This is a genomic window from Hydrogenophaga sp., from assembly GCF_030656115.1.
GTDB lineage: Bacteria > Pseudomonadota > Gammaproteobacteria > Burkholderiales > Burkholderiaceae_C > Hydrogenophaga.
This window is the reverse complement of the sequence record NZ_JAUSOO010000005.1, coordinates 1-57671: the sequence shown is the minus strand read 5'-3', so window position 1 is coordinate 57671 and position 57671 is coordinate 1. Positions and strand designations below refer to the sequence as shown.

Here is a 57671-nt window from a genome sequence, read left to right as displayed (position 1 = left end):
ACGCCCGAGGCTTGCGGGGCGGGTGAACACCCTGTCCAGGCTGATCATCTATGACCTATCGACGGCTCTTGCGAGGCTTTCCGGATGCAGCCCTGGCATTACTGCGCTCCGACTTTTTGCTCGCTGCCTTGTGTGCCGAGGGCTTCACCTCCAGCACAGGCAGCAACGGCGCAACCCCTGAAGTGCTGGATGTAGCATCTTCATTTTTGCGATCACGGCGCGGCTTACCCGCACGACCCAAAACCACCTCGTCCGTGTCGGCTTGCCCAGTCTTGTCGCGCATGGCGCGCAGCGCCATGCCATCGTTGTCGTTGACCAATCTGAAATCAATGCGGCGCCCGTCCAGGTCTACCCGGCTAACCTGTACCTGCACCCGCGAACCCAGTGCGTAGCGAATACCAGTGCGCTCCCCGCGCAGCTCCTGGCGCGCTTCGTCAAACCGAAAGTACTCACCGCCGAGCTCGGTGATGTGCACCAGACCCTCAACATACATCGCGTCCAAGGTGACAAACAAGCCGAAACTCGTCACCGAAGTCACCACGCCGCTGAACTCTTCGCCCAGGTGCTCTCGCATGTATTTGCACTTGAGCCAGGCTTCCACATCGCGGCTGGCTTCGTCTGCACGGCGCTCGTTCGCGCTGCAATGCAGCCCGGCCGCCTGCCAGGCCAACGTGTCGACCGAAGGCTTTTTCACCGGCTCACCCGCCACCGGCGGCTTGACGCGGCTGGCCAGCCGCTTGCTCAATTTGGCATGCGCTTCACCCGGTGTCGGCAACACCGGCAACTGGTAGCGCTTGCCCGCCAAGATGGCCTTGATGACCCGGTGCACCAACAAGTCGGGGTAACGGCGAATCGGGCTGGTGAAATGGGTGTAGGCGTCAAACGCCAGGCCAAAATGGCCTTGGTTGAGCGGCGTGTAGATGGCCTGCTGCATCGAACGCAGCAGCATGGTGTGAATTTGCTGCGACTCGGGACGGTCCTTGGTGGCGCTCGCGATCTTCTGGAACTCCGACGGGTGCGGGTTGTCGCTGATGGTCTGCGTCACGCCCATCGCCTTGAGGTAGTTGCGCAGAATGTCCTGCTTCTCTGGCGTGGGGCCTTCGTGCACTCGAAACAGCCCGGTGTGTTTGCCTTCGCCAATGAAATCCGCCGAACACACGTTGGCGGCCAGCATGGCTTCTTCAATCAGTTTGTGAGCGTCGTTGCGGGTGCGTGGAATGATCTTTTCAATCCGCCCCGACTCGTCACAAACGATCTGGGTTTCCACCGTTTCGAAATCCACCGCACCGCGCACCTGGCGCGCCACCAGCAAAGCCCGGTACACGTCGTGCAAATTCACCAGGTAAGGCACCAGCGCCTTGCGCTGAGCCGCTTCGGGGCCCCGGGTGTTTTGCAAGATAGCAGCCACCTCGGTGTAGGTGAAACGGGCGTGGCTGAACATGACAGCCGGATAAAACTGGTACGCGTGGATCTCGCCTTTGGCGTTCACCAGCATGTCACACACCATGCAGAGCCGCTCGACGCCAGGGTTCAATGAACACAGACCGTTGGACAGCTTCTCGGGCAGCATGGGGATCACGCGGCGCGGGAAATAGACCGAGGTAGCGCGGTCGTAGGCATCGACGTCGATGGCCGAACCAGTTTCAACGTAGTGACTCACGTCCGCAATCGCCACCAGCAAACGCCAGCCCTTGCCCCGCCCCACTTTGGCCGGTTCACAGTACACCGCATCGTCAAAGTCGCGCGCGTCTTCACCGTCAATGGTCACCAGGGGCACATCGCGCAAGTCAACACGGTGCAAGTGGTCTGATGCGCGCACGTGATCGGGCAAACTGCGCGCCTGGGCCAGCGCCGCATCAGAAAATTCGTGCGGCACATCGTATTTGCGCACCGCAATTTCGATTTCCATGCCCGGATCGTCGATGTCACCAAGCACTTCTTTCACGCGCCCCACCGGCTGCCCATAGAGCGCGGGTGGTTCGGTCAACTCGACCACGACCACCTGCCCTGCCTTGGCAGAGCCAATCGCGCCTTTCGGTATCAAGACGTCCTGGCCGTAGCGTTTGTCTTCGGGCGCCACCAGCCAGACGCCGCTTTCCTGCAGCAGGCGGCCAATGATGGGGGAGTTCGAGCGTTCAACGATCTCGGTCACTCGGCCCTCGGGGCGGCCCTTGCGGTCAAGGCGCACGATGCGCGCCTTGACACGGTCCTTGTGCAGGACGGCACGCATTTCGTTGGAGGGAAGGTAGATGTCGGCCTGTCCATCATCGCGCACAACGAAACCGTGTCCATCGCGATGCCCAGAAACCACACCTTCAAATTCGGCCAACAGGCTGTTCTTTTCGTTCACTATTATTTTGGAAATTTTTTAAATGCTATACTAGCGGTTTCCTGAGATGCCCAGGTGGCGGAATTGGTAGACGCACTAGTTTCAGGTACTAGCGCCGAGAGGCGTGGAGGTTCGAGTCCTCTCTTGGGCACCACGATCATAAGGGCTTGCCGACGTAAAAGTTGGCAAGCCCTTTTCTTTTGCACTCGCAAAACGGCTGAGATACCCGGCAAGAATACGGCTGCGGGTGCGAGCACCGATATCTGCAACGCTCTTTCGAAAACAGGCAAAAAACACCGTATAATTCGATCTTTCCTGAGATGCCCAGGTGGCGGAATTGGTAGACGCACTAGTTTCAGGTACTAGCGCTGAGAGGCGTGGAGGTTCGAGTCCTCTCTTGGGCACCAAAGATTCAAGGACTTGCTGACATGTGTTGGCAAGTCCTTTTTCTTTGCCCAATCGCTTGGTAAACGCCGTCAGTGCCTCGCATGGGAACTCATCGTGGTGTGAGCGATGCCAGCAGGTCGGCGTCCAGACCCCATCCACACCGCCCCCTTTCGGCTCAGCGCGCCCACTCAATGGGCGGGTGTTCTGATGGCCAGCCGCCAGAACACCGGTGGACGCACACCAGCCAGCCACTCAGAACGGCACCGCCAGCAGATCATGCCCCTCGGCCGCCACAATCCGCGCCTTGGTGAACTCACCCACTTTCAGGGTCTTGCTGATTTTCTCGGGAGGCAACAAGCGCACCACACCATCAATCTCAGGCGCATCGGCATAACTGCGGCCCACACCACCTTTTTTACCCAAGCCTGGTGCCGAATCTACCAACACCTGCATGGTTGCACCCACGCGCTGGCGCAATTTTTCAGCCGACACAGCTTCCGCCACCGCCATGAAACGTGCACGGCGCTCTTCACGGACTTCGGTGGGAACCGGGTTGTCCAACGCATTTGCAGCCGCGCCCTGGACGGGTGAGAAAGCAAAACAGCCGGCCCGATCGATCTGCGCCTCTTGCACAAAATCGAGCAGGTGCTGAAACTCGGCCTCGGTTTCGCCGGGAAAGCCCGCAATGAAGGTGCTTCGGACCACAATCTCAGGGCACAGTTCGCGCCAACGCGCAATGCGCTCCAGGTTCTTTTCTCCACTGGCTGGACGCTTCATGCGTTTGAGCACATCGGGGTGGCTGTGCTGCAAGGGCACATCCAGGTAAGGCAGGCACAGGCCTTCGGCCATGAGCGGAATGATCTCGTCCACATGCGGGTAGGGATACACATAATGCAAGCGCACCCAGGCACCATAGCCTTTGGCCAGTTCGCCGAGCGAACGCACCAAGTCCAGCATGCGCGTCTTGACCGGTTTGCCATCCCAGAAACCCGTGCGGTATTGCATGTCCACCCCATAGGCAGACGTATCCTGGCTGACCACCAGCAATTCTTTGACACCCGCTTCAAACAGCTTGCGCGCCTCGGTCAGCACATCGCCAATCGGACGACTGACCAAGTCACCCCGCATGGACGGGATAATGCAAAAGGTGCAGCGGTGGTTACAGCCTTCGCTGATTTTCAAATAGGCGTAGTGGCGCGGCGTCAGCTTGATGCCCTGGGCCGGCACCAGATCCACAAAAGGATCGTGCGGCTTGGGCAAATGCAGATGCACCGCCGTCATCACCTCATGCGTGGCGTGTGGACCCGTGACCGCCAACACACTTGGGTGCATTTTGCGTACCAGGTTGTCACCGTCGTCGCCGGTACGAGCACCCAGGCAGCCCGTCACAATCACTTTGCCGTTCTCAGCCAGAGCCTCGCCGATGGTGTCCAGGCTTTCGCGGACGGCATCGTCAATGAAGCCACAGGTGTTGACGATCACCAGATCGGCACCCGCAAATGTTTTGGAAGTCTGGTAACCCTCAGCACTCAACTGAGTCAGGATGAGTTCGGAGTCGGTCAGCGCTTTGGGACAGCCCAAACTGACAAAACCGACTTTCGGCGCCGCAGCGCCCGGTGTGGCAACAGTTTCAATCATGTGCCGATTGTCTCAGACTGACCGCAACCGCATACGCCGCCAGGGCGCTGCGGGAAACTACCGCTTCAGCCCCAGAGCCGCCATCATCTGTTCGCTGTTTTTTTGCATTTGCTCTTGCATTTGCGTGAACGCGCTGCGCGACTGCTCCATGTAGGTACCCATCATGCCTTGCATCAAAGGAGACTGTACATTCGTGAACTGCTTCCATACTTCGGGGTTAAGGCCCTTGGTCTGCTCGGTCATCTTATTCTGCAAGTCCATAAAGATCTGGACGTTTTTTTCCAGGTACGTACCCATGAAATCCTGCATGGCGTGGCCATAGAAACGGATGATGTTGGCCAGCACCTGCTCGGTAAAGATGGGCACGCCTGCGGTTTCCTCTTCCAGAATGATCTGCAGCAAGATGCTGCGCGTCAGGTCATCGTTGGTCTTGGCGTCGCGGACCACGAAGAGCTCGTTGTCCATGACCAACGACTTGACCTCGGCCAAGGTGATGTAGGACGAGGTGTCGGTGTCGTACAGACGACGGTTCGGATACTTTTTGATCACCCGCACAACGCCTGCAGGAGAAGAGCCGGCCTCGGCCTTGTTTTTTTGCACGAAAAGTCTTTCAGTATGTGACGGTTCAGAGCCCGTCTGTGGGGCAAAGGATACGGCACATTCTAAAAACCCAAGCTGACAAACGTCTCCGTGGGTTTTCCCGACGGTAGCCCACAAGCACATGGGCGCTTGCATTGCGTTTCAATCATGGGGAGCGATGGAGAAACAGCAACCACCATGAAGCGGCGACCCAGAAAGCAAAATGCCCTTGTAACTCAATGAATTACAAGGGCATTTTGGTAGGCGCGATTGGACTCGAACCAACGACCCCCACCATGTCAAGGTGGTGCTCTAACCAGCTGAGCTACGCGCCTACAAACCGTTCGAAGTCTCAAATTATAGCAGTATTTTGATCGTCTTTTCAAGATGACGAACTCATTTGCGCCTGACCACCCGCACGCCAGCCACATCGCCGACCACCGACATGGCCCGCGCCACCTGGCGCGCGTCTGCCACTTCAATGGTAAAGGTCATCCAGGCGATCCCCTTGACCGATTGGGTCTGCACACCGATCACATTCATTTTTTCGCGAGCGAATACATCTGAAATATCGCGCAGCAAGCCTTGGCGGTCCAGCGCCTCCACCGCGACATCGACGGGATAGTAAGCCCCCTCGCCTCGGCTGGAGTTGCTTGACCCACCCCATTGCACATCGATCACGCGGTCAGGCGATTTGCGTTGCAGGTGCGCGAAATCGGTGCAATCGGCACGGTGGATGCTGACACCTTTACCGCGCGTCACGAAACCGCCAATGTCGTCCGGTGGTGCAGGCTTGCAGCATTTGGCCAGTTGCGTCATGAGCGAGTCCACACCCACCACCAGCACACCACCCGGTGAGCGGCCGGGCTGTTTGCGGGGTTTCTTCAACCAGGGCGGAATGTCTTCCGCTGCCGCGACTGGTTCGGCCGGACGCAGATGGGTCTCGATGGCCCGCACGGACAGCTCGTCTTTGCCCACTTGCTCAAACAACTCCTGGGCCGATGAAAGGCCCATGGAAACGGCGAGATCGTCCAGCTTCAGCGCTGTCTTGCCTTCTCGCTGCAGCAGCTTTTCTACCGCTTCGCGCCCACGGGCCACGGTTTCTTCCATGGCCTGCGCGTTGAACCACGCCCGCACCTTGCTTTTGGCCCGGTGACTGACCAGATAACCCAGATCGGCATTGAGCCAGTCGCGCGAAGGACCGCCTTCTTTCGCTGCGGTGATCTCCACAGTTTGTCCGTTTTGCAACGGTGTGTTCAGGGTGACCATGGCGCCATCGACCCGCGCGCCACGGCACCGGTGGCCCAGGCTGGTGTGCACGGTATAGGCAAAGTCCACCGCAGTGGCGCCCTGAGGCAACTCCACGATGGCGGCATCGGGGGTGAGCACGTAGATGCGGTCGTCAAACAGCCCCTGCCCAGTGCCACTCAGGTCGCGCTCCCAAGCCAGCAACTGGCGCAGCACGGCAATTTTCGCGTCGTATTCGGAGCTGGCCGACACACCGGCATAGCCCTTGGCGCCGGCCTCTTTGTAGGCCCAGTGGGCGGCCACGCCGTGTTCGGCATGGTCGTGCATGGCCTGGGTACGGATCTGGATCTCAAACGCTCTGCCCTGGCTGTCGCGCACCACGGTGTGCAGCGACTGATAGCCGTTTGGCTTGGGTTTGGCAATGTAGTCGTCAAACTCTTCTGTGACCGGCGTGAACTGGGCATGGACCAGCGCCAGCACCGCGTAGCAATCGTCCACCTGCGGCACCACCACACGCAGGGCGCGGATGTCAAACACTTGGTCAAAATCCAGCGATTTACCGCGCATCTTTTTGACGATGCTGTAGATGTGCTTGGGACGCCCTTGTACGGACGCTGTCACGCCCTGGCGCAGCAGGTCTTGCTCCAGCTGCAATCGCACCTGTTCGACATGCGTCTCACGCTCGGCACGCTTTTCGTCCAGCAGGCGGGCCACCTGCTTGTAGGTGTAGGGCTCCAGAAAACGGAAGGCCAAGTCCTCCATTTCCCACTTGATCTGCCAGATACCGAGCCGATTCGCCAGCGGCGCAAACACATGCAATGACTCACTGGCCATGGCCTCGCCCGGGTTGCCCTTGCTGGCGGCAAAGTAGCGCAACGTCTGCAAGCGGGAGGCCAGACGCAGCATGACCACGCGCAGGTCGCGCGAGAAGGCGAGCAGCATTTTGCGCACGTTTTCCGTCTGGCTGGCAGCCAATTCGGACACCGGGGTCTTGCCCGGTGAAATCAGCGGCAAGGCTTGGTCTTGTGCCGCCTGGCGCTCTTCTTCTTTCTTGGCTTGCACCTGGGCCGTTTTCACCCTGGCCTGGCGCTGCAACTGCACAAGCTTGGTGGTTTCAACCGCCAGTGCAGCGAAGTTGTCGCCAAAAGCCTTGGCAATCACCTCTTGTGGACGGTTCAGGTGCTGGCAGGCGTAGACCAAATAGGAAGCCGCCTGCATGGCTTCGGAGCCACCAATGTCGTTCAGGATGGCGGCCACGGCATCGGCGTGCGCCAAAATATTTTCACCGGTATCGAGTTGCTCGGAAGCCAGCAGGGGCTCGGCAAAGGCTCGCGCACGGAACAAAGCTTGCGCGTGGTGCGGCAGGCTGTCCGACGTGGCCGTCACGATGGCCGATGGCATCGCAGCGCGGCTCGGGGGCGCTGAGGGCTGAGGCACCGCGTCAGGCAGTGCAGAGGCAGAAGAACGCTTCATGGACAGTCACAAGGCAGCCGGTCAGGGCGCCCCCAAAAATTCTTGAACGGCGGCAATCTGGTCAAGGACCATGAGTGTGGGGGCATGGCCCACGTGGGCAAATTCGATGCAGCGCGCGCACGGCCCCCGGCTGGCCATCTTGGCTGCGGTGTCGTGGGTAAGCAGATCCGAATCGGCACCTCGCAGCAACAGTGTGCGTGCCGCAATAGCGTCGTAAAGCTCCCAAAGCGCAGTTTCACCGTCGCGCACGGTTTGCCGAGCAGCCGCTTCATTGGCCATGCCCACCAGCGCCTTGAATGGCTCGGCAATGGCCGGGTCGTAATGCAGCCACCAGCGGCTGTTGCGCTCGCGCAGCATGGGGCGCGAGAGCGCAAGCCACTGCGCTGGCGTGTGAGGCCCAAAACCGGGGGAAATGGATGCGAGGTAGTCAACCGCTTCCTGTTCGCTGGCAAACGAGGGGTCTAGACCCAAGTAGGAACCAATGCGCTGCAAGGCCTCCCACTGGATCACCGGGCCCACGTCGTTCAGCACCAGCCGGCGCAGGCCCAGCCCAGGCTGTGCTGCGAGCGCCATGCCAATCAGCCCACCCATGCTGGTGCCCACAAAGTCCATCAACACCTCGGGATGCTCGGCACGGAGTTTGAGCACCAGCGCAGCCAGATCAGCCGCGTAGGTGCCCACTTGGTAGGCCATGGGATCGGCCAGCCAGTCGCTTTCGCCCCGACCAGCCACATCCACGGCCAGCACCCGTGTATAGGGCTGCAGGGCCTGCGCCAGTGCGTCGAAGTCACGTCCCTGGCGCGAGAGCCCATGCACACAGATGACCACGCGGCGGCTGTCCGCTGCAGGCTGCGCCGGCCAATCCCAATAGGCCATGCGACGGGAACCACCGTCACGCGCGACGGGGCCGCTGACGGGCAGAAAGTGGCGTGTAGGCTGCTGCATGGATCGTTCCTTCCCTAGGCTCCGTGATAATGCTTGAAGTGTTTTTCAACCTATCGTAATTGAACTGGAGTTCACGCCATGCTTGCGAACAAAACGGCCCTTGTCACCGGATCAACCAGCGGAATTGGACTGGGCATTGCCAAGGCGCTTGCGCGCCAGGGCGCCAACATTGTTCTGAACGGTTTTGGTGATGTGGAAGGCCCCAAGGCCGAGATCGCGGCCCTCGGGGCCAAGGTGGCCTACCACGGTGCTGACATGAGCAAGCCTGATGAGATTGAGGCCATGATGGCCTACGCCGCTGCCGAGTTTGGCCAAGTGGACATTCTGGTGAACAACGCCGGTATTCAACACGTGGCCCGGATTGAAGACTTCCCCGTGGCCCGGTGGGACGCCATCATCGCCATCAACCTCACCAGTGCCTTTCATGCCACGCGCCTGGCACTACCCGCCATGCAGAAGGCCAACTGGGGGCGAATCATCAACGTGGCCTCAGTACACGGGCTGGTGGGTTCGGCTGAGAAATCGGCTTACGTGGCCGCCAAGCACGGCGTGGTGGGTCTGACCAAGGTCACTGCGCTGGAAAACGCCACCTCTGGCGTCACTTGCAATGCCATTTGTCCTGGCTGGGTGCTGACACCGTTGGTGCAAAAGCAGGTAGACGCCAAAGCGGTGGCGCTGGGCGTGTCGAACGACGAAGCCCAAAAGGTGCTGCTGGGCGAAAAAGAGCCGTCCATGCAGTTCACCACCCCAGAGGAGCTGGGAGAACTGGCCGTATTTTTTTGCTCACCAGCGGCCTCCAATGTGCGCGGCGTGGCCTGGAACATGGACGGCGGCTGGGTTTCTCAGTAAGCGCGCTGGATCGGCATAGGAGAGCGCCGACCATCGCAGCCGCCTGCCACCCTGCCCGGCACGCGTGTCCATCCGCACCGGGTGGTTCGTGAGCTTGAGGTTACGGCAGCCTTGGCAACCCCAATCCACCAAAATCCGCAATGGTCTGCTCGCTGTTGAGCAGTTCGGGATCGCTCTGAGCCGGTGACGCAACCACTCTTCAAGCTCGCGCCAGACCTTGGTCGTTTGCGCCAACCCAAAATAAGCATCCCAGCACAACAGGCTGGACCTGAATTTCTCTACCAGCGGCTCTACTGTCCCGTCACGGGAAAGTTGTCGGGTAGAGGCGATTGGGCTTTCCGCAGGCGTCCTTGGTCGTGAACTGCCAGTTGACTCTGGCATGTAGGTTGTCACGGCGTGCCTGCCAAGCTGCGACCTCGTTTCGTATGGTCTCGATGTTGTCCATGCGCCACCCCAGGCAAGGGCTCGCCGTGAAGTTGACCTCAATCGCAGCCATGTTGAGCTGGCGACCATGCTTGGGTGTGTAGACGATCTCGAAGCGGTCCCACACCACAGCGACTTGGCTTGCCCGGGGACAAATAGTTTGACACTACCGTGGGTAACTCAGCCCGGTCATCATGACGATTGCATGATCTTCGTGCCTTGCCTGTACAGCCTCACGACTTGCTTGCTGCGTTTGTGAAGTTGCTCCTGCGTTTGACTTTTTGCGCTTTCTTCTTCCATGACTCTTTAATGATGAACATCAGGCAGAGTTCAAACTTTATTGGGCCTTGAACGCACCGTCACCGCACAACCGCCGCCACTTCGCCTTGGTCACAAGAGCTTCGCGGATTCTGGCCCACTCACCCTGCATGGCAACGCCTTCCATGCGGCTCTTGTTCATCGGCTCACGTGTTTACGCTTCACACGTCCTTCCCACGCTCCAGTCACCCTCACCCAGTTGCATTCCACTTTGCTCACGGTGACCCGCTCGCAGCGGGGCTTGCACCCACAGGTGTGCGCCCGTGCTGGGCGCATCAATAAAAAGGCCCCTGACTTTCCATTGCGACAGTTCCACCCAGAAAGGTTCAGCGCAACTGAACAGTTCCAGAAACGGTCACATTCACCATGCTTTTCCCGGCTTCCACCGCGATCGGTGCGTCCGACATGGCCGCCTTGGCTTCCATAGCCATAACCCGAGGGCGCACGTAGCCACCACCTTGATCCGCTGAGCTGACAGCAATTTCGCGCAGAGAATAAGAACCGAATCCAAACCCCTTTGCAATTTCATTGGCTCGCAACTTAAAGCGCTCCAGGGCCATGGCCTGCACATCGGACTCCAGTGCCTGCTGCGCTTCACGGGACAGGCTGAAACCGACGTGGCCCATAGTCAACGTTTGTATCTTGCCTGCGGTTGCGCTGATACGGGCAAAGTCGCGCCCCTCCAGCACCATTTCGGTGCTGCCTTGCCAACCATTGATCTTGCCGCTGCTGCTGTAGCGGGGATACAGTGTGAACTGACCGGTACGGACTTCAAGTTGCTGTGGCTGCGCTGCAGCCTTGGCCACCGCCAGCGCCGCATCCAGAGCCACTTTCAGCTGATTTTGAACGGTACCTGCATCGGGACCTTCTTTGGTGGTATTCAAACTCATCGACAGCCAGTCCTGCTGAACCTCCTTGAACCCACTGGCCGACAGCTGCACCACGTTGGCGGGCGGTGGCGTGATTTGCGCATGGGCCGCAGCAGATGCGCACAACAACGCCAAGGCAAGCAGCGGGCGTCGGGAAAAAAACAAAGGCTTGGGGTAACGTCTCATAGGTGGGGTTTATTTGTGGTTTAGTGCTTGAGAAGACTGGCTTCGAACCTGCTCACGCATGTGTTCGCGCTCCTCGGCGGAGAGTCGGTATGGCTTCAAAAACCCGTTCAAGCGCTCAACAGGCTGGCTCAGCACCTCGCGCAACGGCAGAAGGCTAGGATGTCCACCGTCGTCAATGGAAAGGCTCTTCCCAAAAGCCAACGGGTCTATGGGATCGGACAATTTTTGGACGTCTGCGGCCCCAGCAGCAGCCGGACTCAGTATCAGAGCAAAAATGGCGACCAACGGGTTCAACTTCATGGTCTGCTCAAGTAAATGTATTGAACCATTGTGTTGTGTGCGCACGGTGAAGTTGCAAGCCCCTGGCAGCAACTTCTGTAACAACATGTCAGAAAAATAAAAAACGTTTGTTGACAAGCACTTGGCGCTGCCACAATCGTGTTTGTTACATTTTTGGAGTTGTTGCCATGTCACAAAACCATGTCCGCCCCAACAAGATTTTGGTCGTCGATGACGATGTGCGTATCCGCGACCTGCTGCGCCGCTACCTGATGCAAGAAGATTTCGAGGTGATGCTGGCAGAAGACGGCAAAGCTCTGAACCGAGTGCTGCAGCGCGATACTGTGGACCTGATCGTACTGGACTTGATGATGCCCGGTGAAGACGGTCTGTCTATTTGTCGGCGTTTGCGCGCCAACGGCGACCGCACACCCATCATCATGTTGACCGCTAAAAGCGAGGATGTGGACCGCATCGTGGGCTTGGAAGTGGGCGCAGACGATTACTTGGGCAAACCCTTCAACCCGCGTGAGTTGCTGGCCCGCATCCACGCGGTGCTGCGCCGCCGCCCGCCAACCGAAGTGCCTGGAGCACCATCGAAAGACCAGGAAGTGGTGAAGTTTGGCCCATTCGAATTTGACATGAGCCTGCGCACCTTGCGCAAGGACAGCACAGATCTTTCGCTGACCACAGGGGAATTCGCCATGCTCAAAGCCTTGGTGCGCCACCCGCGCCAACCGCTTTCTCGCGAAAAGTTGGCTCAATTGGCGCGCGGGCGGGAATTCGAACCGTTTGACCGAAGTCTGGATGTACAGGTGTCGCGCCTGCGAAAGCTCATCGAAGAAGATGCAGCCACACCGCGCTACCTGCAGACGGTGTGGGGCGTGGGCTACGTGTTCGTGCCGGACGGAAACACGTGAAAAGCTGCCAATGTCCGAAGAGTCACGCGTTCCATTTGAAACCCAGCCGATGGCGCTGGAAACGGCTCCCGCGCCTCTGGAGATTCGACCGCAGCGGGGACTGAGCCTTTTTTGGCGCACTTTTTTCTTTCTGGCTTTGTTGCTGGTGGGCTGTACCGTTGCCTGGCTTCAGACGTTTCGTGCACTGGAATACGAGCCGCGTGCGCTGCAAAGCGCCCAGCAATTGGCTTCATTGGTCAACCTAAGCCGCGCCGCACTGGTCCACTCCGACGCGATTGCCCGCGTCTCGCTTATCAAAACCCTGGCCGACGTGGAAGACTTGCGGATCGCACCGCGTGAACCCAACGACACCTACCACCTGTACAACCTAGACTCACTCAGCCGCAACGTGAGCGCGCGGCTGCAAATGCGGCTGGGCAGCGACACGGTGGTGGCGCGTCAAGTGAATGGTGTCACGGGCCTGTGGATCGGCTTCACAATCGACGGCGACCCGTATTGGCTGCTGACCGATCCCTCGCGCATTGGCCCGGTGGCAGGCACCACTTGGCTGATCTGGCTTGGAACGGCTGCGCTTCTGTCGCTCGCAGGGGCAGCCCTGATCGCTCGGCTGCTCAACCACCCGCTGAAAAAGCTGTCATTTGCAGCCAGCCGCGTTCGCGAAGGCGACTTCAGCGCCAGCCAGCTCAACGAGGCGGTGGCCACCAGCGAAATACGTGAGGTGAACATCGGCTTCAACCGCATGGCCCAGCGGCTGAACAAAATCGAGCAGGACCGCGCCATGATGCTGGCGGGTATTTCACACGATCTGCGCACACCGCTGGCACGCCTGCGGTTGGAAACAGAGTTGAGTGTTGCCGATCCGCAAGCACGCGAACACATGGCGGCCGACATCGAACAGGTCAACGCCATCATTGACAAATTTCTGGACTATGCGCGGCCCGGTCACCAGCAACCTCAAGAGGTCAGCCTTAGCCAAGTGGTGAACGCAGCGGTGTTTGCCATGGGGTCGGATCCCAATACACGGATCAACGTCAACATACCGTCCAACACCATCGTTCTGGGCGATGCCGTTGAGTTGCAGCGCGTGTTTTCCAACCTATTGGAAAACGCGCAGCGCTACGGCAAAAATCCAGAAACTGGCATAACCAAAATAGAAATTGCCGCCAAGGCAAAAGACGATTGCGTGCTCGTCAAGCTGCGCGACCATGGTCAGGGCGTTGCGCCCGAGGTACTGGAAAAATTGACGCAGCCCTTTTTCCGGGGCGACGTGTCACGCAGTTCGGCCACTGGCACTGGCCTAGGACTGGCTATTGTGGACCGAGCCATCGCCCGCATGGGCGGGCGGTTCGCACTGGCCAACAGCAGCACGGGTGGACTGGCCGCCCACATCAAACTGGTCAAAGCGCCCGGCTGAATCAGCGAGTCGATCAGCGTTGCCTGGCCACCAACAGCACCACTGCGCGGGCTTCGATCGACAGACCCTGCCCCACTGGCCCCAATTTTTCAGCGGTTTTCGCCTTCACATTCACCTGTCCCCGCGCCACGCCCAGCGTGCGCGCCATGTTGTCGCACATGGCACCGATGTGTGGCGCCAGCTTGGGGGCTTGCGCGATCACGGTGCTGTCCACGTTGCCAATGTCAAACCCTGCTTCGCGCACGCGGCGGCCAGCCTCAGCGAGCAGCACCGACGAATCTGCCCCCTTGAAGCGTTCGTCGGTATCGGGGAAGTGGCGGCCAATGTCGCCCAGCGCAGCGGCACCCAGCAGCGCATCGGTGACGGCGTGCAGCAGCACGTCGGCATCGGAATGGCCGAGCAAACCCATGCTGTGCGGCACGCGCACGCCGCCGATGATGAGCGGGCGCCCAGGCACCAGGGCGTGCACGTCCCAGCCCTCACCGATGCGAAAAGGAAATACAGAAGCGTTCATGGGCGGCTTTTCAAAATGGCCTCGGCCAGGGCAAAGTCTTCCGGGTAGGTAACTTTGAAATTTTGGGCGCTGCCGGGCACCAGCCGGGGGTGTTGACCGGCCATTTCCATGGCGCTGGCCTCGTCGGTCACCCCTGCAAAGCCTTGGGCTTGCGTGGCGGCCAGCGCTGCATGCAGGGCGCCCAAGCGGAACATTTGCGGCGTCTGGGCCAGCCACTTGTCGGACCGGTCCACCGTGGCAGCCACGCGGCCATCCGCCTCCACCTTCAGCGTGTCGGGCAGCTTGAGCGCCAGCAGGCCACCCACCGGGTCGTGCCAGCAGGCGTCAAGCAAGGCGTTGACCTGTTGCGGCGTCACCAGGCAGCGCGCAGCGTCGTGCACCAACACCCAGTCGTGGGGCGCCGCGCCCTGCGCCAGCAGGGCCTGCAAGCCATTGAACACGCTCTCTGCCCGGGTGGCTCCACCGCAATCGGCCAGCTCAATGCGGTCATGGTCCAAGCTCAAAAACAGGTCCCCTGCCGCCACCACGACCAGACAGCGCTCAATGCGGTCCACCGCCTGCAAGGCAGCCAGCGTGTGGCGCACCAGCGGCAGGCCCGCCAGCGGTTGGTATTGCTTGGGCGAGGCGGTGCCAGCACGCGAACCGGTGCCTGCACAGGGCAGCAAGGCAAAGCAGCGGGGCACGGGTGTTGGAGGGGATTGGGTGCTGGTATCGGTCATGGCAGTGCGTGCATTCTAAAATCAAGGTCTCTTCACCCCCTGCCTTGGCTGGCTGGGGGTGTTTGTCATGTCTGGCCCCGCCACCGAGCCCCTTATGGACCTGCCCAAACTCAACCCCGGCAAGCGCTTCACCCTGCCACGCCCCAGCGGCTCGGCCGACGCCTTGTTGCTGGCACAAATCGCCATGCGCGACAAAGCGGCCGGGCGACTCACCGCCATCGTCACCGCCGACGCCACCGATGCGCAGCGCCTGATGGAAGAAATGGCTTTTTTTGCGCCCGGTTTGCGCTGCGCCCTGTTCCCCGACTGGGAAACCCTGCCCTACGACAGCTTCTCGCCACACCAGGACCTGATTTCCGAGCGCCTGGCCACGCTGTGGCGCATCCAGCAGCACGACAAGGACACCGGTGCCGACGTGGTGCTGGTGCCCGCCACCACCGCGCTGTACCGGCTGGCGCCACCGTCTTTTCTGGCGGGCTACACGTTTCACTTCAAGGTCAAGCAAAAGCTGGACGAGGCCAAACTCAAAGGCCAGCTCACGCTGGCGGGCTACCAGCATGTGACGCAGGTGGTGAGCCCGGGCGAATACGCCGTGCGCGGCGGGCTGATCGATCTGTTCCCGATGGGCTCGCTGGTGCCCTACCGGGTGGACCTGTTTGACGACGAGATCGACAGCATCCGCACCTGTGACCCCGACAGCCAGCGCAGCCTGTACCCGGTGCCCGAGGTGCGGCTGCTGCCCGGACGCGAATTCCCGATGGACGACGCGGCGCGCGCCAAATTTCGCAGCCGCTGGCGCGAACTGCTGGACGGCGACCCGACCAAAAGCCGCATCTACAAAGACATGGGCAACTGCGTGGCCACCGCCGGCATCGAGTACTACCTGCCGCTGTTTTTTGAAGACACGGCCACGGTGTTCGACTACTTGGGTGAAGCAGCCACCGTGGTGCTGCACGGCGACCTGGAGCCGGCCTTCCAGCGATTCTGGCAAGACACACAAGAGCGCTACCGCCTCGTCAAAACCGATCCCGAACGGCCCGCCTTGCCGCCCGAGAGTTTGTTTCTCACAGCCGAAGGCTTCTACACCCAAGCCAACGCACACGCGCAACTTGCCATCAGGAGCCATGCCCCCACGCTCCCCGCTGCGCGAGGTTCGCAGCCCCCCGAGGGGGCGCCCACCAGCTTGGGGCGGCCCGGCGCTGGTAAGGCGCTGGCCGACGTGGCCGACAACGCCTTTGCGCAAACGCTGGGCGACCTCTCGGTGCTGCGCGGTGCCGAAGACCCGCTCTCGCGGCTGCAAACCCACATCCGCAACACCGCGCACCGCGTGCTGCTGTTGGCCGAGAGCGATGGCCGGCGCGAGAGCCTGCTGGACTTTTTGCGCGCCAGTGGCGTCAGTCCACCCGCTTTTGATTCGCTGGCCGAATTCAGGGCCAGTGACGAAAAGTTGGGCATCGCCACCGCCGCGCTGACAGTGGGCTTCTCGTCCATCGAAGACGGCATCGACTTCGTCACCGAAACCGAGCTGTTTGCCGCTGGCCCGACCACGCGCCGGCGCAAGAAGCAGGAGCAGGTCAGCGATGTGGACGCGCTGATCAAAGACCTGAGCGAGCTCAACGTGGGCGACCCGGTGGTGCACAACGCGCACGGCATTGGCCGCTACCGGGGCCTGGTCGAGATGGACATGGGCGAGAAAAACCCGGACGGCTCGCCCGCGCTGATGGAGTTTTTGCACCTGGAATACGCCGACAAGGCGGTGCTGTACGTGCCGGTGAGCCAGCTGCAGCTGATCGGCCGCTACACCGGCGTGAGCGCCGACGAAGCGCCGCTGCACCGCCTGGGCAGCGGCCAGTGGGACAAGGCCAAGCGCAAAGCGGCTGAACAGGTGCGCGACGCCGCCGCCGAACTGCTCAACATCTACGCCCGCCGCGCTGCCCGCCAGGGCCATGCATTCCGTTTCTCGGCACAAGACTACGAAATTTTTGCCAACGACTTCGGCTTTGAAGAAACCGCTGACCAGCGCGGCGCCATCCACGCCGTCATCCAGGACATGATCAGCCCGCGCCCCATGGATCGGCTGGTGTGTGGCGACGTCGGTTTCGGCAAGACCGAGGTGGCGCTGCGTGCTGCGTTTGTGGCGGTGACCGGCGGGCGCCAGGTGGCCTTTTTGGCCCCCACCACGCTGCTGGCAGAGCAGCACTACCAGACGCTGGTGGACCGCTTTGCCAAGTGGCCCGTCAAGATCGCCGAGGTGTCGCGCTTTCGTTCGGGTAAGGAGATCACCGCCGCCATCAAGGGCATTGCCGACGGCACGGTGGACATTGTCGTGGGCACACACAAACTGCTGAGCGAATCCACCAAGTTCCACAACCTGGGCCTGCTCATCATCGACGAAGAGCACCGCTTTGGCGTGCGCCACAAAGAGCAGATGAAAGCCCTGCGCGCCGAGGTGGACGTGCTCACGCTGACCGCCACACCCATTCCGCGCACCCTGGGCATGGCACTCGAAGGCCTGCGCGACCTGTCGGTGATTGCCACCGCGCCGCAGCGCCGCCTGGCCATCAAGACCTTTGTGCGCAGCGAGAACAACGGCGTCATCCGCGAAGCGGTGCTGCGCGAACTCAAGCGCGGCGGGCAGGTGTACTTCCTGCACAACGAGGTGGACACGATCGAGAACCGCAAGCAGAAGCTGGAAGAAATTTTGCCGGAAGCGCGCATCGCCATCGCGCACGGCCAGATGCCCGAGCGGGACCTGGAGCATGTGATGCGCGACTTTGTGGCCCAGCGCTTCAATGTGTTGCTGTGCTCCACCATCATTGAAACCGGCATCGACGTGCCCACCGCCAACACCATCGTGATGAGCAGGGCCGACAAGTTTGGTCTGGCGCAGTTGCACCAATTGCGCGGGCGCGTGGGCCGCAGCCACCACCAAGCCTACGCCTACCTCATGGTGCCGGACATTGAAGGCCTCACCAAGCAGGCCGCCCAACGGCTCGATGCCATTCAACAAATGGAAGAACTGGGCAGCGGCTTCTATTTGGCCATGCACGACCTGGAGATTCGGGGTGCCGGCGAGGTGCTGGGCGAAAACCAGAGCGGCAACATGTTGGAGGTGGGTTTTCAGCTCTACAACGAAATGCTCAACGAAGCCGTGGCGTCGCTCAAAGCCGGACGCGAGCCCGACCTGCTGAGCCCGCTCTCCGTCACCACCGACATCAACCTGCACGCCCCTGCCCTGCTGCCCAGCGACTACTGCGGCGATGTGCATCTGCGCCTGAGCTTTTACAAAAAGCTGGCCACCGCCAAAACCGCCGACCAGGTGGATGCGCTGCTGGAGGAAATTGTGGACCGTTTCGGCAAACTGCCCCAGCAGGCGCAAACGCTGATCGACGTGCACCGCCTGCGCGTGCTGAGCGCGCCCTACGGCGTGGTCAAGGTGGACGCAGCGCCCGGCGTGACGAACATCACCTTCAAAGCCAACCCGCCGGTGGAGCCGATGCGCATCATCGAGCTGATCCAGAAAAACCGCCACATCAAGCTGGCCGGCAACGAAAAGCTGCGTATCGAGCGCGCCCTGCCCGAGGTGAAAGACCGCGTGCAACTGGTGCGCGATGTGCTGCGCAGCCTGGGCCAACCCATCAAAAAACCTGAAATGGCCTGAGCGCCACCCCACCTATGAGCACACCCACCGAATTCGCCCCCGGCCTGACCCTGCAAGGCTTCACGCCGCCGCTGAACCTGAGCGACTTCAAGCTCATCGCGTTTGACATGGACTCCACGCTCATCAACATCGAGTGTGTGGACGAAATTGCGGATGCCGCAGGCCGCAAGCCCGAGGTCGCAGCCATCACGGAAGCCGCCATGCGCGGCGAAATCACCGACTACAAAGACAGCCTGCGCCGGCGTGTGGCGCTGCTGCGCGGCGTGACCGTGGCCGACATGGAACAGGTATTGACGCAGCGCCTGCAGCTCAACCCCGGCGCCGAAGCGCTGGTGAAAGCCTGCAAGGCGGCGGGCCTCAAGGTATTGTTGGTGTCGGGCGGGTTCACCTACTTCACCGACCACGTGCGCGACCGCCTGGGCATCGACCACACGCGCTCCAACGTGCTGGAAATTGAGAGCGGCCCCAACTGCGGCCAGCTCACCGGACGCATGGTGGACCAGCCCTGGGGCGACATTTGCGACGGCAAGGAAAAACGCAAGATGCTGCTGGAAACCTGCGCGTTGCTGGGCATCAGCCCCCAGCAGGCCATTGCCATGGGCGACGGCGCCAACGACCTGCCCATGATGGGCGAGGCCGGGCTTTCGGTGGCGTACCACGCCAAGCCGGCGGTGCGCGCCCAGGCCATGGTCGCCATCAACGAAGGCGGTCTGGACCGCCTGCTGGAAGTGCTGCGTTGATGGGCCGCATCGCCAGCCACCTGCGCCGCGAATGGCGCAGCCACCTGGGCACCCTGGCCTTGGTGCTGGCGGTGTTTCTGGGCGTGCAAGCGTGGCAAACACGCGGCGTGCCCGCGGGCCCGGTGCCCGAGCTGGCATTCACCCTGATCGCGCCCGACGGCAGCCGCACCCCCACCACGCTGAGCGCCTGGCGCGCGCAGCACCCGGGCCAGCCCGTGGCGCTGCACGTGTGGGCCGACTGGTGCCCCATTTGCCGCACCGAAGAGCACAGCATCAGCCGCCTGGTGCCAGGCGGGCGGGTGCTGACCGTGGCCATGCAGTCGGGTCAGGCCGATGCCGTGGCCCGTGTGCTGGCACAGCGCCAGCTGCCTTGGCCCACCGCCGTGGACCCGCGCGGCGAGATGGCCCGCGCGCTGGGCTTCAAGGCGGTGCCCGCGTTTGTGGTAGTGGACGGCCAAGGCCAGCTGCGCGGCGCCACCGTGGGTTACACCACCGAGCTGGGCATGCGGCTGCGGCTGTGGTGGGCGGACTGGTTTTGACAGGCGCTCAGCCGCCAGCGCGTTTCACCATATGGCCCTGGGCTTTCAGCGCCGCCATGATCCGGTCGATGTGATCGCCTTGTATTTCGATCACGCCGTCTTTCACTGTGCCGCCGGTGCCGCAGGCCGCCTTGAGCTGCTTGCCCAGGGCGGTGAGCCCGGCGGCGTCCAGCGCCAGCCCTTTCACCAGCGTGACCGCTTTGCCGCCGCGTCCCTTGGTTTCGCGCGACACGCGCACCACGCCGTCGCCAGCCGGCACAGCACTGCGCTGGCCGCACACACACTGGGCCACCGGCTGGCGGCAGGCCGGGCACATGCGTCCGGCTTCCGTGGAATACACCAGTCCACCACTGGAAAGCTTGTTTTTCATGGGCGCCGATCGTAGCGCCTTGTGCCGCAGCGCCACCGCAGCCCGCCCCGTTAAACTGCAAAGAAACACCGCACCATGCCATTTACTGCTCTCGGGCTCGTTCCCGCCCTCGCCCAAGCCGCTGCCGAACTCGGTTTCACAGCCCCCACACCCATCCAGCAGGCTGCCATTCCGGCCGTGCTGCAAGGCAAAGACGTGCTGGCCACGGCCCAGACCGGATCGGGCAAAACCGCTGCCTATGTGCTGCCGCTGCTGCAGCGCCTGCAAGGCGCGCCGCTGCACACGCCCCGGCGCGTGCGTGCGCTGGTGCTGGTGCCCACGCGCGAGCTGGCCGCCCAGGTGGGCGAAGTGCTGCGCAGCCTGGCCCAGCACCTGACCGAGCGGCCCAAGGTGGCGGTGCTGTTTGGTGGTGTGTCCATCAACCCGCAAATGATGGCACTGCGCGGCGGGGCCGACGTGGTGGTGGCCACGCCAGGGCGCCTGCTCGACCTTGTGGATCACAACGCCCTGCGGCTGTCTGCGGTGGACATGTTGGTGCTGGATGAGGCCGACCGGTTGCTCGACCTGGGCTTTGCCGAAGAACTCACCCGCGTACTCGCACTGCTGCCGGCGCAACGGCACACGCTGTTTTTCTCAGCCACGTTCCCGCCCAACGTACAGGCGCTGGCTGGTGGCTTGCTACAAACGCCCGAGCACATCGACATTCCCTCTGCTCCGGTGGCCGACGCCGTGGTGCTGCAGCGGGTGATCCAGGTAGACGCCGGCCGGCGCACCCAGCTGCTGCGCAAGCTCATCAAAGACAACGGCTGGGAGCGGGTGCTGGTGTTTGTGGCCACGCAATATGCGGCCGACCGGCTGGCCACCAAACTGCACCACGGCGATCTGTACGCCACCTCGTTTCACGGTGGCTTGAGCCAAGGCGCGCGCAAGCAGGCGCTGGACGAGTTCAAGCAAAAACGCTGGGACGTGGTGGTGACCACCGACCTGACCGCGCGCGGCATCGACATTGCGCAGCTGCCAGTGGTGGTGAACTTTGACCTGCCCCGCTCAGCGGTGGACTATGTGCACCGCATCGGCCGCACCGGTCGCGCGGGCGAAAGCGGCCTGGCCGTGAGTTTCGTGAGCGCCGACACCGAAGCGCACTGGAACCTGATCGAAAAACGCCAAGGCCTGAGCCTGCCGCGCGAACAGATTGCGGGGTTTGAACCCGTCGAAGTGGCCGTACCGCGCAACCCGGTGGGGCCAGACAACGGCGGCATCAAGGGCAAACGGCCCAGCAAAAAAGACAAGTTGCGCGCAGCTGCTGCTGCGGGTACCGGCGCGGCGTGAGGGGTTGTGGGTCGCAATACCAGCCCATGAGAACACCGTTTTTCTAGAAAAACTCCGGTTGAATTCTTTCACAAAGGTGACAACCAGGCCGGGAATTTAGGTGTTTTCACCGTCACAAAAAGCACGCCATGCTGTTATATTGCACTGCAACATAACTGTTTTTCCACACCCATGCTCTACCAGATTTACGAAACCCAGCGCTCCATCATGGAGCCGTTCTCTGACCTGGCCGAGGTTGCAGCCAAAATGTTCAGCAACCCAGGACTGCCTCTGGGTCAGTTCCCCTTGGCCCAACGCGTATCGGCCGCCTACGACCTGATGCACAGGCTGGGCAAAGACTACGAAAAACCCGTGTTTGGCATCCCCACGGTGGATGTGGACGGTGTGGACGTCGCGATCCACGAACGCATCGAAATGGACAAGCCATTCTGCGAACTGCGCCGCTTCAAACGATTCTCCGACGACGCTGACACGTTGAGCAAACTCAAGGGCCAACCAGCGGTGTTGATCGTGGCGCCGCTCTCGGGCCACTACGCCACGCTGCTGCGCGACACCGTGCGCACCATGCTCAAAGACCACAAGGTCTACATCACAGATTGGAAAAATGCCCGTTTGGTGCCGTTGTCAGAAGGTGAGTTCCACCTCGACGACTACGTCAACTATGTTCAGGAATTTATTCGCCACCTGCAATCCAAGTACGGCAATTGCCATGTCATGAGCGTGTGCCAGCCCACCGTGCCGGTGTTGGCTGCCGTGTCGCTGATGGCGAGCCGTGGCGAAACCACACCGCTGACCATGACCATGATGGGTGGCCCCATTGACGCGCGCAAGTCGCCCACCGCCGTCAACCACTTGGCCGTGCAGCGCAGCCACAGCTGGTTCGAAAACAACGTGATTTACCGTGTACCGGAGAGTTTCCCGGGCGCTGGGCGCCGTGTGTACCCCGGCTTCCTGCAGCACACCGGGTTCATTGCCATGAACCCGAACCGCCACGCCGACAGCCACTACGATTACTTTAAAGATCTGATCAAGGGCGACGACTCCAGCGCCGAGAGCCACCGCAAGTTTTATGACGAGTACAACGCTGTACTCGACATGGATGCTGATTACTACCTGGAAACGATCGACACCGTGTTCCAGGACTTCAAACTGGTCAACGGCACCTGGGATGTGAAAAATCCCAAAGGCAAGGTGGAGCGGGTCAAGCCGCAAGACATCACCCACACCGCCTTGCTGACGATTGAAGGCGAATTGGACGATATTTCTGGCTCGGGTCAGACAGCGGCTGCGCACGACCTGTGCACCGGCATCACCCCGAAGCAGAAGATGCACTACGAAGCGGCTGGCGCGGGCCACTATGGCATTTTCAGTGGTCGTCGCTGGCGCGAAATGGTGCACCCGCTGGTCAAGGCCTTCATTTTGGCTCACCAGCCGGGTGCAAACCCAACGGCCCAAGGAGCCGCCAAGCCCAAAGCCATTCCTGCGGCGGCAGTCGAGGTATCTGCCACGGTGGCACCGGTGAAAGCCGCGCCAGCCAAAACCAAACCTGCCCAGGTAACCACGCCTGTCAAAACCGCCGCAGCCAAAAAGACCACTGCAAAAGCACCGGTCGCCAAGGCGGTGACAACGGTTGCAGTTGCTGCCCAGTCTTCGGCTGCACCGGTGGCAGCCACCACCGTGGCCAAAACAGAAGCCCCGGCCACGGCCCCCGTGGCAAGCAACAGCCCGGCGGTGGTGGCTGCCGAACCGGTGGCGCCCTCTGCAGCAGCAGCCAAGTCCGATCAGGCACCGATCGTCTGATCCACCCGGGTTGCCGGGGATGAACCCGACCCCGGGTATATTCCCCGGCATGAACGACCTTGCCCGGCGCATTGACGCCGTCTTGCCGCAAACACAGTGCACACGTTGCGGCTATCCCGATTGCGCCCGCTACGCCCAGGCCATTGCCAGCCAACAAGCCGACATCAACCAATGCCCGCCGGGCGGTGCTGAAGGGATTGCGCGCCTGGCGGCCATCACAGGCCAGCCCATCACCCCGCTCAACACCTCACACGGTATTGAAGGGCCGCTGACCGTGGCCGTGATCGACGAAAACTGGTGCATTGGCTGCACGCTGTGCATCAAAGCCTGCCCCACCGATGCCATTGTGGGCAGCAACAAACGCATGCACACCGTCATCGAACCGCATTGCACCGGTTGTGAACTGTGTTTGCCGGTTTGCCCGGTGGACTGCATTGCGTTGGAGGTGGTCAGCGGCGAACGCACCGGCTGGCAAGCCTGGACAGACACACAAGCCCAACAAGCCCGCGAACGCTACCGGCAACGGCAACAGCGCACCGCCCGAGAGAGCGTGGAGCACGAACAGCGGCTGGAGGCCAAGGCCAAAATGAAACTGGCCGATCTGGCCGCACATTCGCTGCACACCGACCCCACCACACTGAACAAAAAACGCTCGGTGATCGAAGCGGCCCTGGCGCGTGCCCGAGCCCGACGCGAAGCGGCGGCAAACCCGGAACAACCCACGTAACCGGAGCGCAGCTGCGAAGGTACGCAAAAAAACCCTGCGGCATAAGCACCGGCAGGGTTTTTTAGTGGAGATGAAGGTGAAGTCGCTCAGACAGGCTACCCAACCAGGCTGGCAAAAGCATCCACCACCTCGGGCGGTGCCTGCACCAGTTCGATCAACACGCCCTCGCCGGCGATCGGAAATTCCTCATTCGCTTTGGGGTGCATAAACGTGATGTCAAAACCCGCAGCGCCTTTGCGAATGCCGCCTGGAGCAAAGCGCACGCCTTGCGCCATGAGCCATTCAACAGCAACAGGCAAGTCGTCGATCCACAAGCCGATGTGGTTCAGCGGCGTGGCATGCACCGCCGGTTTTTTGTCCGGGTCCATGGGCTGCATCAGGTCCACCTCGACCTTGAATGGGCCGCTGCCGATGGCGCAGATGTCCTCGTCCACGTTTTCGCGCTCGCTTTGGAAGGTACCGGTTTTTTCCAAACCCAGCATGTCCACCCAAAGCGTTTGCAGACGCAGCTTGTCGGGCCCGCCAATGGCGATTTGCTGCACGCCCAGCACCTTGAACGGTCTTGGGGTGCCTTTCATTTCTCGAACTCCACAATCGGCTGATCCACCGTGAGTGACTCGCCCTTGGCTGCCAACACCTTGGCGACCACGCCGTCGGCACTGGCAAACAGCACGTTTTCCATCTTCATGGCCTCAATCACGGCCACGCGCTCACCAGCCTGCACCTTCTGGCCCACCTGCACCGCCACATCGACCAGCAGGCCGGGCATGGGCGAGAGCACGTATTTGCTCATGTCGGGTGGTGCCTTGAAAGGCATGAGTTGATGCAACTCGGCCATGCGGCGCGACACCACCATGGTCTCAATGCGGGTGCCGTTGTGCTGCACCACCAGCGCCAGCGGGTTGCGCAGCGTACCGCGTTCCACCTGTGCGGTGAACGGCTGGCCGTTGCACACACCGGTGATGCAGATGTCGTTCAGTCGCGAGGGGCTGCTGATCTCAAAACGCTGGCCTTCAACGGTGACCACAGCAGAGCCGATCTGGCCCAGCACCTCGTCCACATGCACCTGCGTGTAGCGGTTCTTGCCGCCAGTGCCCAACGTGATCGCACTGAAATCGTGGCCCACCTTGACGCCGTAGCCGGGCAACTGACCGGTCAGGCCGGCCGCACGTTCGCGCGACTTGCGGCGCACAAAGGCTGCCAGCGCCACCAGAAAATCGGCGTCGTCGTGCGGCACGTCTTCGGCCCGGAAGCCCTGGCTGTACTGCTCGGCAATGAAGCCGGTGTTGAAGTCACCCGACACAAACTTGGGATGCGCCAGCAGCGCGGCCTGGAAGGGGATGTTGCTGCTGATGCCGCGAATGACGAAACCGTTCAGCGCTTCGCGCATCTTGGCAATGGCCTCGTTGCGGTCTTTGCCGTGCACGATGAGCTTGGCGATCATCGAGTCGTAGTACATCGGAATTTCGCCGCCATCGACCACGCCCGTGTCCACCCGCACGCCGTAGAGCGCCTCGGTGTTGGACTGGTGCATGGTCTGGGCCGGTGGCGCAAAACGCACCAGGCGCCCGGTGCTGGGCAGGAAGTTGCGGAACGGGTCTTCGGCGTTGATGCGGCACTCGATGGCCCAGCCGTTGCGCTGCACCTGGTCTTGGGTAATGGGCAACTGCTCGCCAGCGGCCACGCGGATCATCAGCTCCACCAAATCCAGCCCGGTGATGCACTCCGTGACCGGGTGCTCCACCTGCAGGCGGGTGTTCATTTCCAGAAAGTAGAAGTCCTGGTCCTTGCCGACCACAAATTCGACTGTGCCGGCGCTCTGGTACTTCACGGCTTTGGCCAGCGCGACAGCCTGCTCTCCCATGGCCTTGCGCGTGGCGTCGGAAATAAAAGGCGACGGCGCCTCTTCGATCACCTTCTGGTGGCGGCGCTGAATGGAACACTCGCGCTCGTTCAGGTAAATCACGTTGCCGTGCGAATCACCCAGCACCTGGATCTCGATATGGCGCGGTTCCAGCACGTATTTCTCGATGAACACGCGGTCGTCGCCAAAGCTGTTGCGTGCTTCGTTGCGGCAGCTGGTGAAGCCCTCAAACGCTTCCTTGTCGTTGAAGGCCACGCGAAGGCCCTTGCCGCCGCCGCCGGCCGACGCCTTGATCATGACGGGGTAACCGATGTCCTTGGCGATCTCGACCGCGCGCTCGGCGGTTTCAATGGCGTCGTTCCAGCCCGGGATGGTGTTGACCTTGGCTTCCAGCGCCAGCTTCTTCGAGGCGATCTTGTCGCCCATGGCCGCGATGGAGAAGTGGCGCGGGCCGATGAAGGCAATGCCTTCGTCTTCGCAGCGCTTGGCAAAGGCCTCGTTTTCGCTCAGAAAACCATAGCCGGGGTGAATGGCCTGTGCACCGGTGGCTTTGGCGGCAGCAATGATCTTGTCGGCGACGAGGTAGGACTCGCGCGACGCGGCCGGACCGATCAGCACAGCCTCGTCGGCGAGCTGAACATGGCGCGCTTCCTTGTCGGCCTCGGAATACACCGCCACGGTGGCGATGCCCATTTTTTTGGCGGTGGCGATCACGCGGCAGGCGATTTCGCCACGGTTGGCGATCAGGATTTTGGTAAACATTTTTCTGCTTCTCTTTCGTGATCAGAGTGGAATGTTCCCGTGCTTGCGCCACGGGTTCTCAATCTTCTTGTCCTTCAACATCACCAGGCTGCGACAAATGCGCTTGCGGGTGTTGTGCGGCATGATCACGTCGTCGATGTAACCGCGGTTGGCGGCCACGAAGGGGTTGGCAAAGCGCGCCTTGTATTCGGCTTCTTTGGCGGCCAGTTTTTCCGGATCGCCCTTGTCTTCGCGGAAGATGATTTCCACCGCGCCCTTGGCGCCCATCACGGCAATTTCGGCATTGGGCCAGGCAAAGTTCACGTCACCCCGCAGGTGCTTGGAAGCCATCACGTCGTAAGCACCGCCGTAGGCCTTGCGGGTGATCACGGTGATTTTTGGCACGGTGCATTCGGCGTAGGCGTAGAGCAGCTTGGCGCCATGTTTGATGATGCCGCCGTACTCTTGCGAGGTACCAGGCATGAAGCCGGGCACGTCCACGAACGTGATGACCGGAATGTTGAAGGCATCACAGAAACGCACGAAGCGCGCGGCCTTGATGCTGGACTTGATGTCCAGGCAACCGGCCAGCACCAGCGGCTGGTTGGCCACAATGCCGACGGTCTGGCCGTCCATGCGGGCAAAGCCGATCAGGATGTTTTTGGCATATTCAGGTTGCAACTCAAAGAAGTCGCCATCGTCCACCGTTTTGACGATCAGCTCCTTCATGTCGTAGGGCTTGTTCGGGTTCTCGGGCACCAGGGTGTCCAGGCTCATTTCCAGGCGGTCGATCGGGTCACCGCTGGGGCGTACCGGGGCTTTTTCGCGGTTGGACAGCGGCAGGTAGTTGTAGAGGCGGCGCAGCATCAGCAGCGCTTCCACATCGTTCTCAAACGCCAGATCGGCCACGCCACTCTTGGTGGTGTGCGTGACGGCACCGCCCAGTTCTTCGGCGGTCACTTCTTCGTGCGTCACCGTCTTCACCACCTCGGGGCCGGTGACGAACATGTAGCTCGAATCTTTCACCATGAAGATGAAGTCGGTCATGGCCGGCGAGTACACCGCGCCACCGGCCGACGGCCCCATGATCATGCTGATCTGGGGCACCACGCCACTGGCCATCACGTTGCGCTGGAACACCTCGGCATAACCGCCGAGCGAAGCCACACCTTCCTGGATGCGGGCACCGCCCGAGTCGTTCAGGCCGATCACCGGCGCGCCGACCTTCATGGCCTGGTCCATGATCTTGCAGATTTTCTCGGCGTGGGCTTCTGAGAGTGCGCCGCCAAACACCGTGAAGTCCTGGCTGAACACAAACACCAGGCGGCCGTTGATCATGCCGTAGCCGGTGACCACGCCGTCGCTGGGGATCTTGTTGTCTTGCATGCCGAAGTCGGTGCAACGGTGTTCAACGAACATGTCCCACTCTTCAAAGCTGCCTTCGTCCAGCAAAACCTCCAAGCGCTCACGCGCCGTGAGTTTGCCTTTGGCATGTTGCGCGTCAATGCGCTTTTGTCCGCCGCCCAGGCGGGCAGCGGCGCGCTTTTTCTCAAGTTGTTGAAGGATCTCTTGCATGGGGTCTCCAGAAAAATCGGTTCGGGTTCGGTCAAACAGTTGAATCAAACAGCTCAGTCAAACCATTCGAGCAGCTGGCGCGCTGCGGTGGATGCAGGCAATTCGCCCGCCAACACGCGTCGGGTGGTGTCATTGAGCCGCGCGCGGATCTGCGGATGCTCGCGAAAGCGTTGTTTCAGGCCCGCGTCAATGCGCTCCCACATCCACGCAGACGCCTGTTGCTGGCGGCGCACCGCCAGGCGGCCATTGGCGGTTTGCAGCGTCTGGTAGTGAGTCACCTCGCGCCAGAAACTGTCCACACCCCGGTTGTGCAGGGCACTGATTTCAATCACCTGCGGGTGCCAAATGCCTTCGTCGTGGTGGGCATGCTCTGAGCGACCATGCAGCCCCAGCAAGCGCAGGCTGGACGTGATTTGCGCACGCGCCCGGGTGGCGGCGTCGGGGTCGATGTCGGCCTTGTTGATGACCACCAGGTCGGCCAGCTCCATCACACCCTTCTTGATGGCCTGCAGGTCGTCGCCCGCGTTGGGCAGTTGCAGCAGCACAAACATGTCGGTCATGTTGGCCACCGCCGTCTCGCTCTGGCCCACGCCCACGGTTTCCACCATCACGATGTCGTAACCAGCCGCCTCGCACACCAGCATGGCCTCGCGCGTTTTTTCCGCCACACCGCCCAGTGTGCCGCTGCTCGGGCTGGGACGGATATAGGCTTTTTCGTGCACGCTCAGGTGTTCCATGCGGGTTTTGTCGCCCAGAATGGAACCACCCGAAACGGTGGAAGACGGGTCGATGGTGAGCACCGCCACGCGGTGGCCCAGACCAATGAGGTACAGGCCCAGGGCTTCAATGAATGTGCTTTTGCCCACGCCCGGCACACCGCTGATACCCAGCCGGAACGACTGGCCCGTGTGCGGCAACAAGGCAGTGAGCAGCTCGTCACCCTGCGCACGGTGGTCGACGCGGGTGGATTCGAGCAAGGTGATGGCCTTGGCCATGGCGCGGCGCTGCACGGTGGGGGTGCCGTGCAACACCCGCTCCAGCAGCGGTGCCTCAACCACTTGCCGGGGTTGAGCGAACCCTTCAACGGGCTCAGAGCGATCAGCGGTCATGGAGCTTCAAGCCTGCCCCAAGGCCTTCTTGATCTGCTCCAGCACGTCCTTGGCGCTGGCCGGAATCGGCGTGCCCGGGCCGTAAATGCCCTTCACGCCGGCCTCGTACAGCATCTCGTAGTCTTGGCGCGGGATCACACCGCCGACGAACACGATGATGTCGTCGGCGCCCTGCTTCTTCAACTCGGCAATGATGGCAGGCACCAGGGTCTTGTGACCTGCCGCCAGCGTGCTCACACCGACCGCGTGCACGTCGTTTTCAATCGCCTGGCGGGCGCATTCTTCGGGCGTCTGGAACAGCGGGCCCATGTCCACGTCGAAGCCCAGGTCGGCAAAGGCCGTGGCCACCACCTTGGCGCCGCGGTCGTGGCCGTCCTGGCCGAGCTTGCTGATCATCACGCGCGGGCGGCGGCCTTGCGCTTCGGCAAATGTGTTGATTTCGGTCTTGAGGGCATCCCAGCCCTCGGCGGAATCGTAGGCAGCAGCGTACACACCGGTCACCTTTTGGGTATCGGCGCGGTGGCGCCCAAAAACCTTTTCCAGCGCATCGCTCACCTCGCCCACGGTGGCGCGCAAGCGCATGGCCTGGATGCACAGATCCAGCAGGTTGCCCTGGCCGGACTCGGCGGCGGCGGTCAGCGCATCCAGCGCAGCCTCGACCTTGGCCGTGTCGCGGCTGGCCTTGATCTGCTTCAGCCGAGCGATCTGCCCGTCGCGCACCGCTACGTTGTCGATGTCGCGCGCTTCGATGGCGTCTTCGGTCTTGAGCTTGTACTTGTTGACGCCGACGATCACGTCTTTGCCACTGTCGATGCGCGCCTGCTTCTCCGCCGCGGCCGCTTCGATCTTCAGCTTGGCCCAGCCACTGTCCACGGCCTTGGTCATGCCACCCATGGCTTCGACCTCTTCGATGATGGCCCAGGCCTTGTCGGCCATCTCCTGCGTGAGCGACTCCATCATGTAGCTGCCGGCCCAGGGGTCGACCACGTTGGTGATGTGGGTCTCTTCCTGGATGATGAGCTGGGTGTTGCGCGCGATGCGGGCGCTGAACTCGGTGGGCAGCGCGATGGCTTCGTCAAAGCTGTTGGTGTGCAACGACTGCGTGCCGCCGAACACCGCGGCCATGGCTTCGATGGCGGTGCGCACCACGTTGTTGTACGGGTCCTGCTCGGTGAGCGACCAGCCGGAGGTCTGGCAGTGTGTGCGCAGCATCAGGCTCTTCGGGTTCTTGGCGTCGAAGCCCTTCATGATGCGCGTCCACAGCAGACGGGCCGCGCGCATCTTGGCGATCTCCAGGTAGAAGTTCATGCCGATGGCCCAGAAGAAGCTCAGGCGCCCGGCGAACCCATCCACGTCCATGCCCTTGGCAATGGCGGTCTTCACGTATTCCTTGCCGTCGGCCAGGGTGAAGGCCAACTCCAGCGCCTGGTTGGCGCCGGCTTCCTGCATGTGGTAACCCGAGATCGAGATCGAGTTGAACTTCGGCATGTGCTGGGCCGTGTACTCGATGATGTCGCCGATGATCTTCATCGACGGCTCGGGCGGGTAGATGTAGGTGTTGCGCACCATGAACTCTTTCAGAATGTCGTTCTGAATCGTTCCGGACAGTTTGTCCTGGCTCACGCCCTGCTCTTCAGCGGCCACCACGTAGCCGGCCAGCACCGGCAGCACGGCGCCGTTCATGGTCATGGAGACGCTGACCTTGTCCAGTGGGATCTGGTCGAACAGGACCTTCATGTCCTCCACCGAGTCAATCGCCACCCCGGCTTTGCCCACGTCGCCGGTCACGCGAGGGTGGTCGCTGTCGTAGCCCCGGTGCGTGGCCAGATCGAACGCGACCGACACGCCCTGCCCGCCCGCGGCCAGGGCCTTGCGGTAGAAGGCATTCGACTCTTCGGCCGTGGAGAAACCGGCGTATTGGCGAATGGTCCAGGGGCGCACCGCGTACATGGTGGCCTGCGGGCCGCGGATGAAAGGCTCGAAGCCTGGCAGCGTGTTGGTGTAAGGCAGGTTGGCCGTGTCTTCGGCGGTGTACAGCGGCTTGACGCTGATGCCGTCGGGCGTGAGCCAGTTCAGGGCGCTCACGTCGCCGCCGGGAGCGGACTTCTGGGCTGCCTTGGTCCAGGCTTCCAGGGTGGCGGGGGTGAATTCAGGCTTGTTCTGGCTCATGGCGGGCGGTGGTTTGGTCGGTACGGAAAAGTCAACGGTGGCAACGGGAGCAGGCGGCATTTTATATCATTCATAATTATTGATGCAAAATATTCCTACTGAACTACAATCGGTGACTTATACAAAGCCCTGTCACACCACCCATGTCTGCCCTGTCCCTCGCACCCCGCGCCCTGTACGAAGAAGTTGCTGAGTTGCTGCGCCAGCGCATCTTCAGCCGCGAGCTGGAGCCCGGCAGCTGGATCGACGAGCTCAAGATAGCCGAGGAATACGGCATCAGCCGCACACCCCTGCGTGAAGCCCTCAAGGTACTGGCCGCCGAAGGGCTCGTGACCATGAAGGTGCGCCGTGGGGCCTATGTGACTGAGGTGTCCGACAAAGACCTGGCCGATGTCTATCACCTGCTGGCGCTGCTGGAGTCGGACGCGGCCGGCGTGGTGGCCCAGCGTGGCACCGACGAGGAGCACGCCGAGCTGCAAACCCTGCACGCCGAGCTGGAAGCCGCCACCGCCGACCGAGACCGTTTTTTCGCCATCAACGAGCGTTTCCACATGCGCCTGCTGGAGATCGCCAACAACCGCTGGCGCGAACAAATGGTGGCCGACCTGCGCAAGGTCATGAAGCTCAACCGCCACAACTCGCTGCTCAAGAGTGGACGAATCAAAGAATCGCTGGCCGAACACCGGGCGGTCATGGCGGCTTTGCTGGCGCGAGATGCAACCCTGACGCAGCAGCGCATGCACGAGCATTTCCGCAACGGGCTGGAAGCCGCAGCCTGAGCGTGTGAACGGCTGGGCTTGCGCTGGCACGGCCCGTGGCTGGTAAATTCAGGAACCGAACTTGCCAGCATCAACCCAGCGCCTTGCAGCCTCCAACCCAACTCAGCAGCCCGACCATGTCTTTGTCCACTCGAGCCCAACCCGGCATTCTTGCCAACATTCCCGCACAGGCCCGCTATCTCACCTGCCAGTTGCGCGTGGGGGCCGAACCTCAAACCGTGCTGCGCCATCTGGCCAGCCAGGCCGATGGTGAACACACCGTGATCGGTTTGGGCGCGTCGCTGGTGCGCGAACTCGGCGCCAGCATCCCTGGTCTCAAGAGCTTTCAGGGCATTGATGGTGCGCGGATCAAACTGCCCGCCACACCGGCCGATCTCTGGATCTGGCTGCGCGGCGCCGACCGGGGTGAACTGCTGATCCGCAGCCGCCACCTGGAAACTCTGCTGGCACCTGCGTTCGATGTGCAGCACATCACGGACGCGTTCAACCACGACAACGGCAAAGACCTGACGGGCTACGAAGACGGTACCGAAAACCCGCAAGGCGGCGAAGCCCACGCCGCAGCGCTGGTGCCCGAGTCGGCGGGCCCGCTGGCCGGCAGCAGCTTTGTAGCGGTGCAGCGCTGGCACCACCACATGAGCCGCTTTGAAGCCATGCCACGCCTGCAGCAAGACCACACCATTGGCCGCGACAAAGACAGCAACGAAGAACTGGACGACGCTCCCAACTCAGCCCACGTGAAACGCACTGCCCAAGAAAGCTTTGACCCGCAAGCGTTTGTGCTCCGCCGCTCCATGCCCTGGGCCGAAGGCAATGTCGGCGGCCTGGTCTTCACCGCTTTCGGGCATTCGTTCGACGCGTTCGAAGCACTGCTGGGCCGCATGTCGGGAGCCGAAGACGGCATGACAGACGCCCTCTTCACCTTCACCGAACCCCAAACTGGCGCCTACTTCTGGTGCCCGCCCGTGGCCAACGGGTGCATCGACCTGCGCGCTGTGGGTTTTTAAGCCTCAGCGCAACGGCATCACTTGCCGTTGATGCCCAACAATTCCACTTCAAACACCAGCGTGGCGTTGGGTGGAATCACGCGGCCCGCACCGCGTTCGCCGTAGGCAATCTGGCTTGGGCAGGTCAGCTTGGCTCGGCCGCCCACTTTGATGCGCTGCACGCCTTCGGTCCAGCACGGAATCACGCGGCCAAGCGGGAACTCAATCGGTGTTCCGCGCGAATAGGAACTGTCGAACTCTTTGCCATCTGGAAAAGCACCTTTGTAGTGCACCTTCACCGTATCAGCCGCACTGGGTGAAGCACCACTGCCCTCCTTGAGTGCGCGGTACACCAAGCCCGACTTCGTGACCACCGCGCCCGCTTCCTGGGCTGCGGCATCAAGCACGGCATTTTGGGCCACGGCGGGCAAAGCCAACACGCTAAGCGCCAGTGTGGTGGAGCAGAGCAGCAAACGGTTCATGGCACGGACTTTCAAAAGAGTGAAACAAGGGGTTCGGGTCGTGGCTCTTCGCCAGCGGGTCTGACATGGGCCTGGGCCATGGCCCAGACTTCGCGCGCGGGCAAGGGTTTGAGGTGGTGATCACTCCACACCTGGCGCCACTTGCGCGCACCGTGCAGGCCGTGGCGCAAGCCCAGCATGTGGCTGGCGATGGAATACCAGTTCACGCCGTCTTCGGCGTGGGCGCGCTCCATGTAGTCCACCATGGCCAGCTCGACCGCTTCGCGGGTGGGCGTCGGGCGTGTACCGTCGGCATAAAAACGGAGGTCCCAGTCCACCATGAGCCAGGGGTTGTGGTAAGCCTCGCGCCCCACCATCACACCGTCCAGATGGGCCAGTTGCGCCTCGATTTGCTCATGGGTGGTGATGCCGCCATTGACGGCAATGGTCAGGTTCGGAAAGTCCTGCTTGAGGCGGTGGGCCAGTTCGTAGCGCAGCGGTGGAATCTCGCGGTTTTCTTTCGGCGACAGGCCTTGCAGCCAGGCGTTGCGCGCGTGCACCAGAAATACCTGGCAGCCCCCTTCGGCCACGGTGCCCACAAAGTCGCGCACAAAGTCGTAGCTCTCCACCTTGTCAATACCAATGCGGTGCTTGACCGTGACCGGGATGTCCACCACGTCCACCATGGCCTTGACACAGTCGCGCACCAGCGCGGCCTCGCCCATGAGGCAGGCGCCGAAGGCACCGCGCAACACGCGCTCGCTCGGGCAGCCGCAATTGAGGTTGATCTCATCGTAGCCACGGTCCTGGCCCAGTTTGGCGCAAGCAGCCAGGTCGGCCGCATCGCTGCCACCGAGTTGGAGCGCCACGGGATGCTCTTCGGTGTTGAAGTTCAGGTGCTGTGCGGCATTGCCGTGGATCAGCGCACCGGTGGTCACCATCTCGGTGTAAAGGAGGGTGTGACGCGTGAGCAAGCGGTGAAAGTAGCGACAGTGGCGGTCGGTCCAACCCATCATGGGGGCAACGGACAGACGCCAGGGAGAAACGGTTGAAGACATCGGGCGATTATCCCTGCAGCCACAAAAAACCCCGCCGAAGCGGGGTGGATGCACGAAGTGCCTTGAGCCCAGGACATCGCTGAGCCGGCTTTGCCAGCCCGCTGATGTCGCCACCCTGGGGGATGGCTCGGAGGGACCATCACCCCATGTGCAGACCGCCGTTGACCGAAAAATCAGCGCCGGTAGCGTAGCCACCTTCGTCCGACGCCAGCCAGGCGATGATGGAGGCGATTTCGCTCGGCTTGCCCAAACGCTTCACCGGCACAGTGGCCACAATTTTTTCCAGCACATCGGGACGGATGGCGTTGACCATGTCGGTGCCGATGTAACCCGGGCTCACGGTGTTGACGGTCACGCCCTTGGTGGCCAGCTCTTGTGCCAGAGCCATCGAGAAACCGTGCATGCCGGCCTTGGCAGCCGAGTAATTGGTCTGACCCGCCTGGCCTTTTTCGCCGTTCACCGACGAGATGTTGATGATGCGACCCCAGCCCTTTTCCACCATGTCGGCCACGACCTGTTTGGTCACGTTGAACATGGAGTCCAGGTTGGTGTTCATGACAGCGTCCCAGTCGTCGCGCGACATCTTCAGGAACATGCGGTCTTTGGTGATACCGGCGTTGTTCACCAACACGTCGATGCTGCCGTGCTCGGCCTTGGTCTTGGTGAAAGCTTCAACGGTGGAATCCCAGTCACCCACGTTGCCAACCGATGCGTAGAAGGTGTAGCCCAGGGCTTTTTGTTCGTCGAGCCATTTGGTGAAATCGCGCGTGGGACCGCAACCAGCAATCACCTTGAAGCCTTCGGTGTGAAGACGCTGGCAAATGGCGGTACCAATGCCGCCCATGCCGCCGGTGACGTACGCTACTTTTTGATTCATGTTGTTTGCTCCTCTTGGTGGTGCCGAAATGGCGGAAAAAATGGATCGGAATAAATGTGTTTCTCAAGAGCGCGATGGAATCGAATCCACTGATCCACTTGCACCGTCTCTTGAATGGCTGAGCGCCGGGACACCGAAGCTGCCTGCACAGCTACGGACAGTGCGAAGAGCGCCGTATCTGGCAGCGCCCCTCGCACGGCTGAGCGGAATCAACGCTCAACGGCCAGCGATACGCCCATGCCGCCACCAATGCACAGCGCCGCCAAGCCCTTCTTGGCATTGGTGCGCTGCATTTCATGCAACAGCGTCACCAGAATGCGGCAACCGGATGCCCCGATGGGATGCCCGATGGCGATGGCACCACCGTTGACGTTCACCTTGGCAGGGTCGATGTCCAGCGCCTGGTTCACGGCGCAAGCTTGTGCGGCAAAAGCTTCGTTGAGTTCAAAAAGATCCACATCGGACGCCTTCCATCCCGCACGGGCCAGCGCTTTTTGCGAGGCCGGCACAGGACCCATACCCATGGTGGCGGGGTCGAGGCCGCTGGTGCCGAAAGCGGCAATACGCGCCAGCGGCGTGAGGCCCAGGGCTGCGGCCTTTTTGGCCGTCATCACCATCACAGCAGCGGCGCCGTCGTTGATGCCCGAGGCATTGCCGGCGGTTACCGAACCGGCCTTGTCGAACGCAGGGCGCAGACCAGCCAACACCTCGGCGGTGGTCTTGGCGTTGATGAATTCGTCGCTGTTGAACAGGACCGGATCGCCTTTGCGCTGCGGAATGCTCACGCCGACGATCTCGTCCTGGAACTTGCCAGCGGCCTGCGCGGCAGCGGCTTTGCGTTGGCTGCCTGCGGCCAGCGCATCCTGCATCTCGCGGGTGATGCCGTGGGCCTTGGCCACGTTCTCGGCGGTGATACCCATGTGGTACTGGTTGTACACGTCCCACAGGCCGTCGACGATCATGGTGTCGGTCATTTTCCAGTCGCCCATGCGCTGGCCATCGCGGCTGCCGTTGAGCACATGCGGGCTGGCGCTCATGTTTTCCTGGCCACCAGCGATCACAATTTCGCTGTCACCCCAGGCCACGGCCTGGGCGGCGAGCATCACGGCCTTCAGGCCCGAGCCGCACACGGCGTTGATGGTCAGCGCTGGGGTTTCCTTGGCCACACCGGCTTTCATCATGGCCTGGCGGGCCGGGTTTTGGCCACAGCCTGCAGCCAAGACCTGGCCCATGATGACCTCACCCACAGCGTCCACTGGCAGGCCACTGCGCTCCAACAAGGCTTTGATGACGATGGAACCCAACTCGGTAGCGGGCACCTTGGCGAGCGAGCCGCCAAATTTACCCACGGCGGTGCGGGCTGCTGAAACGATGACGATATCTTCCATTTGAGGTCTCCTCAGGTAAATAAACGGGGAATTCAGGAAGTGATCTGCAAACGCAGTCCAGCCACCAGGATGGCCAGATCTCCCTTAAAAAGTATCAGCCCTTGGCTTTCACGTAGCGGCCAGGTGCAGGCTCAATAACGGCGTATTGCTTGCCTTTGCCATAGGTCTTGGGCGCAGCAATTTGCTTGCCAGCCTGCGGCTTAAGCCAAGCAGCCCAGTCGGTCCACCAACTGCCTTTGTGCTCGGTAGCACTTTCAATCCACTCGTTCACATCGGCTGGGAACTGGCCAGCAGGGCCGATCCAGTGGCTGCGCTTGCCAGCAGCGGGCGGGTTGATGACACCAGCAATGTGCCCCGACGCGCCCATGACAAAGCGCTTCTTGCCCGGGAACACCTGGGTACTGGCATAAGCGCCGCCAATTGGCACGATGTGGTCTTCGCGCGAACCGTAGATGTAAACCGGCAACTTGACTTGGCGAAAATCGATTTTTTCACCACAAACTTCGGTTTTGCCGGGCTTGACAAGGTTGTTTTCCAGGTAGGTCTGACGCAGGTACCAAGCGTAGTACGGGCCAGGCAGGTTGGTTGCGTCCGAGTTCCAGTACAGCAGGTCAAACGGCGGTGGCGACTCGCCCTTGAGGTAGTTGCCCACCACGTAGTTCCACACCAAGTCATTGGGACGCAGGAAGCTGAAGGTGGTGGCCAGATCTCGGCCGGGCATCAGGCCGCCCTGAGCAAACTGCATCTCGCGCATCTTCACGAAATTTTCGTCGATGAAGACATCAAGAATACCGGTGTCGGTGAAGTCGATCAGGGTGGTGAGGAAGGTGGCGCAATTCACAGGCTCCTCGCCCCGCGCAGCCAACACAGCAAGCGCGTTGCTCAGCATGGTGCCGCCCACACAAAAACCTAGCGCGTTGAGGGTCTCAGCGCCAGTGATGTCTTGCGTGACGCCAATGGCCTTGATTACCGCATCTTCAATGTAGTTGTCCCAGGTTTTGTGCGCCAGAGACTCATCGGGGTTGCGCCAACTCACCACAAAGGTGCGGTGGCCCTGCTCCACGCAATAGCGGATCAGCGAATTGGCCGGTTGCAAGTCGAGGATATAGAACTTGTTGATGCACGGCGGCACCAGCAGGAACGGACGCTCGTACACCTTGGCGGTGAGCGGTTTGTATTCGATCAGCTGGAACAACTCGTTCTCGAACACCACGCCGCCTTCGGTGGTGGCCACGTTTTTGCCTACCTCAAAGACGCTCTCGTCCGTCATGGACACATGACCCTGCTTCATGTCGTGCAGCAGATTGGCCACGCCCTTGGCGATGCTCTCACCCTTGGTTTCGATGGCTTTCTTTTGCGCGTCGGCATTGAAAGCCAGGAAGTTGCTGGGTGCACTGGCATCGATCCATTGCTGCACCGCAAAACGCACTCGGCTTTTGGTTTTGGTGTCACCGTCCACCGCGTCGGCCATGGCCATGAGCGTGCGTGCATTGAGCAAATAGGCCGCAGCAGAAAAAGCCGCCACCGGGTTGTTTGCCCACGCCTCAGCAGAGAAACGGCGGTCGTTGACAGGTTTTGCGTCCAGCCCCTGATTCCACAGATCTGTCACCTCTTTAAGGTAGGTGTTTTGAATTTCAATCATTTTGGAAGGATCAAAGCTCACCTTCTGGCCTGCAGCTTTGGCGAACAAATCGCCCATGCTTGCCAAGTTGGGCATGCCTGCACCCAAATCTGGCATAGCCATGCCAAACGGGTTAGCCGAACCGGTTTGCGGCATAAAGGCCTTGAAGGCAGCGAAGGGATCGGTAATGCCCTGCGAACCCGCCTGAGCAGCACCAGGGAAGGCCTGCGCCGCCTGCGTCCACTGCGCAATGAGATTTTTCTGAAATTCCTGTGCTGCATCTTGCCAAGGCTTTGCGGGTGGTTTACCAGATGTCATGCTTGTCTCCAATGGTTTTGCCTGAGGCTTATTATCTATCCCTCTAGGGAGAGATTCCGGGTTTTCCCTAGTGTCGGTTTCACGGCTTCCAGCAAGCTGACAACCTGTCCTGGACTTCAAGGAACACTGTGTATCTGGTGGTGATCGGTTGGATTTACGTGGTACTTATGATGTCGGTGGCCGAAGCTTTCAACAGCACAGGCACCGTGCTGGGAGCCATTGTGACCTTTTTTCTTTACGGTTTGATGCCAGTCATACTGGTGGTTTACCTGATGCGCACGCCGCAAAGACGCAAAGCCAACAAAAAGCGAGAAGCGACCAAGCAAAAATGAGCGTGCAGCCCGTCGAACGCCAGGACCTGAGCAAACGGCTCCAAGCCATCAAGGCGCGTGGCCGCACGACCGGCCGTGCGGCGATTGACCCGCGCATCCTGTTCACCCTGTGGTTGTACGCCCCACGGCAAGGCGTGGGCAGTAGACGCGAACAGGCCCGCTTGGGCCAGGAATACGACGCGTACAGTTGTACACCAAGGCAACAGCCCTCTCATGATGAAAGGTGCGCAGAGCCCCTCACCCCAGCCCCCCACAGGTGGAGGGAGTTCATACACCCCCTGCGCCATGCTCCGACACGGCCAGGAATACACCGACCGGGGGCAGGAATACTTTGAAGAACGCTACCGCCAGAGGGTCTTGCACAACCTCGCCCAGAAGGCCAAGGCGATGGGCATGCAGCTCATCCCTTCCAAAAACACCGTTTGAAAACACCATGAAAATCAATCAGTTAACGGGTGTTTCTTGCGAGGAGTGGTGCGTCCCATGACTGGGAAGCACCACCGACGAACAGCGTTCGAGCTCAGCCCATCAAATCTTTGATCTGTTGCAGCGCCGCAGGGTCGTCCATCGTGGTCAGGTCACCGGCATCGCGGCCTTCGCAAACAGCCTGGATGGCGCGACGCAGCAATTTGCCGCTCCGGGTCTTGGGCAACACATTTACGAAACGCACACGTGCCGGACGCGCCACCGCACCGAGTTGCTCGTCCACCAACTTCATCACTTCGCCTTCCAACTTCAGACGAGAGGCGTCGTCAGCAAGCAAAGAGGCATCTTTCACCACGGCAAACGCCATAGCGACCTGGCCCTTGAGTTGGTCAGCCACGCCGACCACGGCCACTTCTGCAATACGCGGATGACTGGAGATACTTTCCTCGATCTCGCGGGTACCCAAACGGTGACCGGCGACGTTGATCACGTCGTCGGTGCGGCCTAAGATGAAGTAATAACCGTCTGCGTCGCGGATACCCCAATCGAAGGTGCTGTAAACCACCTTGCCCGGCACGCTGGACCAGTAGGTTTTAACAAAGCGCGCATCGTCACCCCAGATAGTCTGCATGCACCCCGGAGGCAACGGACCTTCAACGGCAACCACCCCCTTCTGGTTGCCACCCTCGAGTTCTTCGCCGGTCTGGTCGTCCAGCAGCTTCACGTCATATCCGTATACCGCTTTGCCCGGCGAACCAAATTTGCTGTCAGCCTTTTCCACGCCGTTGCAGATCGCCAGAATGGGCCAGCCGGTTTCGGTCTGCCAGTAATTATCTACGATGGGTTTGCCCAACTCGTCAGAGATCCACTTGGCGGTGGTTTCATCCAGCGGCTCGCCCGCCAGGAACAGGGCCTTGAGGCTGGACAGATCATATTTCTTGATAAACGAAGAGTCGTATTTTTTGAGCACACGCACCGCTGTGGGAGCGCTGAACATGACGGTGACCTTGTACTTTTCGACCAGTTGCCACCAGATGCCGGCGTCTGGTCGAATGGGCAGACCTTCATACATGATGGTGGCCATGCCACCGATCAGTGGGCCGTAAATGATGTAGCTGTGGCCCACCACCCAGCCAATGTCGCTGGTGGAAAAGTAGGTTTCGCCGGGCTCGCCCATGTAAATGTGCTTCATGGAGGCGGCCAGCGCCACGGTGTAGCCACCGGTGTCGCGCTGCACGCCCTTGGGCTTGCCGGTGGTACCGCTGGTGTAGAGCGTGTAGCTCGGGTGGGTAGCGTCCACCCACTCGCAGGGCACCACGGTGTCCATGTGCTGGGCGCGTGAGGCGCTGTAATCCACATCCCTACCTTCCACTGCGTTGAACGCGGCCAAGCCCCGGTTGACCATCACCACTTTGGACGGTTTGTGGTTGGAGAGCTTGATCGCTTCGTCCAACAGCGGCTTGTATTCCACCACCTTGCCGCCGCGCGAGCCAGCGTCGGCACTGACGATGGCCACGGGTGAGGCGTCTTCGATGCGGCTGGCCAGCGAATGGCTGGCGAAACCACCAAACACCACAGAGTGAATGGCGCCGATGCGCACGCAGGCCAGCATGGCAAAAGCGGCTTCGGGAATCATGGGCATGTATATCAGAACGCGGTCGCCCTTCTTCACACCTTGGTCCATGAGGATGGCGGCCATGCGCTGTACCTCGGTGTGCAGTTCACGGAAGCTGTAGATCTTCTCCACGTCGGTTTCGGTGGACACGAAGATCAGCGCGTTCTGGTCGGCCCGGTCTTTCAGGTGGCGGTCCACCGCGTTGTGGCACAGGTTGGTCAAGCCACCCTCAAACCAGCGCGCGAAGGGTGGGTTGTCGTAATTGCAAACCCGGTCAAACGGTTTGTGCCAGTCCACCAGTCGGGCCTGCTCAGCCCAGAAAGCGTCGCGGTCCTCGATCGAACGGCGGTGAAATTCGGCGTAGCCTTGGGGATTGCTCATAAGAGTCTCCAGCGTGGTGATTTTTTGCGACAACGGACATAAGCCACCCGGACCATACCCGGCGGCTCAAACTGAATTCATAATTATGAAGCTCAGACTTGCGAGAGTCTGACATCCCACGAATGCCGCCCCGCAAAATATGCTACGGTCATGGGCGAGACTCAGAACCGATGCCTTCTATGAACGATAGAAGCGCCAAAAACCACTGCAAAATTGAGCCTGATCTGGCAGCGGTCTTACTTAATCAGCGCCTGCACATCGCGAAACAAGGGATGGTTGGCTGTACGAAGCCATTCAAAGGCGACCATTTCGGTTGTAACCAGTTCGGCACCAGCTCCGGCCAAACGGTCAAACGCGGCATCACGGTTGCGCTCGGTGCGCGAACTGCAGGCATCGGTCACCACCCACACGTCCAGCTCCTGTTCAATCAATTCAAGCGCTGTCTGCAACAAGCACACATGTGCCTCGCAACCAGCCAGCACGATGGTGGCCCTTTCGGGCGCAGATGCTGTGGACTTCTGCAAATGCTTGGGCAGGCTACGAGCGTTGCCCCCCGCTGGGCGCGGTGGTGGACGAAGCCAATCCACCAAACCATCAGACGCCGCACCAAAATGCATTTTTGACAAGGTTTTTTGGCACAGATCGCGCAATTCGGGTGGGTTGGTGCCAAGCTTCTGGGGATTTTGCTCGGTGCCCCACACAGGAACCTCCAGCAACTGCGCCATGCGTGCAAGACGCACCGCATTGGCCAGTACCTGAGGGCCCTCAAAAATGACAGGCATCAGGCGGGACTGGTAATCAACCAGCACCAGCTGGGAATCTGTAGCATCAAGCAACATAGCAATCTTTCTTCAAACCAAAGAGCACGATTTTCGCAGCTCAACGAACAACACATAAACTACACGCCTGTTCGGCCCGTTGCTGGGCTGACGGAAGAGGCGACCTTGATGTGCTGAGCCCTTTTGAAATGAGTGTGACCTTTCGCAGACTGGCTCGCACCAGAGAGAAGCCTGCATGGATGGCAAGCCCTGCCTTTGCCGTCACGGAAGTCGCCCAGACCAAGCCACCGTTCAAAATGGCCAGCCCTGCGTGTCAACCAAAGACAACGGTTGCGAAAGCACACGCTCGGGAATTTCCCAGATCAGCACCTGAGGCGGTGAATTCATGAATTCCTCACCCTTCAAATACCCGTTCATGGCAGCAGAAAAACCACCGCCGTCTTTGGACATGTTCAATACCTCAGCAGAGAGGTGTTGCTGCAAAGCCCCATGAAAATTGGCTCGACGTGAGTACGATGTGCCCACCAGCACGACCGGTACACTGACATCATCCATCAAGCCTCCTTGCGCCTTTTCACTGACCAGCACCGTGGTTTGTACGCTTTCGATGTCAGGATTGGGCCGCAACCAATCGGGCGCATCACTCAGGCCAATCAACCTCAGCAAATCACCCACGCGGGTTTTGCTCTCCGCCGACAACTCTGTCTTGAACCGAACTTCAGGCAAATAGGGAGCAAGTTCGCGCACGCGTCGTGCCACAGCCTGCGCAACGAGATCCGCCCCCTCTTGGTTCCAGTGGGTATCGGTGCTGTAAAACATGGGCCTGCGCTTACCCTCAGGCTCCAACACATCACGCACATCAACCGTCTGGACACCTGCAGTACGCAGACTTTGCAGCGCTGAACCATAGCGGTGTGCATACCAGACGGGGTAAGTACCACTGGCCAACTGAGCCTCATGAACGCGGGCCTTATCTGGAAGCAAGGCTACCACCAGAAGAATCCCTCTTTGATTCAGCCACTTAGATACACGAGCCACGGTATCCAACCGTTGCCCCATCCAAACGTCAGCTTGTGCCTCGTATTTGATTTCTTCAACGGAGAATAGCCACTCGTTCCGCCCCAACCGTACGTCGTCCCCCGTCCCCTGAAAAATGGTGTAGCGTCCTGCGTTCGCTGTGGCAATAAGAGCATGACGGGCAGGCAAATGCATGTCCACATGCTTACTGAACTTTTCAGACGCAACACCCGAGCGCATGTCCTCCATTGTCGTTGGCACATCTGCAAGGGCCGGATCGCGCAAGGCATACGATGCCTGCCACAGACCGAAAAGCATCAACAGAATCATCAAAGCACCCGCCAGCCAGACCTCCAGTGGGGCCCGTAACGGAATTTGCATACGATCTTCATCCATGGTGCGGCCTCAGAATTGGAAATAGAGGAACGGCGTGAACGCCTGCGAAGAAAGCGTTGCTACCGCCCAAACAAAAATCGGCAAAATCAACAATCGAGCACGCCCCACAACAGATCGCTTGACCCAAGGCAGCGCAAAGACCAGCAACCCCCCTACCGCCATGACCCACAGCCTCTCAGGCACGACTTGCCAAGCCATGGACGGACTGAAAGTCAAAGACCATCCACCCGATAGACCAAACATAGCTGTGAGCATGGTCAACGCCGCAGTAACGTTGACAGCTCTGAAAAACACCCAACCGATCATCACAAGCACCAGGGTAAACAGCACCGCCACCCACCTGGGCAACATCGGTCTCGGGAACTTGCTGCGCCAGTAACGCTCAAGCGCCAAGAGCCCCCCATGCCAAAAGCCCCAGACAATAAACGTCCAGTTGGCGCCATGCCACAACCCCCCTAACACCATGGTGGCCATCAAGTTGACATAGGTTCTCACCGATCCTTTGCGATTGCCCCCCAGTGGGACATACAAATACATCCGCAGCCACGTGGAAAGAGAAATGTGCCAACGACGCCAGAATTCGGTGATAGAGGCAGAAACGTAAGGGTCATTGAAATTCTTGGGAAAGTGAAAGCCGACCATCAATCCCAAGCCAATCGCCATGGTGCTGTAGCCGCTGAAATCAAAAAAGAGTTGAATGGTGTAAGCCAATGCTCCCAACCAAGCATCGGCCATGGTTGGCGCAGCAACGCTGAATGCCGACTCCACCAACGGATTCATGGGATCTGCAATCAGCACCTTGCCAGAAAACCCCGCCATAAACAGCAGACAACCATGTGAAAAATGCGACCATGAATGCACCCGCTCACGAAACTGGTCCGCCAGCGGCTGGTAACGCAACACAGGGCCGGCCACCAATTGAGGAAAAAATGAAATAAAAGCAGCAAAATCAAATACGTTTTGCGTAACGGGTGCATCCCCTCGGTACACATCCACCATGTAGCTGATGGCCTGAAAAATAAAAAATGACAACCCGATCGGTAACAGCACGCGACTGTACTCCATAGGCCCTACGCCCAAACCTGCCAATAGCAGGTTCATACTGTCCATGCCAAAATTGAAATACTTAAAGTAACCCAACGCCAAAAGATTGCCCACAACGCCAAAGGTAAGCACCAGCTTGCGCCTGTCTCTCCAGCTCTCTGACTCCATCAGCAAGGTCAGCCAGTAGGTTCCCAGCGTCACCCCTGCCAGCAACAACGCAAAATCAGGTCGCCACCAACCGTAAAAAAAATAACTAAAAACCAGGATGATTCCCGAGCGAAGCCGAAATGGCGATACGTAGTAAACCGCCAAAAACAGCGGCAGGAACAAAAACAGGAACACATGGGAGGTGAAAACCATAGCCAGCAGTGAATAATGTTATGAAACGGTACATGCCCTCAAGCCACCAGAGAAATTCTTGCCAGACGTCCTCCCCTTGTTGCATCCGGCAACTTCCCGACCTCTTAAACTGCCCAGTTCTACACACTACATCGGTGCTGCGACATGTCAAAGGTTACATATTGTATTCGTGCGTTGGGTTTCGCTTGCTTTTTCAGCAGTACACCGATCTCGGCCAGTGCCGACCCAGTCAAACAAGGGATCAAGGCCCCCCCCCCTGCGAGAGCATGCGAGATCAGCCCAGCTTCTGCTTACGTCCTGGCCGACTCGCTGGGTATGGGGCTCAAACACGCCGGCCTAGAAGTGACTCTCCGTGCGTTGCTACGTGGTCCACAAAAAATCAGTTTTGACGGCGGACGCTCCATCACCACGCCGGGCACACACATCCAGAAATCAGCACTTGAGAGCGTTGACGCTGATGCTGCGCTTATTTCGAATGCCAAAGTCATCATCATCATTTTGGGTACCAACTTGCTGGAGGCTGATTTTGCAGAAAGTCAGGAGCAACTGATGCACAAGCTCAAATCTTTGGCACCCAACGCTGCCTATTTTTGGGTGGATATCGGCGCCACCATGTCCACCCAAGCACAACAATGGAGTGAACGCAACAGGCTCATCTACGACCATGCTCAACGACTAGATTACCAAGTCATCAGCCGATACAAGGCAATTTTCGGCTTACAAGCGAATCCTCTTCAAATACAGGCAGGACAGCTTTTTCCCGGATACAACTCAGAACCTGGATATGGCGGTCAAGGAAACATTCACGGTTATGATCTAGAACTGTCGCAAGCCATTTTAGATACTCTAATCTCGAACCAAGAGCATATACAAGGTGGAATGATTTGCCGATGATCAAGATATTCATGATTCATTTGATCATACCAAGACATTAGCCGATATCTCTTCATGTGAAGAATTTCATAAGTGGCTGATTTTCACAAAAATAATGTGTCCACGAAAACTCATATAAGTAAAATCACCTAACTCCATAGCAAAAATATTCACCCCATGCCTTCTGGACAATCCAATCCGGTACAATCATCGACCATCATCAAACACCAGACTTAAGACGGTCTTACCTTCTTTATGTTTATCAAAAATAAGAGCCGAACGAAACGAGTCAATCTTCTTTACGCGAACCGAAGATGTATTTGAGATATCTACAATCCTCATGACTGCATTCTTTCGAGGCACTGTAACAAAAACACTTAAGCCAGGCACAGAAATCGGGCTATCAACTAGAATAGTCAACGTTGACTCTCGTTTTTTTTGCTTGATGGTTACAACCTCTCGCCTACGCCACCAATTGGCTATCTCATCACCGCGCGCCACCCAAAGTCTATCCCTGAAATCCGAGACTCTTTTCACGTAACTTCTCATAGGGCTTAGCATAAACCCCCCATCAACAAAATATTGCGAATGAACCGACAAAAGACCAAATGCACCACTATTTACAGTGTGATTTAGATCATACAATAAATTAGCCAATATTGCATCGGCATTAAACTGCAATTTTTGAAATTCTATATCATCTCGCTGAGTGCGTGGCAACACAACCAAAGATTGACTGAAATTTAAGCGCCCCCCTCCCGGGTCCGAAAAAAAAGGCAGCCGATCAGCGCTTGAGCTCAAATCAGCAGCGTGATGTTTTATGCCGTACTTGTGCAGTAATGATTCGGTAGTTGCGTCGTATGATTCTGTCGGCGCACGAAAGCCAGTCGCCTCTTTCGAGCGCTCACCAATAATGCTTTGCATTTGTTGAATCATAAAAGCAATACGAAGCTCTTGCTCTCCACCGGGATCACCATTGAAACCGAAATGGACATCGGCATGATAAGCAATCTCATGACCCCGAGCCAAAAGATTATGAACTGTTTTAGGCTCTCGAACTGCTTCGGAGGTCAGGCAATAAAACGTTCCTCTAAATCCTTCCCCCTCAAGAAGCTCTGCCAAGCGAACTGCAGTTGCGAATTTATCTTCAGTATCCATTTCAATCAAATGGGAAGCCACATAACCGTCTGGCCAAGCAGCTTTATACGCTATTGGCTCACGTCTTAACCACGCAAGGCTCGCATCCATCACCAACTGAACATCCCTGTTGTACGGCCAAGCTGTATCTGGAAATGAAAAATAAACCAACCGACTAAGACCTATTTCATTGAATGCCATGACACCATTGGGCTGTAAATCCATGGTGCGAGACCAGTCCATAACTACGGATGCCAAATTATCAGATTTGAGTCGAAGAACAGAATCTTTAGCAGACAATAACGGCATTCTTCTGCCAGCAGGAACTGGCCAGGTTACAGGGCCGTCACCATATGGCATAAAAAATGAGTCAGACGTTTCTTGAAAAAAACCGTTAGTCTCAACATGAAATATAGATTGCAAAAAATCCAATCCGACGTAGTTCCCAGAAGAATCACGAGAACCGACCAACCCGCTCCCTAACAAATTACCACCCCGCGAAACAAAAAGTTTTATAGCCTCTCGTTCATCAGCAGCCAAAGCAACACTATTTGGAAGAATTAAAGTGCCCAATAGAACTCCACCCACAAGTTGCTCGCGACCAATCGTGTGTGCTTGTTTCCCAAATTTCCTCAAGTGTGTGCGCCAACGTTTCACAGATAATTCATACGTTTCATTTTGAGACAAAAAATAATCATGAGTTGTCGGACTAATGTAAAGAAATAATTTACTCTCTGCAGAAGTTTTAGCCAACGCGGCAGAGGCAGCGAACAGCAAGCAAACCAAAACACAGAAAAATTTAAACATGTAAGTAAAAAAATTCCATCAACATGAAAATATTCAAAAAATTCATTAAGCAAAAAACAATAACCAGACCTGCGAAAATAACTAAAAACACCACCCATCCGAACTCAACAAGCAACCTACAACAATTTATCAAAATCAATCAAACTTAATCAACCATTTTTTTTGCCCAACAGCAGGAACACTCAAATTCATGACCACCCGAAAACCATCCTTAACGAGTACAGCTGGAGATTTGTCCGTATCTGTCAATCCAAGAAATTGAATCCTGCTATCTAACCGAGGAAGATTAATCCAAATACCAATCGAATTAGATGAAGATATCGCTTTAGTGACCGTTGTGGAAAGTGAATAGCCTTGTGGGTGTGGCTCTAGTAAAACAGAGATGCCTTCACGTTGACTCCACCAATGTGAAATTTGACGTGCAGAAGAGAACCATGATTGATCATTTAACTTGGAAAACTTATCGAATAAGCGTCGCAGCTCTTCAGGCGGAATCAGGTTCTCAGATGGAATAGAAACCACAGAAATTCCACCCATTTTCGTAGACATATCCAACGAATCTAAATAACTTGTCATACCATCTTCTGCCCCAAACTCCATGATAACCTCTTCCGGTGAAGTCAATGTGCGCGGTAAAACGGTAGTTCTTGGCGATCCATCGGAATTTCTACTGGCAACGAAAGGCAATGCACTTTCAGTTAACTCCATGAAGGATAAATAATTTCCGAAACCTTTCTCCTCCAATAAACGACGAGTAGTACTATCATAACCATTCATTGGCGTCGAAAAACTAAACGGCTCTTGAATTTTGAGACCCGATTTTAAAACTTGCTTCTTCATTGTCTCCAAACGTTCAAGCTGCTGACTTTCAGGCTGTTTGTCGAACGATTCGAATATGTCACCATAAAAACCAATTTCATGACCTTGCGCTGCAATTTTTTCAACAAAAGGTACCGCTTTGTCGATATTACTGCCTAAAACGTAGTAAGTCGCCACCCCTCCCAATTTACGATAAGCATTTCCAATATCAACCTCAGCTTGCCTAACTGGTTCTGCAGCTTGTATCGCAAATAGGATAGCATTCTGATAAGGAGAAGGCCATGCACCAACATAAGCATGAGGCTCTCTAAATAACCAAGATAATGCACCACGTGTAATCGCTGACAATTGTCTCGTATCAGAGCGCAACCAATTTTGTTCAGGAAACCCGAGCGTAACTGTGCGTGACGTAATATCTTTTGAAATACGTCGCTCATCAAAAGCAATCAGTCCAGCTGGTTTTTTTGCGCCTAAAGTACGAGACCAGCTCATGATATAAGCAGCCTCATTTTTTCCAATCAATCTTAAAGGCAGTTGATTTGGAACGCGTTCCAACCATACACGCAACCCTGCCGGCGAATTTGAAACAGGGTTATCACCTTTCATGACCATATAGGTATCGTCAATTTCATCCTGCGTATTCCCGGAAACAACCACATCCAAAACATCACGCATGAACGAATAACCTATTGACTCGCCTGTTGCTGAATATGCAGCACTCAACCAAGTTGAAAGAACTGAACCACCTCTTTCTCGCCACCGCTTAACCGCTTCTTTTTCAGACTCACTCATTACCACCACCGAGGGCAATATCAGTACCCCCGATATTTTTGCTGTATCAATATCATCAGCCGATGTAATACGAACAAAAGGAATTCTGTTAAAATTTAAGTAGTTCTCCCACATTCGAATTCCAGTGGTTGGATCAGCCCCAAGCCTCATCAATTGAGCTTGTGATGCCAGCGAAGAAAATAACCATACGCGAACCTGACTTGGATCACTCGGAACAAAGCTTTTTCGCTTCCTCTGCCACTGCCTAGGTTTGTGCAATGGACCTTGATTCGCTTGTTCTCCACCCAATTCTTGAGGGGCACTTATTGCCTGTATAGAGGTTACAAATTCACCCATAAATTGAGATGATTTGTCGATGGAAAGTGAACTGCACCCCGTCATCGATATGACAAGTGAAAGCCAAAAAAAACTTCTTGAAAAAATCAATCCGTGACACTTGAACATATCTTGATTTTCCAGAATCATTAAACACAATCAACAAAAATTGTATCCAAACAGGAATTTCATTTCATAACTCAAGCAGTGTCTGCATAATTTGCATGCACATTCAAGAAACACATCAGGATTTGAAACAATTTAGATTTATATATCAAATGTTTCAAATTGCAATTTCGAAATTATCAGAAAATGATATCCCAGCTATTTTCACCAACCGCAACAATCAAAGACAAGAATATCAAATATACGTGGGGAAGATGTACCATCACTGCATGGCAAAAACAGAAATCGATATGCTTTAAAAGCCACACAGCACTCAGTATTGATGAAGGTGGTCACAGCATCTTCGTCAATCATGGGCGGAACCGTCTAATCGCCACAAAGAAATCTGGACACCCAACCCAAACTCAACACTGAGCAACTTCGTCGCAAAGCCGCTCTCGTGTGCAAACATTGTCCAACACGTTGAATGCAAGCACAGGATCAAACTCAACAAGTTTTTAGCTTTAGCTTTCTGCACCAATTGCACTGTGCGAGAAAAAGAGCTACCTGTGTCAGTCTCCCAGAGGTGCACAAAAATACTGCCGACACTCCTTTCACAAGCCAAGTGCGATTGGGGGTTGTGGCCTGCTCCTTGCGAATGAGGCCGGCGCACTCAGGGCCTACGGTGGGACAAAAACTCCGCAGGCAAGACTTCTATCGTGCGCACAATGCGGCACCTGCATCTACAGATTCACCAAATAATCTCGGCCATCTGCACGGAGGTTCTATACCACTCACGATTCATGGTGATCGTGTCAACGCTGGGCCCTAAATGAAATCCCTGTAAGTAAGCGAGCGCCACAGCTTATAAATTTCTACTGACACAATTCAATCAATAGAAGTTTTTCACATAATTTTCATCGCAAAGCTCTCCGTAAGTAGAGAGGTAACGCCAACAAAAAGAGTGGTAGCTTCTAATGATAAAAAACAACTCATACGAAGTAAAACAACCTATTATTTACGCGATTATTGGACAAAGCATCAAGTCTTAAAACACGTCTATCTTTGGCCACATCAAATTCGCCTCTTTCGTCAACCCAAGTCACCTATTGCGAATGATAATAAATTTCACTCAACACACCCTGCAAATAAATATTGGAGTCATAATTACTTAGAGTTTGCAATCAATTACTCCGAACCGCTCCTACATTAAGTCATCTTCATGAAGTTTTCCACTTCATCTGAGTACCACTCTCACCTTACAGAATCCACACAGCGAGCCTGAATACGATGAAAATCTTCTGCAGGGTGACTTAATTAAAAAATCAATCCAAGCGCTTAATGATCAGGGTAAAAAACGGCAAAATTGAAACTATCGTTACCCACCACATTGCCAAAAAATAAATCTCCACTTTGCAAGAAACTCACAATTCACCCAACCACAACAAACAGTCATATCGCTACTGCTCTCCTTGCCGATCAACTTTTAAATCAAACAGCACACGATAGCTTAAAAAACACCAAGCCAGTAGACAAATCACCTCATATAAAATTCCTGCAAGCCGCTGACATTCAACAAGAAACACCATGACGCAGAAAATCTAGACGAATAGCACTGCCTAATAGCTTGGCACAAGTTACGAAGGATAAAGAACGAAACAATACACAAATCTCATTTCAAAAGCGCATCAACCCGAGACAACCAATCATTATTATCAATTACATACCGAGCATCACGATGCTTGTAGTTTGGAGGCGAACGAAGTTCACGCTCAGGAATCTCCCAAATAATCATTTTTGGCTTAGTAGTTTTGAAAGCTTCATCTTTCAAATAGGATTCCATTCCTACCCAAGGACCTTGATCGACGGGAATGGATATATCCAAAATATTTCTCTGCAACACATATCGGAGAGCATCAGGATAACCAGTATTTTTATTGGAATAACTACTCCCAATTGCCGTTATCAACGTAGCATCACCGCCAGCAAGCAATCCAGCACTCGATTCATTATCTCTTTTGACTTTAAACTGTAATACCAACTCAGGGGGGTAATTCGCTGAGCCACTCGGAAGCAGCCTTACCAAGTCGCGTGTACGCACTGGAGTACTTCTTGCATTCCAGGTCAGTGTGTATTTTTCTTCTGGCGTAGCACCCCATGCAGCTTTAAGGATTGGATTTACATCTATTTCTGCCTTAATAGTTTCGGCGGCCAACATAGCACCCGAATTCGACCAATGGGTATCAAGCCGCATAAAAAGCGACTTCTCACCTTCACGGTCAGGGCTATTCAAGAAGGATTGATTCAGATTAACAACATTGACGCCAGAAGCCTTCAAAGACTTGACAGCATTCTCATATTTTTGCGCCGTGTACTCATCTAACTTAACACCATCGGGCAACTGATCAGCATTCACTCTTATCTTGGATGGCACTATTGCCAATGCAAGAGCAATACCCTTTCGCTCAAACATCTTGTTAATCTTTTCTAGCATCTGAATAGTCGCTTGGGTATCAGCCGCATCAGAAGGATGGGCAAATTCATATTTGGTAAACAACCAATTATTTTTACCCACTACCACTGTCGAACCGTCTTGAGCTTGAGCAGAGAGAGATAGAGTAGCAGCAGCGACCAGAGCGCAGTATGTAAAAGTTGATTTAAGTTTCATAGCAATATTTCCATCAAGTATAGAAAAACTTATTTACCCGTATATCGTTCAATTTTATTTTGTACAACAACCGCAACAATTTTGTCAATCTTGGTGGGCAACAAAAACACGCTGTAGGCTCCCCCTTGCGTCATGACCAAAGAAGCATTTGCCAATGACGTTTTATCACCGGGATTTGTAGCGATCAGCGTAACTGATATGGGGTTGACCTGCATGGCCCCTAACTTACCATATGCCAAACTGGAAAATACTTTTGTAGCTCCATCACTGGTCAAAATATCCAATGGTTCATCCTTACTTGCCAACTGATAAACGCTGAGCATAGCTTTGAGTTTATTGGTACTGATTTTGTCAACAAACACTTGCGGGGCTGCGCCAGCCGAAGTAAAGACCAACGTCATTACAGATGCACGAACTACATCAAGTTCTATGGATGCAGCAGTTCTTCCGACAGATAACATCTCTATTCTGTGTTTTCCGACACCCATCACCATATAGTCACTAATTTGATTTTTATCCAAAGATGGAACCCTAATTTTCCCATCCACCACCACCGAGACCTTTGGTATGTCAGCAGCCATCATCACGCGCACATATCCTGAGTCAACTGGAGGCTCCGGATCGTAGAGCAGACCAGTGGGTTGAGCCTGTGCTGACACAAGAAGCAAACAACCCAACCAAACCACAGCCATACGCCGTGTACAAGCAAATAGCGACCATTTGAAATGCAATGTCATGTGTATCCTATATCAATCATCTTTTATTAATGAGAACCGCTCTCTCAAACTGCATTTTCCAACGATGTGTTCCTGGTGCAAGTTGGCCCAGGGATACAGCCACACGCCAAGGATCCAAAGCAACCATATTAATAAGAGTTGCCTCCTGCGGGCCAATCGGTACCAGCTTGAGAGAATCATTCGCATAAGGCAAGTTGACTGTTACCGAGGGAGGCAACGACAAGGGCGTATTTCCCGCCACAGTAACCGATAAACGGAGTGCGCCGTTGGCCATATCCATCTGAACACTGACGCGATTTCGCTCAAGCCACCAACGAGCTACAGCACCATTGGGTGCCATCCACAGACGCTTTGCATGGGTTTTCATTTGACCCAAAATGGCATCGAGTTGCTCATCATCAAGCAGCGTCTGATTAGGAAACCGTACAAACAGCAATCCCCCCATGGCTAATGCAGACTCAAACTCTGCCAAGTATTTTTTGAGCCCCTCATCAGGATCGCCTTCGATCATGAGATCTTCAGGGCCGCTCTGCGTTCGAGGTAACATCACCAAAGGTTGTGATGTGCTGTCAACACCTGGTGCGCGGGGTAATAGCACTGGCAAGCGTCCATCTGTCTTGTCCATGAATGTCACAAAGTATGTAAACCCCTGTTGGTTTAATAAACCTTCGGTAATTTTGTCCTGAGCTTCCATGGGCGCATAGAAACCAATTGTGTCACCGATCACCAATCCAGCTTGGGCAAACTCTTGTTTCATAAGTTTTAAGCGATTGGCTTGCTTGTCAGCAGGCTGCCCCTGAAAACCTTCGAAATAATCAGCCATGTAGCCCAGTTCGTGGCCCTGTTCCTGTAACTTTTTAAGTATTGATGGGGACTTGGCAGCTTTTACCGACAAGGAATAGTAGGTAGCTTTAACCCCTATTTCTTCGATTCGCTCTGCGAAAGCCAGATCAAAGTCATCAATGACTTCAGGTGCTACGACAGCTATTGATAACGCATTGCTGTATGCGTGGGGCCATGCCGCCAAGCGCGCATCTGGCTGGCGAAATAACCATGTCAGAGAATTGTGCGCAATAGCTTCCATGGCTTTGGGGTCGGCCGATAACCATAAGCGTTCTGGATAGCCCATAACCACCGAGCGAGACAGCATACCTGTGGGCTGCCGATGTTCACCAAAAACAAGTGTAGCGTTCACTTTCTTGCCAATAGACAGACGAGGCCAGTCCATGATCTGTGCGGCGGCTTGTTGCCCCTGAAGTCGCAAGGGATACACACCTTTAAGGCGTTCAAGCCAAATTCGCTGCCCAGCCAACAAGCTATGAAGCACCGGGCTGTCGCCGTACGCCATCATAAAATGCTCTTCTTCTTCAGCTTGCGTATCCCCAACAACATCTACATTCAACCCTGCCTTCATGAATGCGAACCCTTGCCAAACTCCGTGCTCATCACGCACGCCTGTAAGCCAAGTGCTAAGCACGCTTCCACCTTGCGCGCGAAACTTCATAATTGCCTGCTTTTCACGCTCCGACAACGCCACCAAAGAGGGCAACACCAACACTCCAGGAGCACTGTTTTCTAACTTTTCAGGGCCGATGATCGTTTTGAATGGAAATCCGTATTTTCGTAAAAAGGTTTCCCATACCCGGGTATTTACCCCCGAATCCAACTCGGTCCCATTTAAAAAAGCCTGGGAACTGAGTGAGACATAAAGCCATACGCTGGGCATCAATGGTCCGGCACTGCCCACGGTGCTGGCTTTGGCTGCATCGCTCAGCTGGTTGTCGTACGCAACTGGCGGTTGCGCTTTTTCGCCTGTACTGGGGAACACCCCACTGGGGATGAAAATGTCGTCATTCACTGGCTTGGTTGATGTGCTGCCATGGACTTCTTCAATCGGCTGGACTTTAGGAACTCCGTCCGCCGCGCATCCTTGCAACGCCAGTGCGCTGGACAGCAAAAGACCACATACCCAGCCTGTTCGGTTCTTCATGACGGTTAACCTGCGCACCTCAAACACCTACATTGTTAAATTTTGTCTCCACTGTAACAGGGACCAGAAGTGCTGGTGCTAGGGATTTCAACCACATGCAGACAATAGCTATCGTTGCGCACATGAATTCACACCGATTCGTGGCGAAGGCTGGCTCGAACGCATCCCGTTATACACATCTCGTAGGATGACGGCTTTGTGATGACCGGAGTACGGGTGTGAGCTGGGCGGCGAAAGAATTCGGGACCCTGGATCTGGGCGATGCGCGGCTCAACCGCAGGGCAGTGCTGCTGGCCGAGCGGCTGGCCCAGAAGCCCGAGGCAAGTTTTCTGAATGCGTGTCAGAACTGGAGCGAGACGGTGGCAGCGTACCGCTTCCTGTCGAACGAGGACGTCAACTGGGACGACGTGATGCATGCGCATTGACAAGCCAGCGAGCAGCGCATCGGCCAGCACCCGGTGGTGCTGTGCCTGCAGGACACTACCGAGCTCGACTTCAACGGTCCTGGGGCCGCTGTGCTACGAGGCCCAACGCGATCTGTACCTGCACCCAACCTATGTGGTGACGCCCGATCGCGAGTTGCTGGGTGTGACCAATGCGTGGACCTGGGCGCGCGAGTTCAAGGCGGCAGACGGCACGCGCCCTGGAGCGCTGGAGAGCATGCGTTGGATCGAGAGCTATGAGCGTGTGGCTGAGCAGGCGCTGAGGCTGGGGCAGACGCGGCATGTCTGCGTGTGCGACCGAGAAAGCGACATCATGGCGCTGCTGGTTCGCGCGCGTGAGCTTAACCACGCGGCCGACTACCTGGTGCGTAGCCAGCATAACCGGGCCTTGCCCGAGGACGGCAAGCTGTGGGAGAAGGTGGGCCAGGCGCCGGTGCTGGGCTGTGTGCGCTTTGAGCTGCCCGCTGGCCGTGGACGCAAGGCCCGCTCGGTCCAACAGCAGGTGCGCATCGAGCGGGTGATGTTGAAGGACAGCGCCAAGGTTGAACTGGAGGTGACCTGCGTGATGGCGGCCGAAATTGATGCGCCTGCGCGGGCGTCAAGCCGGTGGTCTGGCGCTTGCTGACGAATCGGGAAGCGAACACGCTAGAGCAGGCCTGCGAGCTCATCGACTGGTACCGGGCGCGCTGGGAAATCGAGCTGTTCTTCCTGATGCTCAAGGAGTGCTGCCGCGTCGAGCGGCTGCAACTCGGTGACAGCGAGCGGTTGCAGACGGCGCTGGCCCTGTACCTGGTCATTGCCTGGCGCATCAACCGGTTGATGCGGCTGGGGCGTGCGCTGGCGGAGCTGCCGGCGGACCTGATGTTCGAGGCCGACGAGTGGAAGGCGGCGTTCATCCTGAACAAGAAGCCCGTGCTCAAGGCGGTGTCCGAACGCAACACGGTGCTGCCGCTGATCGCGCAGCTCGGAGGATTTCTGGCGCGCAAAGGCGATGGCGAGCCGGGGGTCAAGTCGATCTGGCCGGGCATGCAGGACGTGGCCGTCTTTGTCGAAGGTCTACGGTATGCGCGCCAGAGCGGTGGGATCTGACTTGTGTATACGGGATGGTTCGAACAACCAGTATCGGCATAGGCTCCAATACTGTTCATAAACGGTCTCCAAGAAATTTTTCCGTAATTTATCGGCAGAAGTCAAACAAGTACGTCTTCCCAAGTCCGGTCAATATCGCTTCCTCGTCAGTCTCCCCCCATGTCAGACTATTTGTCGCCCCCGAAATTGTGGACAACCCACATCGAAGCGACACCCCATGAAAAGAAACCATCACTCCAAAGAGTTTGAAAACCAGGCCTTGATCAAAGTGCGAGAGCGCGGGGACAAAAGCGTGCGAACCGTTGCCCAAGAGCTGAACATGCCTGAGGGAACACTCAGGAAAT

45 protein-coding genes, 3 tRNA genes and 3 pseudogenes are annotated in these 57671 nt (G+C 57.8%); 18 read left to right on the top strand and 33 right to left on the bottom strand.

Features of this window, described 5'->3' with window-relative positions; translation table 11 throughout:
* Nucleotides 1–55: 55 nt before the first annotated feature.
* Nucleotides 56–2350, bottom strand: a complete 2295-nt coding sequence (gene rnr / locus Q7J58_RS00520) for a ribonuclease R (protein WP_304821856.1) — start codon at nucleotides 2348–2350, stop codon at nucleotides 56–58.
* Nucleotides 2351–2398: 48 nt separating this feature from the next.
* Between rnr and Q7J58_RS00515 the strand changes: the two genes are divergently transcribed.
* Together Q7J58_RS00515 and Q7J58_RS00510 are read left to right on the top strand one after the other, a co-directional pair.
* A tRNA-Leu gene (locus Q7J58_RS00515) sits at nucleotides 2399–2483 on the top strand.
* Nucleotides 2484–2651: 168 nt separating this feature from the next.
* Nucleotides 2652–2736: transfer RNA gene (locus tag Q7J58_RS00510), tRNA-Leu, on the top strand.
* A 232-nt stretch (nucleotides 2737–2968) separates the two neighbouring features.
* Here the strand turns inward: Q7J58_RS00510 and rimO are convergent.
* The 5 genes from rimO to Q7J58_RS00485 all read right to left on the bottom strand — a co-directional run bounded on the left by rimO (nucleotide 2969) and on the right by Q7J58_RS00485 (nucleotide 8599).
* The gene (gene rimO / locus Q7J58_RS00505; RefSeq protein ID WP_304821852.1) at nucleotides 2969–4354 is read right to left on the bottom strand and encodes a 30S ribosomal protein S12 methylthiotransferase RimO; all 1386 of its coding nucleotides are present in this window, start codon (nucleotides 4352–4354) and stop codon (nucleotides 2969–2971) included.
* Between the two features lie 57 nt (nucleotides 4355–4411).
* A complete protein-coding gene (gene phaR, locus Q7J58_RS00500; protein WP_304821849.1) occupies nucleotides 4412–4954 on the bottom strand; it encodes a polyhydroxyalkanoate synthesis repressor PhaR in 543 nt (180 codons plus the stop codon).
* 237 nt (nucleotides 4955–5191) lie between these two features.
* Nucleotides 5192–5268 (bottom strand) — tRNA-Val (locus Q7J58_RS00495).
* Nucleotides 5269–5329: 61 nt separating this feature from the next.
* A complete protein-coding gene (locus Q7J58_RS00490; RefSeq protein ID WP_304821945.1) occupies nucleotides 5330–7582 on the bottom strand; it encodes a bifunctional (p)ppGpp synthetase/guanosine-3',5'-bis(diphosphate) 3'-pyrophosphohydrolase in 2253 nt (750 codons plus the stop codon).
* Between the two features lie 93 nt (nucleotides 7583–7675).
* The gene (locus Q7J58_RS00485; RefSeq protein ID WP_304821846.1) at nucleotides 7676–8599 is read right to left on the bottom strand and encodes an alpha/beta fold hydrolase; all 924 of its coding nucleotides are present in this window, start codon (nucleotides 8597–8599) and stop codon (nucleotides 7676–7678) included.
* A 78-nt stretch (nucleotides 8600–8677) separates the two neighbouring features.
* Here Q7J58_RS00485 and Q7J58_RS00480 point away from each other — a divergent pair, with 78 nt between their 5' ends.
* A complete protein-coding gene (locus Q7J58_RS00480; protein WP_304821843.1) occupies nucleotides 8678–9448 on the top strand; it encodes a 3-hydroxybutyrate dehydrogenase in 771 nt (256 codons plus the stop codon).
* On the opposite strand, the gene Q7J58_RS00475 is transcribed toward Q7J58_RS00480, so the two are convergent.
* The 5 genes and pseudogenes from Q7J58_RS00475 to Q7J58_RS00455 all read right to left on the bottom strand — a co-directional run bounded on the left by Q7J58_RS00475 (nucleotide 9383) and on the right by Q7J58_RS00455 (nucleotide 11718).
* Nucleotides 9383–9829 carry a group II intron maturase-specific domain-containing protein gene (locus tag Q7J58_RS00475; protein WP_304821942.1) on the bottom strand — a complete coding sequence of 149 codons (447 nt, stop codon included), beginning with the start codon at nucleotides 9827–9829 and terminating at the stop codon, nucleotides 9383–9385. The two genes, Q7J58_RS00480 and Q7J58_RS00475, sit on opposite strands and share 66 nt — an antisense overlap.
* Nucleotides 9750–9998 (bottom strand): annotated as a pseudogene (locus Q7J58_RS00470) (IS630 family transposase); the annotation flags it as partial. The pseudogene Q7J58_RS00470 and the gene Q7J58_RS00475, both read right to left, overlap by 80 nt.
* Nucleotides 9999–10043: 45 nt before the next feature.
* Nucleotides 10044–10171: pseudogene (locus tag Q7J58_RS00465) on the bottom strand (IS630 family transposase); the annotation flags it as partial.
* A 344-nt stretch (nucleotides 10172–10515) separates the two neighbouring features.
* The gene (locus Q7J58_RS00460; RefSeq protein WP_304821840.1) at nucleotides 10516–11244 is read right to left on the bottom strand and encodes an SIMPL domain-containing protein; all 729 of its coding nucleotides are present in this window, start codon (nucleotides 11242–11244) and stop codon (nucleotides 10516–10518) included.
* A 9-nt stretch (nucleotides 11245–11253) separates the two neighbouring features.
* A complete protein-coding gene (locus tag Q7J58_RS00455) occupies nucleotides 11254–11718 on the bottom strand; it encodes a hypothetical protein (protein WP_304821837.1) in 465 nt (154 codons plus the stop codon).
* Between Q7J58_RS00455 and ompR the strand changes: the two genes are divergently transcribed.
* A complete protein-coding gene (gene ompR / locus Q7J58_RS00450) occupies nucleotides 11712–12443 on the top strand; it encodes a two-component system response regulator OmpR (RefSeq protein WP_304821834.1) in 732 nt (243 codons plus the stop codon). The two genes, Q7J58_RS00455 and ompR, sit on opposite strands and share 7 nt — an antisense overlap.
* Before the next feature lie 49 nt (nucleotides 12444–12492).
* The gene (locus Q7J58_RS00445) at nucleotides 12493–13857 is read left to right on the top strand and encodes a sensor histidine kinase (protein ID WP_304821939.1); all 1365 of its coding nucleotides are present in this window, start codon (nucleotides 12493–12495) and stop codon (nucleotides 13855–13857) included.
* Nucleotides 13858–13870: 13 nt separating this feature from the next.
* Here the strand turns inward: Q7J58_RS00445 and ispF are convergent, their stop codons facing one another.
* Nucleotides 13871–14371, bottom strand: coding sequence for a 2-C-methyl-D-erythritol 2,4-cyclodiphosphate synthase (gene ispF, locus Q7J58_RS00440; RefSeq protein ID WP_304821831.1), 501 nt, complete (start codon nucleotides 14369–14371; stop codon nucleotides 13871–13873).
* Nucleotides 14368–15090, bottom strand: a complete 723-nt coding sequence (gene ispD, locus Q7J58_RS00435; protein ID WP_304821828.1) for a 2-C-methyl-D-erythritol 4-phosphate cytidylyltransferase — start codon at nucleotides 15088–15090, stop codon at nucleotides 14368–14370. Before ispD ends, ispF begins: the two co-directional genes overlap by 4 nt.
* Before the next feature lie 94 nt (nucleotides 15091–15184).
* Here ispD and mfd point away from each other — a divergent pair, with 94 nt between their 5' ends.
* Genes mfd through Q7J58_RS00420 form a run of 3 tightly spaced genes read left to right on the top strand, consistent with a single transcriptional unit; the run spans nucleotide 15185 to nucleotide 20030 of the window.
* Nucleotides 15185–18751, top strand: a complete 3567-nt coding sequence (gene mfd, locus Q7J58_RS00430; protein WP_304821826.1) for a transcription-repair coupling factor — start codon at nucleotides 15185–15187, stop codon at nucleotides 18749–18751.
* A gap of 14 nt (nucleotides 18752–18765) precedes the next feature.
* Nucleotides 18766–19491 (top strand): phosphoserine phosphatase SerB, encoded by a 726-nt coding sequence (gene serB / locus Q7J58_RS00425; protein WP_304821823.1) that lies wholly within the window; start codon nucleotides 18766–18768, stop codon nucleotides 19489–19491.
* Nucleotides 19491–20030 (top strand): redoxin domain-containing protein, encoded by a 540-nt coding sequence (locus tag Q7J58_RS00420; protein WP_304821820.1) that lies wholly within the window; start codon nucleotides 19491–19493, stop codon nucleotides 20028–20030. The genes serB and Q7J58_RS00420 overlap by 1 nt, the downstream gene beginning before the upstream one ends.
* 7 nt (nucleotides 20031–20037) lie before the next feature.
* Here the strand turns inward: Q7J58_RS00420 and Q7J58_RS00415 are convergent, their stop codons facing one another.
* Complete coding sequence (locus tag Q7J58_RS00415) at nucleotides 20038–20400, bottom strand: translation initiation factor Sui1 (protein WP_304821817.1); 363 nt, start codon at nucleotides 20398–20400, stop codon at nucleotides 20038–20040.
* Between the two features lie 75 nt (nucleotides 20401–20475).
* Here Q7J58_RS00415 and Q7J58_RS00410 point away from each other — a divergent pair, with 75 nt between their 5' ends.
* From Q7J58_RS00410 to rsxB, 3 genes are all read left to right on the top strand, one after another.
* Nucleotides 20476–21729: a DEAD/DEAH box helicase gene (locus Q7J58_RS00410; protein ID WP_304821814.1), complete on the top strand. Its 1254-nt coding sequence runs from the start codon at nucleotides 20476–20478 to the stop codon at nucleotides 21727–21729.
* A 171-nt stretch (nucleotides 21730–21900) separates the two neighbouring features.
* Nucleotides 21901–23529, top strand: a complete 1629-nt coding sequence (phaZ, locus tag Q7J58_RS00405) for a polyhydroxyalkanoate depolymerase (protein ID WP_304821811.1) — start codon at nucleotides 21901–21903, stop codon at nucleotides 23527–23529.
* 49 nt (nucleotides 23530–23578) lie between these two features.
* Nucleotides 23579–24256 carry an electron transport complex subunit RsxB gene (rsxB, locus tag Q7J58_RS00400; RefSeq protein ID WP_304821808.1) on the top strand — a complete coding sequence of 226 codons (678 nt, stop codon included), beginning with the start codon at nucleotides 23579–23581 and terminating at the stop codon, nucleotides 24254–24256.
* A gap of 95 nt (nucleotides 24257–24351) precedes the next feature.
* On the opposite strand, the gene Q7J58_RS00395 is transcribed toward rsxB, so the two are convergent.
* Genes Q7J58_RS00395 through scpA form a run of 5 tightly spaced genes read right to left on the bottom strand, consistent with a single transcriptional unit; the run spans nucleotide 24352 to nucleotide 31714 of the window.
* A complete protein-coding gene (locus Q7J58_RS00395) occupies nucleotides 24352–24834 on the bottom strand; it encodes a VOC family protein (RefSeq protein ID WP_304821805.1) in 483 nt (160 codons plus the stop codon).
* The gene (locus Q7J58_RS00390) at nucleotides 24831–26882 is read right to left on the bottom strand and encodes an acetyl/propionyl/methylcrotonyl-CoA carboxylase subunit alpha (protein ID WP_304821802.1); all 2052 of its coding nucleotides are present in this window, start codon (nucleotides 26880–26882) and stop codon (nucleotides 24831–24833) included. The genes Q7J58_RS00395 and Q7J58_RS00390 overlap by 4 nt, the downstream gene beginning before the upstream one ends.
* Nucleotides 26883–26903: 21 nt before the next feature.
* Nucleotides 26904–28436, bottom strand: a complete 1533-nt coding sequence (locus Q7J58_RS00385) for an acyl-CoA carboxylase subunit beta (protein ID WP_304821798.1) — start codon at nucleotides 28434–28436, stop codon at nucleotides 26904–26906.
* A 53-nt stretch (nucleotides 28437–28489) separates the two neighbouring features.
* The gene (meaB, locus tag Q7J58_RS00380; protein WP_304821796.1) at nucleotides 28490–29545 is read right to left on the bottom strand and encodes a methylmalonyl Co-A mutase-associated GTPase MeaB; all 1056 of its coding nucleotides are present in this window, start codon (nucleotides 29543–29545) and stop codon (nucleotides 28490–28492) included.
* Nucleotides 29546–29551: 6 nt separating this feature from the next.
* Nucleotides 29552–31714 (bottom strand): methylmalonyl-CoA mutase, encoded by a 2163-nt coding sequence (scpA, locus tag Q7J58_RS00375; RefSeq protein WP_304821794.1) that lies wholly within the window; start codon nucleotides 31712–31714, stop codon nucleotides 29552–29554.
* A 143-nt stretch (nucleotides 31715–31857) separates the two neighbouring features.
* Here scpA and Q7J58_RS00370 point away from each other — a divergent pair, with 143 nt between their 5' ends.
* Together Q7J58_RS00370 and Q7J58_RS00365 are read left to right on the top strand one after the other, a co-directional pair.
* Complete coding sequence (locus Q7J58_RS00370) at nucleotides 31858–32493, top strand: GntR family transcriptional regulator (protein ID WP_304821791.1); 636 nt, start codon at nucleotides 31858–31860, stop codon at nucleotides 32491–32493.
* A 116-nt stretch (nucleotides 32494–32609) separates the two neighbouring features.
* Nucleotides 32610–33500, top strand: a complete 891-nt coding sequence (locus Q7J58_RS00365) for a Dyp-type peroxidase (protein WP_304821788.1) — start codon at nucleotides 32610–32612, stop codon at nucleotides 33498–33500.
* 17 nt (nucleotides 33501–33517) lie between these two features.
* Here Q7J58_RS00365 and Q7J58_RS00360 read toward each other — a convergent pair whose 3' ends face one another.
* The 5 genes from Q7J58_RS00360 to phaC form a co-directional block, all read right to left on the bottom strand.
* Nucleotides 33518–33961: an FKBP-type peptidyl-prolyl cis-trans isomerase gene (locus Q7J58_RS00360; RefSeq protein ID WP_304821785.1), complete on the bottom strand. Its 444-nt coding sequence runs from the start codon at nucleotides 33959–33961 to the stop codon at nucleotides 33518–33520.
* 11 nt (nucleotides 33962–33972) lie between these two features.
* Nucleotides 33973–34998 (bottom strand): tRNA dihydrouridine(20/20a) synthase DusA, encoded by a 1026-nt coding sequence (dusA, locus tag Q7J58_RS00355; RefSeq protein ID WP_304821782.1) that lies wholly within the window; start codon nucleotides 34996–34998, stop codon nucleotides 33973–33975.
* A 139-nt stretch (nucleotides 34999–35137) separates the two neighbouring features.
* On the bottom strand, nucleotides 35138–35875 hold the full coding sequence (phbB, locus tag Q7J58_RS00350) for an acetoacetyl-CoA reductase (protein WP_304821779.1): 738 nt from the start codon (nucleotides 35873–35875) through the stop codon (nucleotides 35138–35140).
* A gap of 209 nt (nucleotides 35876–36084) precedes the next feature.
* Nucleotides 36085–37263 (bottom strand): acetyl-CoA C-acetyltransferase, encoded by a 1179-nt coding sequence (locus Q7J58_RS00345; protein WP_304821776.1) that lies wholly within the window; start codon nucleotides 37261–37263, stop codon nucleotides 36085–36087.
* 94 nt (nucleotides 37264–37357) lie between these two features.
* Nucleotides 37358–38980 (bottom strand): class I poly(R)-hydroxyalkanoic acid synthase, encoded by a 1623-nt coding sequence (gene phaC / locus Q7J58_RS00340; RefSeq protein WP_304821936.1) that lies wholly within the window; start codon nucleotides 38978–38980, stop codon nucleotides 37358–37360.
* Nucleotides 38981–39330: 350 nt separating this feature from the next.
* Here phaC and Q7J58_RS00335 point away from each other — a divergent pair, with 350 nt between their 5' ends.
* Nucleotides 39331–39534 (top strand): hypothetical protein, encoded by a 204-nt coding sequence (locus Q7J58_RS00335; RefSeq protein ID WP_336623457.1) that lies wholly within the window; start codon nucleotides 39331–39333, stop codon nucleotides 39532–39534.
* 285 nt (nucleotides 39535–39819) lie between these two features.
* Complete coding sequence (locus Q7J58_RS00330; protein WP_304821972.1) at nucleotides 39820–39960, top strand: hypothetical protein; 141 nt, start codon at nucleotides 39820–39822, stop codon at nucleotides 39958–39960.
* Between the two features lie 94 nt (nucleotides 39961–40054).
* Here Q7J58_RS00330 and Q7J58_RS00325 read toward each other — a convergent pair whose 3' ends face one another.
* The 4 genes from Q7J58_RS00325 to Q7J58_RS00310 all read right to left on the bottom strand — a co-directional run bounded on the left by Q7J58_RS00325 (nucleotide 40055) and on the right by Q7J58_RS00310 (nucleotide 45552).
* A complete protein-coding gene (locus Q7J58_RS00325; protein WP_304821774.1) occupies nucleotides 40055–41956 on the bottom strand; it encodes a propionate--CoA ligase in 1902 nt (633 codons plus the stop codon).
* 236 nt (nucleotides 41957–42192) lie between these two features.
* Nucleotides 42193–42795, bottom strand: a complete 603-nt coding sequence (locus tag Q7J58_RS00320; RefSeq protein WP_304821771.1) for an isochorismatase family protein — start codon at nucleotides 42793–42795, stop codon at nucleotides 42193–42195.
* Nucleotides 42796–43026: 231 nt separating this feature from the next.
* Nucleotides 43027–44148 carry a hypothetical protein gene (locus Q7J58_RS00315; protein ID WP_304821768.1) on the bottom strand — a complete coding sequence of 374 codons (1122 nt, stop codon included), beginning with the start codon at nucleotides 44146–44148 and terminating at the stop codon, nucleotides 43027–43029.
* Between the two features lie 9 nt (nucleotides 44149–44157).
* Entirely contained in the window at nucleotides 44158–45552 is a 1395-nt protein-coding gene (locus Q7J58_RS00310) for an MBOAT family protein (protein ID WP_304821765.1), read from the bottom strand.
* 144 nt (nucleotides 45553–45696) lie between these two features.
* On the opposite strand from Q7J58_RS00310, the gene Q7J58_RS00305 reads away from it, so the two are divergent.
* Nucleotides 45697–46446 (top strand): hypothetical protein, encoded by a 750-nt coding sequence (locus tag Q7J58_RS00305; RefSeq protein WP_304821763.1) that lies wholly within the window; start codon nucleotides 45697–45699, stop codon nucleotides 46444–46446.
* Nucleotides 46447–46632: 186 nt separating this feature from the next.
* Here Q7J58_RS00305 and Q7J58_RS00300 read toward each other — a convergent pair whose 3' ends face one another.
* Together Q7J58_RS00300 and Q7J58_RS00295 are read right to left on the bottom strand one after the other, a co-directional pair.
* Nucleotides 46633–48369 carry a polysaccharide deacetylase family protein gene (locus Q7J58_RS00300; RefSeq protein ID WP_304821760.1) on the bottom strand — a complete coding sequence of 579 codons (1737 nt, stop codon included), beginning with the start codon at nucleotides 48367–48369 and terminating at the stop codon, nucleotides 46633–46635.
* Between the two features lie 135 nt (nucleotides 48370–48504).
* Nucleotides 48505–50445, bottom strand: a complete 1941-nt coding sequence (locus Q7J58_RS00295) for a polysaccharide deacetylase family protein (protein WP_304821757.1) — start codon at nucleotides 50443–50445, stop codon at nucleotides 48505–48507.
* Between the two features lie 1321 nt (nucleotides 50446–51766).
* Between Q7J58_RS00295 and Q7J58_RS00290 the strand changes: the two genes are divergently transcribed.
* Entirely contained in the window at nucleotides 51767–51991 is a 225-nt protein-coding gene (locus Q7J58_RS00290) for a hypothetical protein (protein WP_304821754.1), read from the top strand.
* An 81-nt stretch (nucleotides 51992–52072) separates the two neighbouring features.
* Here the strand turns inward: Q7J58_RS00290 and Q7J58_RS00285 are convergent, their stop codons facing one another.
* From Q7J58_RS00285 to Q7J58_RS00275, 3 genes are read right to left on the bottom strand one after another with little or no spacing between them, the layout of a single operon-like run.
* Entirely contained in the window at nucleotides 52073–53068 is a 996-nt protein-coding gene (locus Q7J58_RS00285; protein ID WP_304821752.1) for a hypothetical protein, read from the bottom strand.
* A gap of 29 nt (nucleotides 53069–53097) precedes the next feature.
* Nucleotides 53098–53805, bottom strand: coding sequence for an alginate O-acetyltransferase AlgF (locus Q7J58_RS00280; RefSeq protein WP_304821749.1), 708 nt, complete (start codon nucleotides 53803–53805; stop codon nucleotides 53098–53100).
* A gap of 16 nt (nucleotides 53806–53821) precedes the next feature.
* Nucleotides 53822–55795, bottom strand: a complete 1974-nt coding sequence (locus Q7J58_RS00275) for a hypothetical protein (protein ID WP_304821747.1) — start codon at nucleotides 55793–55795, stop codon at nucleotides 53822–53824.
* A gap of 218 nt (nucleotides 55796–56013) precedes the next feature.
* On the opposite strand from Q7J58_RS00275, the pseudogene Q7J58_RS00270 reads away from it, so the two are divergent.
* Nucleotides 56014–57327, top strand: a pseudogene (locus Q7J58_RS00270) (IS4 family transposase).
* The last annotated feature ends 344 nt before the right edge of the window (nucleotides 57328–57671 follow it).

Bases quoted from the DNA above. Each gene is read 5' to 3' on its own strand.
- Q7J58_RS00460 (WP_304821840.1), bottom strand. From the start codon at position 11,244: ATGAGACGTTACCCCAAGCCTTTGTTTTTTTCCCGACGCCCGCTGCTT.
- Q7J58_RS00415 (WP_304821817.1), bottom strand. From the start codon at position 20,400: ATGAAAAACAAGCTTTCCAGTGGTGGACTGGTGTATTCCACGGAAGCC.
- Q7J58_RS00395 (WP_304821805.1), bottom strand. From the start codon at position 24,834: ATGAAAGGCACCCCAAGACCGTTCAAGGTGCTGGGCGTGCAGCAAATC.
- phbB (WP_304821779.1), bottom strand. From the start codon at position 35,875: ATGAATCAAAAAGTAGCGTACGTCACCGGCGGCATGGGCGGCATTGGT.
- Q7J58_RS00385 (WP_304821798.1), bottom strand. From the start codon at position 28,436: ATGCAAGAGATCCTTCAACAACTTGAGAAAAAGCGCGCCGCTGCCCGC.
- rsxB (WP_304821808.1), top strand. From the start codon at position 23,579: ATGAACGACCTTGCCCGGCGCATTGACGCCGTCTTGCCGCAAACACAG.
- Q7J58_RS00295 (WP_304821757.1), bottom strand. From the start codon at position 50,445: ATGATTCTGGAAAATCAAGATATGTTCAAGTGTCACGGATTGATTTTT.
- Q7J58_RS00490 (WP_304821945.1), bottom strand. From the start codon at position 7,582: ATGCCATCGGCCATCGTGACGGCCACGTCGGACAGCCTGCCGCACCAC.
- Q7J58_RS00305 (WP_304821763.1), top strand. From the start codon at position 45,697: ATGTCAAAGGTTACATATTGTATTCGTGCGTTGGGTTTCGCTTGCTTT.
- phaZ (WP_304821811.1), top strand. From the start codon at position 21,901: ATGCTCTACCAGATTTACGAAACCCAGCGCTCCATCATGGAGCCGTTC.
- ispF (WP_304821831.1), bottom strand. From the start codon at position 14,371: ATGAACGCTTCTGTATTTCCTTTTCGCATCGGTGAGGGCTGGGACGTG.
- Q7J58_RS00285 (WP_304821752.1), bottom strand. From the start codon at position 53,068: ATGAAACTTAAATCAACTTTTACATACTGCGCTCTGGTCGCTGCTGCT.
- Q7J58_RS00410 (WP_304821814.1), top strand. From the start codon at position 20,476: ATGCCATTTACTGCTCTCGGGCTCGTTCCCGCCCTCGCCCAAGCCGCT.
- Q7J58_RS00445 (WP_304821939.1), top strand. From the start codon at position 12,493: ATGGCGCTGGAAACGGCTCCCGCGCCTCTGGAGATTCGACCGCAGCGG.
- Q7J58_RS00315 (WP_304821768.1), bottom strand. From the start codon at position 44,148: ATGGATGAAGATCGTATGCAAATTCCGTTACGGGCCCCACTGGAGGTC.
- Q7J58_RS00325 (WP_304821774.1), bottom strand. From the start codon at position 41,956: ATGAGCAATCCCCAAGGCTACGCCGAATTTCACCGCCGTTCGATCGAG.
- Q7J58_RS00420 (WP_304821820.1), top strand. From the start codon at position 19,491: ATGGGCCGCATCGCCAGCCACCTGCGCCGCGAATGGCGCAGCCACCTG.
- Q7J58_RS00310 (WP_304821765.1), bottom strand. From the start codon at position 45,552: ATGGTTTTCACCTCCCATGTGTTCCTGTTTTTGTTCCTGCCGCTGTTT.
- Q7J58_RS00370 (WP_304821791.1), top strand. From the start codon at position 31,858: ATGTCTGCCCTGTCCCTCGCACCCCGCGCCCTGTACGAAGAAGTTGCT.
- Q7J58_RS00365 (WP_304821788.1), top strand. From the start codon at position 32,610: ATGTCTTTGTCCACTCGAGCCCAACCCGGCATTCTTGCCAACATTCCC.
- Q7J58_RS00485 (WP_304821846.1), bottom strand. From the start codon at position 8,599: ATGCAGCAGCCTACACGCCACTTTCTGCCCGTCAGCGGCCCCGTCGCG.
- Q7J58_RS00300 (WP_304821760.1), bottom strand. From the start codon at position 48,369: ATGTTTAAATTTTTCTGTGTTTTGGTTTGCTTGCTGTTCGCTGCCTCT.
- Q7J58_RS00280 (WP_304821749.1), bottom strand. From the start codon at position 53,805: ATGACATTGCATTTCAAATGGTCGCTATTTGCTTGTACACGGCGTATG.
- ispD (WP_304821828.1), bottom strand. From the start codon at position 15,090: ATGACCGATACCAGCACCCAATCCCCTCCAACACCCGTGCCCCGCTGC.
- Q7J58_RS00480 (WP_304821843.1), top strand. From the start codon at position 8,678: ATGCTTGCGAACAAAACGGCCCTTGTCACCGGATCAACCAGCGGAATT.
- Q7J58_RS00320 (WP_304821771.1), bottom strand. From the start codon at position 42,795: ATGTTGCTTGATGCTACAGATTCCCAGCTGGTGCTGGTTGATTACCAG.
- Q7J58_RS00330 (WP_304821972.1), top strand. From the start codon at position 39,820: ATGCTCCGACACGGCCAGGAATACACCGACCGGGGGCAGGAATACTTT.
- scpA (WP_304821794.1), bottom strand. From the start codon at position 31,714: ATGAGCCAGAACAAGCCTGAATTCACCCCCGCCACCCTGGAAGCCTGG.
- dusA (WP_304821782.1), bottom strand. From the start codon at position 34,998: ATGTCTTCAACCGTTTCTCCCTGGCGTCTGTCCGTTGCCCCCATGATG.
- phaC (WP_304821936.1), bottom strand. From the start codon at position 38,980: ATGCCCAACTTGGCAAGCATGGGCGATTTGTTCGCCAAAGCTGCAGGC.
- rimO (WP_304821852.1), bottom strand. From the start codon at position 4,354: ATGATTGAAACTGTTGCCACACCGGGCGCTGCGGCGCCGAAAGTCGGT.
- meaB (WP_304821796.1), bottom strand. From the start codon at position 29,545: ATGACCGCTGATCGCTCTGAGCCCGTTGAAGGGTTCGCTCAACCCCGG.
- Q7J58_RS00390 (WP_304821802.1), bottom strand. From the start codon at position 26,882: ATGTTTACCAAAATCCTGATCGCCAACCGTGGCGAAATCGCCTGCCGC.
- Q7J58_RS00275 (WP_304821747.1), bottom strand. From the start codon at position 55,795: ATGAAGAACCGAACAGGCTGGGTATGTGGTCTTTTGCTGTCCAGCGCA.
- Q7J58_RS00475 (WP_304821942.1), bottom strand. From the start codon at position 9,829: ATGCCAGAGTCAACTGGCAGTTCACGACCAAGGACGCCTGCGGAAAGC.
- ompR (WP_304821834.1), top strand. From the start codon at position 11,712: ATGTCACAAAACCATGTCCGCCCCAACAAGATTTTGGTCGTCGATGAC.
- serB (WP_304821823.1), top strand. From the start codon at position 18,766: ATGAGCACACCCACCGAATTCGCCCCCGGCCTGACCCTGCAAGGCTTC.
- Q7J58_RS00345 (WP_304821776.1), bottom strand. From the start codon at position 37,263: ATGGAAGATATCGTCATCGTTTCAGCAGCCCGCACCGCCGTGGGTAAA.
- Q7J58_RS00360 (WP_304821785.1), bottom strand. From the start codon at position 33,961: ATGAACCGTTTGCTGCTCTGCTCCACCACACTGGCGCTTAGCGTGTTG.
- mfd (WP_304821826.1), top strand. From the start codon at position 15,185: ATGGACCTGCCCAAACTCAACCCCGGCAAGCGCTTCACCCTGCCACGC.